At 72.5% G+C, this 55,090-nt stretch carries 35 protein-coding genes, 1 tRNA gene and 1 rRNA gene (1 of these 37 only partly in view); 3 read left to right on the top strand and 34 right to left on the bottom strand.

Annotated elements, in window-relative coordinates; translation table 11 throughout:
- Positions 1-14,589 carry the 5' portion of a toxin glutamine deamidase domain-containing protein gene (locus tag AB0J90_RS25045; protein ID WP_363599679.1) on the bottom strand. It extends 981 nt beyond the left edge of the window, so the window shows 14,589 of its 15,570 coding nt (coding positions 1-14,589); the start codon lies at positions 14,587-14,589; its stop codon lies off the left edge, out of view.
- A 352-nt stretch (positions 14,590-14,941) separates the two neighbouring features.
- Between AB0J90_RS25045 and AB0J90_RS25050 the strand changes: the two genes are divergently transcribed.
- A complete protein-coding gene (locus AB0J90_RS25050; protein ID WP_363599681.1) occupies positions 14,942-16,042 on the top strand; it encodes a hypothetical protein in 1,101 nt (366 codons plus the stop codon).
- A 21-nt stretch (positions 16,043-16,063) separates the two neighbouring features.
- Positions 16,064-16,582 carry a hypothetical protein gene (locus AB0J90_RS25055; RefSeq protein ID WP_363599683.1) on the top strand — a complete coding sequence of 173 codons (519 nt, stop codon included), beginning with the start codon at positions 16,064-16,066 and terminating at the stop codon, positions 16,580-16,582.
- Between the two features lie 919 nt (positions 16,583-17,501).
- Here AB0J90_RS25055 and AB0J90_RS25060 read toward each other — a convergent pair.
- The 30 genes from AB0J90_RS25060 to AB0J90_RS25205 form a co-directional block, all read right to left on the bottom strand.
- Positions 17,502-17,819, bottom strand: coding sequence for a hypothetical protein (locus tag AB0J90_RS25060; RefSeq protein ID WP_363599685.1), 318 nt, complete (start codon positions 17,817-17,819; stop codon positions 17,502-17,504).
- Positions 17,819-18,280, bottom strand: a complete 462-nt coding sequence (locus AB0J90_RS25065; RefSeq protein ID WP_363599687.1) for a YbaB/EbfC family nucleoid-associated protein — start codon at positions 18,278-18,280, stop codon at positions 17,819-17,821. Before AB0J90_RS25065 ends, AB0J90_RS25060 begins: the two co-directional genes overlap by 1 nt.
- Positions 18,277-19,035, bottom strand: coding sequence for a hypothetical protein (locus AB0J90_RS25070; protein WP_363599689.1), 759 nt, complete (start codon positions 19,033-19,035; stop codon positions 18,277-18,279). The genes AB0J90_RS25065 and AB0J90_RS25070 overlap by 4 nt, the downstream gene beginning before the upstream one ends.
- The gene (locus tag AB0J90_RS25075; RefSeq protein ID WP_363599691.1) at positions 19,032-21,743 is read right to left on the bottom strand and encodes a hypothetical protein; all 2,712 of its coding nucleotides are present in this window, start codon (positions 21,741-21,743) and stop codon (positions 19,032-19,034) included. Before AB0J90_RS25075 ends, AB0J90_RS25070 begins: the two co-directional genes overlap by 4 nt.
- A 3-nt stretch (positions 21,744-21,746) precedes the next feature.
- Positions 21,747-22,433 (bottom strand): hypothetical protein, encoded by a 687-nt coding sequence (locus AB0J90_RS25080; protein WP_363599693.1) that lies wholly within the window; start codon positions 22,431-22,433, stop codon positions 21,747-21,749.
- Between the two features lie 87 nt (positions 22,434-22,520).
- Complete coding sequence (locus tag AB0J90_RS25085; protein WP_363599695.1) at positions 22,521-22,802, bottom strand: hypothetical protein; 282 nt, start codon at positions 22,800-22,802, stop codon at positions 22,521-22,523.
- Between the two features lie 40 nt (positions 22,803-22,842).
- Complete coding sequence (locus tag AB0J90_RS25090) at positions 22,843-23,130, bottom strand: hypothetical protein (RefSeq protein ID WP_363599697.1); 288 nt, start codon at positions 23,128-23,130, stop codon at positions 22,843-22,845.
- Positions 23,131-23,263: 133 nt separating this feature from the next.
- Positions 23,264-24,736 carry a ricin-type beta-trefoil lectin domain protein gene (locus AB0J90_RS25095; RefSeq protein ID WP_363599699.1) on the bottom strand — a complete coding sequence of 491 codons (1,473 nt, stop codon included), beginning with the start codon at positions 24,734-24,736 and terminating at the stop codon, positions 23,264-23,266.
- Between the two features lie 660 nt (positions 24,737-25,396).
- Positions 25,397-25,470 (bottom strand) — tRNA-Pro (locus AB0J90_RS25100).
- 247 nt (positions 25,471-25,717) lie between these two features.
- Entirely contained in the window at positions 25,718-27,118 is a 1,401-nt protein-coding gene (gene der, locus AB0J90_RS25105; protein WP_363599701.1) for a ribosome biogenesis GTPase Der, read from the bottom strand.
- A gap of 64 nt (positions 27,119-27,182) precedes the next feature.
- The gene (gene cmk, locus AB0J90_RS25110) at positions 27,183-27,863 is read right to left on the bottom strand and encodes a (d)CMP kinase (RefSeq protein WP_363599703.1); all 681 of its coding nucleotides are present in this window, start codon (positions 27,861-27,863) and stop codon (positions 27,183-27,185) included.
- Between the two features lie 393 nt (positions 27,864-28,256).
- Positions 28,257-29,087: a pseudouridine synthase gene (locus AB0J90_RS25115; RefSeq protein WP_363599705.1), complete on the bottom strand. Its 831-nt coding sequence runs from the start codon at positions 29,085-29,087 to the stop codon at positions 28,257-28,259.
- Positions 29,074-30,024, bottom strand: coding sequence for an SMC-Scp complex subunit ScpB (scpB, locus tag AB0J90_RS25120; RefSeq protein WP_363599707.1), 951 nt, complete (start codon positions 30,022-30,024; stop codon positions 29,074-29,076). The genes AB0J90_RS25115 and scpB overlap by 14 nt, the downstream gene beginning before the upstream one ends.
- Complete coding sequence (locus AB0J90_RS25125; RefSeq protein ID WP_363599709.1) at positions 30,021-31,223, bottom strand: segregation/condensation protein A; 1,203 nt, start codon at positions 31,221-31,223, stop codon at positions 30,021-30,023. Before AB0J90_RS25125 ends, scpB begins: the two co-directional genes overlap by 4 nt.
- A gap of 22 nt (positions 31,224-31,245) precedes the next feature.
- The gene (locus AB0J90_RS25130) at positions 31,246-32,175 is read right to left on the bottom strand and encodes a ParA family protein (RefSeq protein ID WP_363599711.1); all 930 of its coding nucleotides are present in this window, start codon (positions 32,173-32,175) and stop codon (positions 31,246-31,248) included.
- 187 nt (positions 32,176-32,362) lie between these two features.
- Positions 32,363-33,364, bottom strand: a complete 1,002-nt coding sequence (locus AB0J90_RS25135; protein ID WP_363599753.1) for a site-specific tyrosine recombinase XerD — start codon at positions 33,362-33,364, stop codon at positions 32,363-32,365.
- 37 nt (positions 33,365-33,401) lie between these two features.
- Positions 33,402-34,517, bottom strand: coding sequence for an alanine dehydrogenase (gene ald / locus AB0J90_RS25140; RefSeq protein WP_363599713.1), 1,116 nt, complete (start codon positions 34,515-34,517; stop codon positions 33,402-33,404).
- 329 nt (positions 34,518-34,846) lie between these two features.
- Positions 34,847-35,461, bottom strand: coding sequence for an NUDIX hydrolase (locus tag AB0J90_RS25145; protein WP_363599715.1), 615 nt, complete (start codon positions 35,459-35,461; stop codon positions 34,847-34,849).
- Positions 35,458-37,263, bottom strand: a complete 1,806-nt coding sequence (locus tag AB0J90_RS25150) for a CTP synthase (protein ID WP_363599717.1) — start codon at positions 37,261-37,263, stop codon at positions 35,458-35,460. The genes AB0J90_RS25145 and AB0J90_RS25150 overlap by 4 nt, the downstream gene beginning before the upstream one ends.
- A gap of 123 nt (positions 37,264-37,386) precedes the next feature.
- Complete coding sequence (locus tag AB0J90_RS25155) at positions 37,387-39,699, bottom strand: hypothetical protein (protein ID WP_363599719.1); 2,313 nt, start codon at positions 39,697-39,699, stop codon at positions 37,387-37,389.
- The gene (locus AB0J90_RS25160) at positions 39,699-40,865 is read right to left on the bottom strand and encodes a glycosyltransferase family 4 protein (protein WP_363599721.1); all 1,167 of its coding nucleotides are present in this window, start codon (positions 40,863-40,865) and stop codon (positions 39,699-39,701) included. The genes AB0J90_RS25155 and AB0J90_RS25160 overlap by 1 nt, the downstream gene beginning before the upstream one ends.
- Entirely contained in the window at positions 40,862-42,544 is a 1,683-nt protein-coding gene (locus AB0J90_RS25165) for a lipid II flippase MurJ (protein WP_363599723.1), read from the bottom strand. Before AB0J90_RS25165 ends, AB0J90_RS25160 begins: the two co-directional genes overlap by 4 nt.
- Position 42,545: 1 nt before the next feature.
- Positions 42,546-43,415 (bottom strand): hypothetical protein, encoded by an 870-nt coding sequence (locus AB0J90_RS25170; protein WP_363599725.1) that lies wholly within the window; start codon positions 43,413-43,415, stop codon positions 42,546-42,548.
- The gene (locus AB0J90_RS25175; RefSeq protein WP_363599727.1) at positions 43,412-44,347 is read right to left on the bottom strand and encodes a copper transporter; all 936 of its coding nucleotides are present in this window, start codon (positions 44,345-44,347) and stop codon (positions 43,412-43,414) included. The genes AB0J90_RS25170 and AB0J90_RS25175 overlap by 4 nt, the downstream gene beginning before the upstream one ends.
- Positions 44,348-44,374: 27 nt before the next feature.
- On the bottom strand, positions 44,375-45,553 hold the full coding sequence (steA, locus tag AB0J90_RS25180) for a putative cytokinetic ring protein SteA (RefSeq protein WP_363599729.1): 1,179 nt from the start codon (positions 45,551-45,553) through the stop codon (positions 44,375-44,377).
- Between the two features lie 133 nt (positions 45,554-45,686).
- Positions 45,687-47,444, bottom strand: coding sequence for a DNA repair protein RecN (gene recN, locus AB0J90_RS25185; RefSeq protein ID WP_363599731.1), 1,758 nt, complete (start codon positions 47,442-47,444; stop codon positions 45,687-45,689).
- A gap of 378 nt (positions 47,445-47,822) precedes the next feature.
- Positions 47,823-48,707, bottom strand: a complete 885-nt coding sequence (locus AB0J90_RS25190; RefSeq protein WP_363599733.1) for an NAD kinase — start codon at positions 48,705-48,707, stop codon at positions 47,823-47,825.
- Complete coding sequence (locus tag AB0J90_RS25195) at positions 48,704-49,546, bottom strand: TlyA family RNA methyltransferase (RefSeq protein WP_363599735.1); 843 nt, start codon at positions 49,544-49,546, stop codon at positions 48,704-48,706. The genes AB0J90_RS25190 and AB0J90_RS25195 overlap by 4 nt, the downstream gene beginning before the upstream one ends.
- A 31-nt stretch (positions 49,547-49,577) precedes the next feature.
- Positions 49,578-49,832 carry a hypothetical protein gene (locus AB0J90_RS25200; RefSeq protein WP_363599737.1) on the bottom strand — a complete coding sequence of 85 codons (255 nt, stop codon included), beginning with the start codon at positions 49,830-49,832 and terminating at the stop codon, positions 49,578-49,580.
- Positions 49,829-50,419, bottom strand: a complete 591-nt coding sequence (locus AB0J90_RS25205) for a hypothetical protein (protein ID WP_363599739.1) — start codon at positions 50,417-50,419, stop codon at positions 49,829-49,831. Before AB0J90_RS25205 ends, AB0J90_RS25200 begins: the two co-directional genes overlap by 4 nt.
- Positions 50,420-50,534: 115 nt before the next feature.
- Between AB0J90_RS25205 and AB0J90_RS25210 the strand changes: the two genes are divergently transcribed.
- Positions 50,535-50,873 carry an alkyl sulfatase C-terminal domain-containing protein gene (locus tag AB0J90_RS25210; protein ID WP_363599741.1) on the top strand — a complete coding sequence of 113 codons (339 nt, stop codon included), beginning with the start codon at positions 50,535-50,537 and terminating at the stop codon, positions 50,871-50,873.
- A 112-nt stretch (positions 50,874-50,985) separates the two neighbouring features.
- On the opposite strand, the gene AB0J90_RS25215 is transcribed toward AB0J90_RS25210, so the two are convergent.
- From AB0J90_RS25215 to rrf, 3 genes are all read right to left on the bottom strand, one after another.
- Positions 50,986-52,029 (bottom strand): HAD-IIA family hydrolase, encoded by a 1,044-nt coding sequence (locus tag AB0J90_RS25215; RefSeq protein WP_363599743.1) that lies wholly within the window; start codon positions 52,027-52,029, stop codon positions 50,986-50,988.
- Positions 52,026-53,021, bottom strand: coding sequence for a Replicase polyprotein 1ab (locus AB0J90_RS25220; protein ID WP_363599745.1), 996 nt, complete (start codon positions 53,019-53,021; stop codon positions 52,026-52,028). The genes AB0J90_RS25215 and AB0J90_RS25220 overlap by 4 nt, the downstream gene beginning before the upstream one ends.
- Before the next feature lie 1,974 nt (positions 53,022-54,995).
- Positions 54,996-55,090: ribosomal RNA gene (gene rrf / locus AB0J90_RS25225) — 5S ribosomal RNA — on the bottom strand; the annotation flags it as partial.

Consider the following 55,090-nt stretch of genomic DNA (forward strand, 5'->3'; position numbering starts at 1 on the left):
CCCGGCCCGAACCTGCCCGACGGTCGTCCGGACGAAGTGGAACGGCTCCGGCGGCAGGGGCACCCCGCGTGCCGGATCGTTCGCGTACGCGACCAGGGTGGTCAGGTCCTGGAGGCCGTCGGGCGGGACCTGGTGGGTGACGGAGCCCCGGTGCTGCAGCGTCATGTCGGTGCCGATCGCGGCCAGCACGCAGTTCGTCAGGGCGTCGGGATGGCTGCCGAGCGACGGGTTCACCGTGCCCAGCAGGCTCAGCAGGTCCGGGGCCGGGGCGTCGTCGTGCTTGACGAGGGCCACCTCGAACTCCACGTCGGGGAACCGCTCGCGGAAGCGGTCCGCGACGTGCTCCACCCACCCGAGGACCATCTCTGGCGTGATGTTTTTGCGGATCTTGGCGCTCATGTACCGGCCTGACTTGTCGTTGATCCGCCAACGCCCGGTGCGCGGGTTGTACTCGATCTCCCCGCTGATCCGGTCCGAGCTGCGGAACGTTCGGCCGTTGCGCTCGAACCCGGGCGCGACGGTCGGATGGCCCTGGCTGTCCAGGGACGATTTCAGGGTGGGGAGGTCGATCGACATCGTCGCGGACAGGTCCGCCCACTCCTCGTCGGTGAGTACCGTGCCGATCTCCTCCGTGCCGACCCAGATCTCGCCCTCGGCGTCGACGACGTAGTGCCACCGGGCGTCGTGCCGGTCGAGGAACACCGCGGGGAACTCGGCGAGCCGGTATCGCAGCGGATTGACCCGGATGTCTCCGCGGTCGTCGCGCTCGCCGCCCTTGACCCGTTTCGGACCGGCCGGCTCCCCGTACGCGCGATCCAGTTCCGACACGCCAGTCTGCTCGGCCACCAGGGCACGGGGGGCGACGCCGTGGTACCGGCCGTCGACGGTCCGCAGCACCGACACCGTGGCGGCCGGTCCGTCACCGACCACCGCCAGCAGATCGCCGGACCGGTCGTCCAGGACCAGGACGCGCATCCCGAGTGCCTCCGCGACCAGGCCGAGCAACTGCTGCCCGGCGGTCGCCGTCGGGTCCAGCAGAGGCCGGCGGCCGTCCGGGTCGCCGGTGCGGTCGAGGTAGGCATGGGACCGGCGGCGGATCAGCTCGGCCACCCGGGCCGACGGGTCCGCGGCCCGGTCCTGCTCGAAGTCCTTGCGGACCTTCTCCTCGTCCTCCAGCCACACCGCCAGGTCGGCGTCGGCCGGGTCCGGCGCGGCAGAGGGCCAGAGCAGCTTGCCCATCAGGGGCGCGTCGGCGGCGACGAGCGCCACCAGCGATTGGCCCGGGCCGTCTGGCACCATGACCCGCCGGTGCGGCCGGCCGTGGACGACCGGGCCGTCGACGGTCATCACCGCGGGTCTGCCGAGGCCGTCCGGTGGCGAGCCGGCCACGTCGGCCTCCTCGGGGTGCGCCGGCTCCGGCGGCGTCGGCGGCAGCGGCACCGCCTCCGGCGGCAGGTCACCGTCCGGGTCCCGGGACAGCGGCGCGACCGGCGCGGTGGGCCGCCGGGTGTCGGTCCGGTTGTCGAGCTCGATCGCGCCCGACGGATCCACCACGGGAGGCTCGAGACTGGCCCGCGGGGTCGGTGCCTCCGGCTGCACGGCCTGTGCGGGCTCCCTGCTGGTGACGTTGCGGCGGATGTCGTGGCGCAGCGGCGCGTCCACCAGGGCGCGGGCGATCGAGGCGGATTCCGGGCTGTGGGCGCCGGCCGCGACGGCGGCGTCCGCGCCGATGATGAGGGTACGAGCGGCGACGGCCGATTCGAGCCGGGCGTCGGCGAACGGCTCCGGATGCTCGAAGACCCGTTCGTCGGGGGCCCTGGTCGGGTCGGCCCACAGCACCCGGCCGTCCGCGAGGGTGTGCGCGAGGAAGACGTGGTGGACCTTCTGGCCCGGCCGCTCCAGCAGCACGACGGCGGTCGTGCCGGGCCGGCCGAGCAGATCGGCCTCGACGGTGTTCCAGCCGGACACCGGCGTCCAGTCGGTCTGACCCTCCAGCCACGACCGGGCGGCGTCGGCGTCCTGGGTCCGCCTCGGGCGCAGGGCGTGCAAATCCGGGGTGGCGGACGGGTAGAGCCGGGCGAGCATCCGCTCGGCCAGTGCAAGAGGTTCTTCGAGCGAGCGCAGACCGGTGCGTACGGCGGCCTGCTGACCGGCGTCCGCCACCTCGTCGACCATCCGCCGAAAGGCCGGCTCGGCTATGGCTATCGGCGCGGCGGCCTCCACCGGGGTGACCGGAAGCGGAATCCACTGCGGCGGATCGGCCGGAAGCGGCACTGGCCCGCCGAGGCTCTCCTGCGAGGCACGCCGCGCTGGCGACTCCACACCTGGCGGCGTCTCCGGCAGCGGTACCCGCTCCGGCGGAACCGGCCTGGCCGGCCGCAGGACATCGGCCACCTCCCTGACCGGCGTCCGCGCGCCGGAAGCCTCAACCGGCCGCGTCGCCGCGTCGATCCGGGCGGGCTCCTCGGGCCGCGCCGTCCCATTCACGGGCGCGTCGCCCTCTCCTGTTCCCTCCCGCTGCCGCGCCTCCTCTTCCCGCTGGCGCGCTTCGTCCCGCTGGCGCGCTTCGTCCCCCTGCCGCGCTTCGTCCCGCTGGCGGTCGGGCGGGACGTTGTCGATACGGCGCCCCAGTTCCATGCCCTGCTCGGGATCGACGTTGGGCGGCTCGAACCGCGCCGGTGCCTGATACGTGGTGTTCGGCCGTACGGTCGTCACCGCGAACATCGCCCCGTCCCGGTCGATCACCAGCCGGTGGCCGGGGTCGCCCGGTGGGTAGATCACCAGGGTCACGTCGTACCGCATGAGGTAGTACCTGGCCCGCCGCTCGCTGTTGCGCTCGCCGACGTTGCTGGTCTCGCCCTCGTAGCCCCGGCCACCGCCGAACCCGCCGTACCCGGAGCCGCCAGGACCGGTCCGGACGTTGCCGATGGTGCCGCGCAACGTCGCCCCGCCACCCACGGACGAACTGGTGCTCTCCGATGCCTCGAAACTCGGCTTGACGTCGCGCTGGCGGTAGTTGCGACCCTTGTGGTCGAAACCGCGGGGCGCCACGGTGCCGTCGGCGGCGAGGTCCACGTTGTACGACGCGCCCCGGATGTCCAGGCCCAACCGGATGCCGGTGTCGCCGACCTCGTACCGGTGCTCCAGCAGTTCGTCGAACCGCCGGTTGAGCTGGCGGTCCTTGGTGTGGTGGGCGACCGCGTGCTCCAGAAAGCTGAGGTCGCCCTTGCGGGCGATCCGCGGCGGATGGTCCTCGTCGAACGTGCCCGGCCAGGTCCGGAACGGTTCGGTGACCATCTTCGCCCAGGCGTGGGCGGAACGCGCGATCCGTCGCATCGACTGCGGGGTGAACGTGGGGTCGGCCAGCACCTCGGCGTTGAGGGCGGGCGCCGCCGGGCGAGGGCCTCGCTCGACCCGCACTGCGGGCGTCGCAGCGGGTTGGGCCGGGCCGGCCTGCGCCCAACTTCCGTTCACCGGCCCGACCGCGGGGGCCGGGGCGTCCGGGATCGTCAGGTACGCCGGAACGAGCAGCCGAGCGTCGCCGGTGATGTCGGTGATCGTCGTGGTCCGTTCCCACCACTCGGCTCGGCCGATCACCGGCGCGTCGGCCGACCAGCGACTCCACGATCCGGCGTCGCGCAGCAGGAGCCCTTCGAGCGCGCGGTAGAGGTTGGTGCCGGTGGTGGCGAGGAACCGGATGAGCTCCGGCAGTTCGGTGGTGAGACCGATGTCGACCCGGTACGTGAGGGGCTGGGTGAACTCGTGCGACCGCTTCATGCCGAGCCGCATGATGTCCTTGGTCTCGTCGGCCAGGCCGCTGCCCACGCCGGTGGACCGTTGCCACTCGGCCCGGAACTCACCGGCCAGGTCGGCCTTGGAGGCGATCTCGCCGCGGACCCGGGCCCGGCTGCCGACGTGCAGCGTTCCCGAGTGGGCGGTGTCCGTCGAGTGGGCCGTCACCGCCTCGCTGCGTTCGGTCAGGGCGACGTCGTCGCGGGGCAGGTCCGCGGTGGGCGGCTGGAGGTCCCCGGTCACCTGCACGAGCAGGAACCGGATCTTCCCGTCGGTGACGATCGGCTGCCAGAACCGGATGCCGGAGCCGGTCAGGGTGGAGAACTGTCCTTCGAGGGCAATCGGCCGCAGCCGGGCGGTGAGGGCGCGGACAAGGATGGTCGGCGGGAGGTCCGCCGGGTCGGCCCGGCGTGGCAGCAGGTTCCAGGTGGACAGCGTGCGGGTGACGGCGGGCAGCACGGCACGGGCGGTGAGCCGTTCCGGGTGCGACCACGCGCGGACGGGTTCGGGGTCGACCGGGCGGTGGGCCGGCGGCCGGGACGGCGTGACGGCGGTGGCGCCGGGCAGCCCGAGGGCAGCCGCGAGCCGGTCCGGTGCGATGAAGTCCTTGCCAAGGTTGATCCGCAGGTATCGAATTTCCGTACGGATCTCGCCCCGCTCGCCGTCCCACCGCTCGGCGGTGATCTTGAAGACGAGGTCACTGCGATAGTGCTGGGTCCGGCCGCCGTACGTGGCCCGGGTGATGTCGATGTACCCGGACTCGTCGGAGACGCTGTCCTCGCGGGACCACCGGTAGCCGCCCGACGGTCCGAAGGCGAGACGCCCGAGCCCGCCCTCACCGGTGGTGTCGCCGCTGGGGAGCGGGCCGCCGCCGCTGCCGATGCCGCCGGCCTGCCGGCGGACCGGTGTGGACGGGTTGCCCCGGTCGGTCGGGTCGTCGGCCTTGCCGGAGCCGCCGAGCGGGAAGACGGGACCGGCGGACATGCTGATCCCGGCGCTGCGATCGGTGTCTCGCGACCATTTGTGCCCGGCACTGAACTGCTGGTAGTGCTCGATCTCGATGTCGGAGGCGTCGCGGGTCTGTTCGGGGTTGAACGCCCGCATCTGCACGCGTACGGCCTGGTGGTGCCCAAACGCGTCGGGCAGCGAGAGCAGCCAACCGTAGTCGTCGGTCAACTCGGCGAGGCGCCCGGCCACCTGGCTGGCGATACTCAGGTCCCACAGCGGGCGCGGCCAGTTGAGCGGTTCCTCGAACCATGTCCGGTCCAGGTGGTTGAGCTGCGCGTACGCGTCCGCTGCCTGGGCGCCGACCTCGGGCAGCCCGCCCAGGAAGGGGAATACGCCGGCCGCGGACTCGTTCTCGTACGGGATGCGGCCGGCCCGGTTCCACTCGCGGAACGTGACCCTGGCCGCCCGTCCGGCCCGGTCGCGCTCGCCCGGCGTCACCGGCTGCTCCGGCCGGTGCTCGTCGGGCAGCACGGTGCGCAGCGCGGTGACGTCCGGCTCGTTCGGGTCGTCACCGATCAGGTACGTGACCCGGGGTTCCGTCGCCCGGCGCAGCACGACCTCGTAGATCACGCGGTAGCGGAACTCGGTGACGTCCCCGGTCGTCTCGGTACGCCGGTAGTGCTTGACCGCGCCGTCGTAGGTGTCCGAGCGGGACCACTCCCACTCGCCCTGCAGCTCCCCACGCCCTAGCTGGAACTTCCACTCGTTTCTCGGCAGCGGGATGAGCAGGCCGCCGCCGAATCCGCCGCCCACCCCGCTCGAGGTGCCGACCGATCCCTCCACCGAACTGCCCTGCAGGGCGCGCAGGTTGACATCCATCGGGTAGGCGGTCTGATCACGCAACTCCTCCACGTACGCGCTGACGAGCACGTCGTACGGGATGCCGTCGATCGTGACCTGGAACGGCTGGCCCGGCTGGAACTGGCTGAAGTCCGCCTCCATGGCGTCGCGCCCGACGTGGATCTCCAGGTCCTCGAGCACGTCGACGGGCAGCTCGTCCCGGTTCGACATCGCCCGCAGACCTTCGGTGACGGTGTCGAGCACGACCTCGGCGCCGGGCAGTGACAGGGGCGCGGTCGGACCCAGGCCACGCCGCGTGGCGAGGGCCAGGGGCTCGCCGGGCGCCGGTGCCGCCGGGTACCGGCCGCGCACCTGCGGCGCCTCGACGGTGGGCATCAGTCGGCCGGTCGTCGGGTCGACGACCCGGCCGCCGGTAAGGGTCCGGACGGCGCGGGGCCCGAGGCGGGCTCTGAGCGCCGCCTCGCCGACCGGCCGACCGGTACGCCGGGCGGCCGGCGGCACGGAGACGATCGGGCCATGCGCGGGTGCTCCGAGCAGCGCTTGCTCGTACGCGGTGCGCTGGTCCTGCCAGACGGCGACCTCGCCGGGCATGCCGAGCAGCACGACCGGCCGGACCTCGCCGGAGTTCAGCCGGGTCAGCAGGATCACCTCGAACTGCTGGCGGTACCGCGTCTGCGGGCCGGTGCGCTTGAGCACGGTGTGGTTGAGCACGCTCTCGCCGAGCTCGACGCCGGCATCGCGGCCGGCGCTGCCGCCAACCTCCCCGCTGACCGTGCCCTGCCACCGCTTGTCCTTGGGCAGGGTGCCGTCCGGCTTGGGCAGGGCGCGGGCGAGGTGGCTGATGCCGTACGACGCCACCTCGCCCGCGACCGCGACGTGCCGGGCGCCGTCGGCACTGGTGCCGGCCTCCGCGACGATGCCGAGGTCGTCGCGGACCGCCACGTTGGGCGCGTCGCCCAGGTGCTGCAGGCTCACCGGCCGCAGCATCAGGTGCAGCGACATGGTCTTGCGGCCGTGGTGCAGGCCGGTGGCGCGGTCCGAGCCGTGCAGCAGGCGCCGGTTGCGGTTGAGCATGGTCCGCTCGTTGAGCAACTGCGCCACACCCTGGCGGGCGAAATCGGCGGCCTCGTCCGCGGGGAGGCTCTCCCGCAGGGCCCCGTGCCAGCCGGTGATGAGCTGTTCGGTGGCCAGGGCGTTGAACACCCGGTCGGCGTGCGAGGTGCGGGTCGTCGGCGCGGCGGCGGGAACGTCGGCGCGGGCCGGGCGTGGTTGTCCGTTCGCGGGATGGGTGTACGGCTCGGGAAACTGGATGAGCAGCAGTTCGTCGGTGGCGGGCCGGGTCTGCGTGGTGGCCCAGTGCCGGCCGTCGACGTACACCTTGAACGCCAGGCCGGCCTGGAACGGGGTGGAGTCGGTGACGAACATCTGACGGCCGGCCAGCACCTTGCGGGCCGCGGAGCTGCCGTGCTCCCGGTGGCTGCCGAACGTGATGTCCGGTAGCCGAAGTATGACCCGGGTCAGGTACCGGCTGAGACCGCCGAGCGCGGTGTCCGGGCTGAAAACCCCGCCGGCCGGCCGCTCGGCGTCCGCGGACCAGCCCCGGGAGGTGGAACCGAAACTCACCTTGTACACCCGGGCGTCGGTGTCGGGCCCCGGCGGCGCGGGGCGGGCCTCCCGTGGCACCGGCAGGATCCACACCAGACGGCCCCCGGCGCTGAGGTGAGCGCCGCTGGTGAGTCTCTCGTCCCAGTGTTCGAGGTGCTGTTCGTACGCGGCGTCGACGGCACCGCCTTCCGGCGCGGTCAGCGCGTGCGTGATCTCCCGCCGCACCGCGTCCCGGATCGCCGCCTCGTCCCGGTCCGGCACGCCGGGGATCGCGGGGAGGCCGGTGACGAGGCCCTCCGCGATTCGCGCCGGGGAGTCGGCGGCGGTGGCCGGGCGGCCGGCGGACAGGACGGTGAACTGCCCGAGCGCGCCGTCCTCCAGATACCAGGGCACGGTCGTTTCCTGATCTGCCGTGGCTGGTGGCGGCGGCGCGGCGGCTGGCCGGTCGCCGACGGGCCGGCCCTCCGGGTCCAGGCCCAGGACGGTGACTCCGGGCAGCCGCAGGATCTTCTGGAGCACGCCGGGGGCGGGTTGCTCCAGCAGCCCGGCGTGGGTGGGGTCGACGACCCGCAAGGTCACGGTGTCGCCAGTGCCGTCCGACCACAACCAGAACACGCGGTCGCGGCCGGGCACGTGCACCAGTGCCATCGCGCCGGGCGCGGCGCGCAGGCCGGCGAGCATGGCGGGCACGTCGTCCAAGGGTCGCGCGACGCCGCCGAGGATCTGTTGGAGTTCGGGCAGGGTGAGCGCCGCGGCGTCCGCCGACCTCCGGCTGTCCACGACGTTCGCCGCTCGACCGTGCATCGCCACGAAGGCGCCGTACGCACGGGCCACGTCATACCGCATCGACGCCGCCGGCCGTTTCGCCTCGACCCGGCGCACCCAGTCCCGCAACCGGTCCGGGTTGCGGCCGGCATCGCGGTCGGGCAGGGTCAGCGCGGCGGCCACGGCGTCCGAGCCGGTCCCCCGGCGTGCTCCCAGCTGACCCGGCTGCCCGGGCGAGCGCGAGGCGAGGGTCAGCGCGTCCACCGAGGTGCTGTCCAGCGGCAGCCGCGGCGGACGAGGACGGCCGTCCGGATCGATCAGCAACGCGCGGACGCCGTGCCCGGTCAGCGCCCTCTCCCAACGGGTGCCCGGCCTGCCGGTGAACGCCTCGTCGGCGAGCAGGCCGGCGCGCTGGGTGTCGATCACCCGCAGCTTCGGCGTCCCGCCGTGGTCGTCGGACCACAGCCAGAAGACGTGCCCACGGACCGGACCGCTGCCCGGCGCCAGCACCAGGTCGTCGGCCGGCACGTGGATCAGCGCCATCGCGCCCGGGGTGCCGCGCAGCCCGTCGACCAGGGCGGACCAGTCCGCCAACGGGGTCAGCGACCCGCCGAGCAGATCCTGGAGGTCCCGGACGGTCATCGATTCCGGCGAGGCGGCGGCCCGGTTGTCGGCAACGTTCGCGCTGCGACCGTGCAGGGCGACAAAGGCGCCGTACGCCCGGACGACGCAGTCGGTCTCGCTCAGCACCACCTCGTCGCCGGGCCGGTCCGGCTCCACCTCGGCCACCCACTGCCGCAGCCGCTCGGGGTCGCGGCCGCCCGTCTCGCCGAGACCGGGCAGCGCGCGTCCGACGATCTCACCGGCCGGCAGTCGTGGGTGCCCGGTCCCGTCGGTGTCGCGGTCGCCGATCGCTCCGGGTTCCGTGGGAGAACGCCGTGCCGGTGTCAGCGCGTCGACGGCGCTGCCTTCGTCGCCCTCGACCGAGTCCCCGCCGTCGGAGTCGCGGTCGGAGTCGCGGTCGGAGTCGTTGTCCGGGTCGTTGTCCGAGTCGCGATCCGAGTCGCGATCCGAGTCCCGATCCGAGTCCCGATCCGAGTCCCGATCCGAGTCGCGATCCGAGTCACCGGTGCGCGCGCCGGCCGTCTGCCACTGCGCCGCGATGTCCTCCGGCTCGGCGTTCGCGAGGTCGGTGACCTCGACTCCCGGGATCGCCCGCAGCAGTTCCAGCAGGCCGGGCGGGTCCTCGACCTCGTCGGGTCGAAACTCGGAGCTGGCGTCCTGGAAGTCGAGGCTTTCCTCGGTGTCGAGCGAGTTCGCCGGTGACACGGTCCCGTCGCGAGCCTGCCGCGCGGAACGCTCCGCGTGCCACTCCGCCAGCAACTCCGCGACCTGGACCGCGGGCCCGTCGTCGAGGACAGCAAGGGTGTGCCCTCGCCCCCGGAGGAAGAAGAACAGCGGGGCGATGTCGTCCGTGGACACGGAGTGGCGCCGCTGGATCCGGTCCGCCCACTGGGCGGCCACGCCGCGCACCCAGCCGGCCCGATCGACACGCGGCGCAGGAGGCGCGGTGGACGCCGCGTCCCGGTGTGGGCCGTCCGGCATGGACTGCACCATCGCCGACACGGTGCGCGGGTCCATCCGCAGGCCGGCGGCGATGTCGGCGAGCACGGCCGGGTGCAGGTACGCGCTGGCCGCCAGCCGGAAGAGATCGGTGGGTACGCGGCCGGTCGCCTGGTAAATGCGCCACAGCGACTCGGGCAGCGGCGCCGGCGGTCGGTGGCCGTCGGGTGTCGGGTTGATCCGTGCCCCCGGGCGGGCCGGGGCCTCGGCGAGCCGTGGTCCGGTCACCGGGTCCGCCAGCAACGCACGCACGGGCGCGTACCTGTCCTCCTGCGGGGCTGGGTCGTTCAGCGCCCGCAGGCCGTCGGCCGCGGTGAGCACCGAGGGGTCGACGCCGATCTCCGCGACCAGGGCGAACAGCAGCAAGGGGTCCGCCACCCCGAGCCGCGCGGCGTGTACCGCGAGGTCCAGCGGCACCCGGCCGATCCGCACGCTGACCATGGCCACCCACATCGACGGCACGCCGAGTTCGGCGCCCAGGGCGACGGACGGCTCCCGGACGCCCGTGGCGTCGACGAGCGCCGCCTGCATCTGGGCGAAATCCTCCAGCGCCGGCCGCGAAAGCGGGTCACCCGTTCCCCAGGCCCGCGGCAGACCCAGGCTCAGCACCATGGCCACCGGGTCGTCGAACAGCAGGGTGTCGACCGGCGGCCCGGCGAACCGGCCCTGCGTCGCGCGGGCCAACACGAACTCGGTGACGTCGCTGTCCCGGTCGTCCAGGAATTCCTCGAGCTGCACCGCGTACGTCTCGTGACGGTCGTCGTCGGCCAGTGCGGCGCGGTCGAGCAGCCCGAACACGGCTGGGTCGAGAAACCAGCGGCCGGCGTAGCGCAGCAGCCGACCGAGCGGGATGTGGTGCCGGTTGGCCGGGTCCAGCAACTCGGCCGGGGTCCGTTCCAGCTGGTCGGCCACCAGGCGGTGAACGGTCCACGTGGACTCGCCGGCGGCCCGCGCGAGGGCCAGGACCGTACGATGGTCGAGCCACGGCCGCAGTTCGTTGTCCCGGTTGAACGTGGCCAGGTCGAACCGCGGGTCGGCGAACCGTCGCGTCCAGTACGTCCCCAGCCACGCCTCGCCGGAGCGCGCCCTGCCCTCGGCGTCGTCGGCGACGTTCCCGTGCGTGGCCGGCAGCGCGTTCGCGAGACGTTCGTCCAGCTCCAGGGCGGTCAGGTCGTCGGGACGCTGGAAGAACGGCTGGTCGTGCAGGATCTCCTCGAACGTCCTCCCCACCGCCGTCAACGCGTCGGCGAGTTCGGCGGCGGCGGGGTGCGGTGACCCATCCGGTTCACGGAGTTCGACCCGCTGCCGCAGGTCTGCGGCGACCGCCGCGGACAGCAGCCGGGCGTGTCGGGTGTCGGCGGTCAGGACCGTGAGGAACAGCCCGGGCAGGGTACGGGAGATGCGGTCCTGCGACTCTTCGGTGAGACGCCGCAAAGCCCGTTCCCGGTCGGCCCACGCCGCTCGCAGCTCCGACACGATCGGCCAGTCGGCGCTCAGCAGCCGGGTGATCGACCGTTCCGACCGGTCGCGCGCCACGACGGCGTTGCGGAGCGGGTCCCTGCCGGCTGTGGCCGCCGCGACGGCCGCGTACATGCCGGTGATCTGCTCCAGCCCCCGCGTCCACCGGGTCAGCAGGTCGCCGAGGCCGGCGAGGCCGGCGATCCGGTCGGCGGGCAGGTCGTCGGTGAACCGCTCCGCCGCCTCGCGCAACCGGGCGGTGCGCTCGTACAGCCGGTCGGTGCCGGACTCGGGCACCTCCGAACGCCCCAGCCGATCCAGTGCCGAGGCCAGGACCGCCGGGGTCAACACGGCACCCCAGGCGCCGGCAGCACCCCGCGCCGCCTGCCGGAACATCCACGACACGCGCAGCGACTCGTCCTGCACCGGTGACCGACCGGTGGCGTACGTCCGGAGCATTGTGGCTATCTCCACGACGCCCTGATGGTCCGGGTCGGACGTGGGCAGTTCGCTGCGGAGCAGCGGCGCGTGAAACGGGTGCAGGTATCGCGGGTCGATCCCGATGATGCCGGCCGCGGCCAGCACCGTGTCCACCGACAGGTTCAGGCGGTGTGCGAGGCGGAGCAGGTCCACCGGCATCCGGCCACTGGCCACGGCGACCCTGGCGACATCGAGGAAGCGGTTCAGGAACGACGAACCCGCCCGGTAGCCGAGCGCGGTCGCCACGGCCAGGTCACCCCACGGCCGTTCGAGCAGCGATCGGGCACGGGCCCGGAACTCCTGGGCGACGAACTCCGTCGTCGTCAGCGAGCCCACCCACTCGGTCAGCTCCGCGTCGGTGACGTCGGTACGCGGCAGGCCGGTCAGCAGAGCTCCGGACGGGCCGGACAGGTCCTCGGCGAGCAACCGCAGGGTGAACTCGACCCGCTGCAACGGCACGTCGACAAGGAACTCGTGCGCCGCCAGCACGATGTGCTGCGACGGCAGCAGGAAGGACAGCTGACCGGGGTGGAAGCCGAGCCGGCCGGCCAGCGTGAGCTGACGGGTGAGGCCCGAGGCGCTGCCGTGCGGCAGGTAGCCGTTGCGGCGCAGCCGGTCGCGAACGGCCTCGGCGCGACCCGCCGCCGGGGCGCTGCTCGGGCCGGGTACGTCCAGGTCCGGCATCGCGGCGTCCTGGATCTCCGGCGCGATCACCGCGAGATGTCCGGGCTCCACGCCCAGCTCCATCGCCAGGTCCTCGACCTGGTCACGGTCGTCGAGGCCGAGTGCCTCGGCTGCCCTGTCGGCCCGTGTCTCGATGGCGTGACGCAGCCGGGCCACCACGACGGCCTCGGCGAGCAGGGTGTCCGGTAGCACGGTGAGAAGGTCGAGCGGCACACCGTGGCCGACGAAGCCCAGGACCGCCGGCAGGGCGTCGGCGGCGAGGCCCAGCCGGCCGGCCATGTCCGCGATCGCCAGGACGTCGTCGTCGGTGATCCGACCGTACGGATCGAGCCTGTTCCCCAACTCGCGCGCGGTGACCGGACCGGGCTGCGCGAGGTGGTTGGCGAACACGGTCAGCGCCTGCGGGTCGACGCCGAGCTCGACGGCAAGGGTCAGCAACGACCGTGGGTCGACGCCGACGCGGCCGGCCAGGGCGGTGAGGTCGCCGGGCGCGCGGCCGATCACCCGGATCCAGTCGAGCAGCCGCGCGGCGGATAGGTCCGGGCCGGCCACGGTGAGCGCATCCCATCGAGACCGGTCGAGGTCGACGGTCGGGTCGTCGCGCACCGCGGCCCACACGCCGCGATCGACCCCTGCCGGCGCGGGCCCGAGGCTGCGCGACGGCTCCGCGTACCCGGGCGGGCGTTCGTAGGGTGCCAGACCGGCCAGACCCGGCCCGGCGAAGTGGTCCCGCAGTTCGGCGACGGCGGTGACGTCGAGCAGCAGCTCCACCGGACTTCCGTCCTGGGCTGCCTGGACCACCAGGCGGTAGCGGTCACCGAGTTGGACGAACCCGACGGGTGAGGCGTCCGTGAACACCGGAGGCCGGCGCCGGCCCGGCGGGGTGCTCGTCGCGCCGATGGTCACCACGCCGGTCCGGAGCTGATCGGGCGTGACCGGAAAGGGGACGCCCGTTGTCTCCGGTGGCACGGACGACGGCGTGGGCAGGAGCGGGACCGTACGCCGGAACTCCTCGGTGAGCTCCACCGTCCGCTGCCACTCGCGTGTGCTGGTGCCGGGCACCTGGCCGATGCGGTGCAGGGTCACGGTGACGTCGACCCGGCTGTCGAGATGGTCCACACCGAGGTCGTACGGAGTCGCGCGGCGCGCGGTCAGCCGCAGCTCGAACCGATGCGTCCGCGGGCCGGAACGGTCTGACCGCAGCACCAGGCCGCCGTCGGTGAGCAGTCGGGGCAGGAGCCGGTGGACCGACGGCAGCGTCAGCAGACCACTCAGATTCACCTGCCGGCCGTCGAGGGTCCACCGGTACTGGCCGATGCCGCCGTCGTGGGTGTCGAGCAGGTCCGACGCGACCGCGCGTACCGGTTCGTTGCCGTCGCGGTCGGTCAGTCCCTGCGACTGTCCGACCGCCTCGACGTCCCCGTCACCCGGCAGCACCGGCTCGCGGGCAGCGGTGACGGTCAGCGCCACGTAGCCGCCGCCCCGCCGCGCGACAAACACCTCGGGCCGGCCGAGATCGCCGTACGCTCGCAGGGCGCCGTCCTCACCGACCACGACGAGCCGGAGCCGGAGTCCGTCGGCGAGGCGGCCGGGATCGCTCCTGCCCCACCGCCGCGCCACCGGGTCCGGCTCCTGCGGCCGGCCCGCGGCGGCAAGCACCACGGCTACGAGGTCGCCCGGTCGGTCGGTGAGCGGTTGGAGGCCGAACAGCGCCGCGTGGTCCGACCCGGCGAGGTCGGGGTCCGCCGTCGGCGCCGCAGCCGCGGGTACGGCAGGCGCCGGCACGTCCGTCGTGGTGGCGACGAAGCGGACCCGCGACGGCGCGGGCGGCACGGTCGCCGGAGCGTTCGTCTGGCCGTCGAGGAAGAACACACCGTGCTCGTCACGTACCACGTTGACGGCGTGCGCCACCGACCCCGCGACGCCGTTGACGACCATGACACCGCGCGACCCCACCGGTGACCCACGCATCGCGTCCACCACGGCCGCGTAGCCGTCGGCTTCCTGAACGGGCCGCCCCGCGTAGAAGCCCAGCACCGCCACCTCGGTGGCGACCGACGCGGGCGCCTCGAACCGGTCCCGCCCATCCGAGCGCAGCAGCAGATCGGTGACCACCGCCGCGAACACGCAGTTCAGCAGCGACCGGGACGGATTGGCTCGGTTCAGGTACGGGTAGCGCTCCCGCATATCGTCCACGGTGAGCGGATCGCCTACCGGGACCCAGTCGCTGCGATTGACGAGCACCGCGCCCGCGACGTCCGCCGCGGTCAACAGATCGCCGCTCGACTCCTCCGGTGCGGACGGCGACGTCCCGGTCGATGCCCGGTCGTCGTCGGGGCGGGCGGCCGGTCGCGGCAGCACGTATCCGAACACCGCACCACCCGCGTCGCCGCCGCCGTCCCGCGAGGCCGGCGCGGTGGGCCCGGTGACGTGGGGCGTAACGCTCAGGCCGCTCGTGGCGGTTTGCGCATGATGCCGGGCACCCGTCGCAGGATCACCGGACGAGACGATCGACGGCGGCTTCGCCGACCCAGCATCCCCCACGGCAGGCGTCGGCGAGGCAGTCGGCGTCGGCGAGGGCGAGGGCGAGGCAGTTGACGTCGGCGTCGGCGTCGGCGTCGAACTGGTTGTCGGCACCGGAGTGGTGGTCGGTGGCGGCGTAGCCGTCGGGGACGGGGTGGGCGTCGGCCCGGCGGTCGGCGTCGGGGTAGCTGGCAAGGTGGGGGTGGCAGCAGGCGACGGCGCAGCCACCGAAGACGGGGTGGCCGCCGATGTGGATGCTGCCATCGCCGGCGGGCTGGCGGTCGACGTCGGCAACGCCACCGAGGACGGGGTAGCCGCCGAAGTCGAGGTAGCCGTCGGCGTCGAGCCGGCGGCCGAAGTCGGGGCGGACGCCGAAGTCGGGGCGGACGCCGAAGTCGGCGAAGCCGTCGGCATTGACGTGGTTGTCGGGACCTGGGTAGGCGGGGATGTCGCTGTCGACAGCGGCGTACCCGTCGGGGGCGGGGTCGCGGACGTCGGCGTACCGGTGGGCGCCGATGGCCCCGACGCCGGTGTGGAGGCTGCCGGTGTGGTGGCCGCCGGTGTCGCGGTGGCTGATGGTGGTACGCCGGTGGTCGCGGGTGGCGTTCCGCCGACCACCGGCGGAGGTGCTGTGCTCGTCGGTGTCGACGACGGTGCGGTGGTGAGCGATGGAGCTGACGTGGCCGGCGACGTGGTAACAGCCGATCCAGGCACCGCCGTACCCGGCGTGGTCGCCGCCGGGATGCCCGGGGCCGGGGCGGCGGTGGGTGATCCGGTGGCGGGGGTGACCGCCGCCGGGCTCACGGGCTGCCGGTCGTCGGCCGGACCGGACGCGGTGTACGCACCCTCCGGGGTTGCGGTCGACGGGCTGCTCTCGCTCGCCGTCGGGCCTGCGACACCGCTGCCGAGAGCCGTCGCGGCAGGGGATTCGCCGTGGATCGCCGTTATGGAAGGACCGGCAGCCGCCGACTCCGTGCCCTGGGCCGCCGCCCCGGTCGAGCCCGGATCGTCTCCCACCGACCCCTGCGACCCGAGGCTACCTGACACCGGATCCGGCGAGGTGCCGCCGCCGGGCGTGGCCGGAGAAGATCCGCCCCCACCCGCGGACGTGCTACTCGGCGATGCCGACGTGGGCATCGTTGCCGAACCGGTCGACGCGGCACCGCCGGTCTGTCCCGCCGACGCTCCGCCGACCGTCGCGACCGGCGTGCTGACGGCCGCGACACCCGCGGGCACACCGGACCCGGAAGCCGCCGGTGTGGTCCCGCCCGAGGCGAACCCTGCGGATGTGGCTCCTGTCTGAGCCGATCCGGCCGATGGTCCCGTGGCGGCCCCGGAACTCGCGCCGGTGGAGGGAGCGGCTGTAGGAGCCGGTCCCGCAGCGGAGACCGGCGACGCCGACGCCGCCGAAGCGCCACCGGTCGACGCCGTGCCGGTTGACGCCGAGGTCGGAACCGTGGACGTCGGGACCGGCGCGGCTGAAGTTGGCACAGTTCCGTTGGAGGCCGCCGCCAGGCCCGCCGTGGTCGCGGACGACCCTGCCAGCGGTGAAGGCACCGAGACGGTGCCGGATGCGTTCTCCGCTATGGATTGTTCGACGGCAGAGTCCGACACCGGAGAGGAGTCCGTCTTCGCCGCGTCGTCCGAACCGGACCGTGCGTCCTTCTCAGCAGACGAGATGTCCCCCGTGGGAAGGTCGTCGCCGTGGTTTTCCGTGACGTCGTCGCCGGGCTTCTCCCCGACCTGGTCGCCGGGCTTCGTGTCGGATTCGCCGACGGCCTCCTCGTATGTGGGAAGACCGTCCACGTCTGGCAGCGTCACCCCGCTCACGCCGCCGCCGTGACCGCCCGCGGACGGACCGCCCTCGGACGCGCCGCCGATCGCCGCCGCGGTCACCGAGCCCCAGTTGAACGACTGGCCGAAGATCGCGCCGGTGCTCGCGTCCGCGACAGCCCCGCCGACGCCCTGCGCGGTCGCGGAGATGGCACCGTACGCGCCCTTGAACCGGATGTCCGTGATCTCCCGCAGCCCGTCCCCGGTAATGCTCCGGGTGGTGTTCGTCCACGAGTTCGCCAGGTGCCGGGCAGCCTCGCCGGCGAGGAGGCGACCCGCGCCGGCACCGACCCCACCGATCACGCTGCCCACGCCGGAGACCAGCAGCGAGTCGGTGTCCAGACCGCCGACGCGCAGGCCGCGGGCGAGTTGGGCGAGTTGGGTGGCGAGGTCCACGCCGAAGCCGATGGCGACCTCGGTGGCGATCTCCGTGATCAGTGTCCGGAGGATCGCGTAAAGGATGCCCCGCGCGGTCGCGACCACCACCGGGATGAACAGGGCACCGAAGAGGGTGGCCAGCAGCCAGGCGATGGACGCCGCAAGCACGATCAGCTGCACGATGATCGTCACCTTGGACTTCTGGATGTCCGCGGCGGCGTTCATCGACGTCTTGGCGAGGTCCTCGACGACGCTGGTCAAGGCATCGACGACGCTGGGGAGATCGCGGCGGACAAGATCGGTGTACGTGGCGGCGGCCGACCCCGCCATGGCGTCTCCGAGGGAGCGGGCCAGCCCGGGCAGGTCGTCCCGCAGCGCCCGCAGGACGTCTCCGTGGTCGGTCCACAGCCGGTGCATTCGCCGCAGCAGCGCCTCGTTGCCCTCCGGCCACTCCATGCCGACCACGACCTTCAGCAGCCGCTGAAGGTCGGGGGGCAGGTCGACCACCCCGGGCCCGGAATCCTCCGCCATCTGGTCCTCCGCGCCGTTCTCTACTCGTTCCGCAGCTCCAGCACGCCGCCGCCCTCGGCGTCGAGTTGCTGGAACGCGTCGGCGATCAGGCGCAGGTTGTCGGCGACCACGCCGAGGGTCTCGGCCGTGGTGTCGATGTCGGCGAGTTGTTGCTCGGCGGGACCGACGTAGTTGCCCTCGAAGGCCTTGCCCGGCTCGTCGTCACCCCAGCAGCCGTGCACGGCGCCGAGGTCGCGCTGCAGACCCTTGAGCGCGTCAGCGAGCCGGTCGCCCGCCGATCCGAGACGGTCGGCCATGCCGTGGACACCTGGTACGTCGGCGGAGGTGATCTCGGGCATCAGCTGTCCCCTCGCAACCGCGCCCGGTCGGCGGCGGACACCGCGTCCGGCGGCAGGACATCCAAGGAGGCGCTGAGGAAGCTGTTCACCACCTGGTCCAGGCCGACCGCGCCGCCGGCCAGGTCCCGGAACGAGATGCCGGGCAGCACCTCGTCGCCAGCGACGTCGGCGAGTTGGGTCAGGGTCTCGGCACGGGCCGCCGCGATCGTCTCGGTGATGAGGGAGGCCAGCTCGGCCGGGGCCATCTGGCGGTACCGGGTGTTCGCGAACGTCAGCTTGAGGATCTCGCCGCGGCCGTTGATGGTCACCGACAGCATGCGGTCCTTCGACGTGATCGTCGTGCCGTGGGCCATCCGCTCGTGCATGCGCCCGAGACGTTTCCGTTCCTCGGCGAGCGTCTCCAGGGCGGCTTCGAAGCCGGCGGTCGCGTCACCGGCGCCGGGGTGTCTCTGGTCGGTCATGACGGGCTCCTTTCGGGGCGTACGGGTGTCGGGGGCCGACCGCGGCCAAGGGTCCCCCAGCCTTCCGGTTCGGCCCAGGGTCCGGGATCGACCGGCGCGGGGACGGTCACGCGCCGCTCGCGCTGCTGCGCCCCGACCGCGCCGACCCCCATGCCCATCCCATTCATCGGCATCATCGGCATCATGGGCGCCCCGGCGCCGGGGGATGCGGCGCCCGGCGGGGCGGGTGGGATGTCCCGGTCCGGGTCCGGGTCGCTGGCGAACAGCTCGACGCTGGGGGGCGCCGACCCGGTCAGCTGCCGACCGGTCGCGGTGACCGGGGGCGGCGCGGGCAGGTCGTTCCCGGCCTGGACGAGCGCCGCGTCGGCGGAGTACAGGACCACCTGGCCCTGTACGTCGTGCGAGCTGGGCCGCGCCTGCCGGTCCGCGGCCTGCCGGGCGACCAGCTCGCTCAGCCGGTCGCGGGCATCGGCCAGCGAATCGCCGGCCCGGCGCAGCGCGCTCGCGAAGTCGGTTGCGGCAAGCTGGTCGAGCACCGCCGCGATGTGAGCGGTCGATGCCGGCACCGGGGACGAGGGGCCGGTCACCCGCCAGGCGTCCTCGGCGTCCCGCAGGGCCCGCCGGAACCGGTCGCCGAGCTCCGCGAATGCCTGGCGGCGGTCCTCGAACCGGTCCGCCGTGGCGTAGAGCCACGCGGGCGGCGTGGTACTCAGCCGGGCAGCCGCCTCTTCCAGCGTAGTGACGTGTACGGTCACGACGGCCGTCCGATCGCTTCGGCGGAGGCCCCGTCGCCGTGTTCCTCCCAGGCGTCGTCGTCGCCCTCCAGCCAGATGCTGCGTTCCCGGTCGCGCGGCGCCTGGTGCCCGTGGCCCTGGCCCATTGGCGGCATCATCGGCATACCCTGACCGGCGGACGGGTCGACGCCGGGGCCGGTCGGGCCGGCCTGCGCCGCCGGGACGGCTGGGCGCAGGTCGGTGAGTGTCCCTCCGGCGATGCCCGCACCACCCGCGGGTGCCACACCGGCGGCCGCGCCGCCCCCGGCCGAGCCCAGCCCACTCGGCGAGCCCGAGCCGCCGCCCACACCTCCGCCGGAACCGGCTCCGCTGAGGAAGTCGGCGAGGCTGGTCGGCCGGCCCTCCCCGGTGTGCACGCCGTTCTCCTCGACGAGGTCGTCGAGGGCCGCGGTCGCGGTCTCCCGGGCCTGTTCCAGCGCCTCGATCCGGGCTTTCTCCTCGGCGCTTTCGCCGGGTCGGGCCTCGGCATCCGCGATCAGGTCGTCGATCGCGGCGCTGAGCGCCTCCCGGGCATCGCCGACGGCGTCGTCGTGCAGGGCATCCTCCGGATCCAGGTTGCCACCCGCCGAGCGGGCCATCTCCTCCAGGCTGTCGTCGAGCGCGTCCCGGGCCTCCTCGAGCGCGTCGCGGCGCTGCTCCTTGGAGTCTTGGTCAGCGCCACTGGCTTCGTTCTGCTCAAGCAGCTCGTCGATGGCGGCGTTGGCCGCATCCCGGGCGTCCTGCACAGCTTCCCCGGCGGTGCTGGCCCCTCCCGCTCCCATGAGGTCGTCGATGGCCCTGCCCGCGGCCTGCCGGGCGTCGTCGAGCGCCTGCTGCCGCTCGGCGGCAGAACTCGGACCGCCCGATCCGGAGCCCGGACCGTTCCCCGAGCCCGGACCGCTGCCCGATCCGGGACCAGCGCCAGAACCCGGACCGCTACCAGAACCCGGACCGCTTCCGGAGCCGGTCCCAGCACCGGGCATCCCCGACGACAGGTCTGCGATCGCGTCGTCCGCAGCCTTCTTCGCGTCGTCCAGGGCCTGCTGCCGCGCGGACTCGGACGACTCCCCGCCGCCACCCGTCTCGGTGCCGGTGCCGGGGTCGGTGCCGCCGGCGCCACTCGCCGGGTCGGAGGACTCGGTCGGCAGACCGCCTCCCGAGGAGCCACTGCCCGGCATGCCGCCGCCGGCCGACTGCAGGCCCTCGATCGCGTCGTTGGCCGCCTTCTGCGCGTCGTCCAGCGCCTTCTGGCGTGCCTGCTCGGCACCTGCGCCCGTGCTGCCCTTGCCGCCGCCCGAGCTGCCCGACCCTCCGCTCGGCATGCCGCCCCCGCTGCCGGGGCTACCGCCGCCGCTGCTCGGGCTACCGCCGCCGCTGCCCGGGCTGCTGCCGAGGCCCCCGCCGGGACTGCCCCCGCCGCTGCCCTTGCCGGCACCCGAACTGCCGGACCCCTGACTCCCGCCGCCGCTGCCCAGAGCCGGCATGCCACCGCCCGCGCCAGCGCCGGACGTCTCCCCGCCCGGCGACGCACCGCTGCCAGTTCCAGACGTCTCTCCGCCCGAGTTCATCAGGCCGTCGATCGCGTCGTTCGCGGCGTTCTGCGCGTCCTGCAGAGCGGCCTGCCGCTGTGCCTCGCCGCCACCGGAACCCGAGCCGGTCTCACCACCGCCGGAACCCGAGCCGCCACCGGAACCCGAGCCGGACTCGCCGCCGGACCCGCTGCCCTCCAGCGCGGTGTCGCCGAGGCCGCTACCGGACGAGCCGCCAGCCGATCCACCGGACTTCTCCGCGCTGTCGTCCGGCGCGGCAGCCTCCAGGTCGTCGATCGACTCCTCCGCCCGAGACTCGGCCTCCTCCCGCTTCGCCGCATCGTCGCCCGACGAGGACTCCGAACCGGAACCATCTGACGAAGACTCCGAGCCTGAGCCGTCCGACGACGAGTCGCCCGAGGAGGAGTCGCCCGACGACGAGGAGTCGTCATCGTCGGAGGACGACGACGAGTCGTCATCGGACGAAGTGGAGGACGACGACGAGTCGTCCGCCGCGGCGCTGGTGAAGACGTTCGGCGGCGTGATCTCCAGGGGATCCATCGCCTCACCCTTGATCACGTATTTGTCGCTCAACGTCATCAGCAGCTGTCGCATGTGCGGCATCATGATGTTCTGCTCGACCATCTGGTACGCCGCGTCGCGCGCCTTCTGCAGCATGTCCGCTGGCGGGGACATCTCGACCGCGTTGTAGGCGTTGTACACCGCCTGCTCGAACAGCTCCTCCTGCTGGTCGGTGAGCTGGTGAAACGTCTCGACCGCCTCCCAGAAGGCGGTGGCGAACACCTTGATGTCGTGCCCGACGTCGCCGACGAGCTGCCCGTACCCGTCCAGCCGGTCGTGCACCGCGCGGCTGTGATTGAGGAGCTCCGTCGTCCGTTCCTGGAAAGCGTCACCCGCCTTGCCGACGAAGCCCGGGTCCAGTGCCGTCTTGATCCGGTCGAACTCGTCGTTGATGAGGGCAAGCTCGGCGGCGGCCTTGTCGAAGGCCGCGCCCGCGTCGTGCCAGGCGTTGCCGGTCTCGGCCGTGTTGTCCACGAGCTCACTGACGTACGGATGCAGGTCCGTCCATACGTGCAGCGAGGCGAAAGTCTGTCCCCGCGGGGCGGGCGTCTGGAGTGAGCCGACGGAGTCCTCAGGCATGGCTTACTTCTCGTCGTCCTCGGGCGTGATGTCCGTGGTGAAGCTGGTGTTCTGCGGCACCGAGTCGTTGTTCTTACCGTCGGTGAAGAACCCGCCCTCGTAGTCGAAGTCGAGGACCTCGGTGTCGGCGAAGACCACGTCCGGAGTGATGGACGTGTCGGGGAAGACGGTGACGTTCAGGTCTTCGGGCGCCGGCAGGGTGACCGAGACGGTCCCGTCCTCGGCCTTCTTCGCCTCGCCGGTCATGGGGTCTACCTCGAAACCGAGCCGCGCGCCGTCGCGGTTGGTGTTGTCGCCGCTGTCGTACGTTTCCTCGCCCTCGGCCGGCGGGATGGTGAGGGCGCCGACGGATCCGGTCCACGCCTCGATCTCGTCGATGGCCTTGCCTTGCAGCGAGTCGGCGTTGGCCTGGTCCTGCTGCTCGAAAGTGTCGGCGATGCTGCGCAGTCGCTCGCCGAGCGCTACGAAGGATGCCTGCAGGTCGAGGGCGTGCTGGCGCAGCCCGGCGCCGCGGTCGGCGACCACTGCCTCGAGCCATTGCGCGGCGTCGAGCTTGCCGGCCTCCAGGGTGCTGGTGTCCGCCGCCGTCTCGAAGATCGTCATGCTGCTGTCGGTGATGAGGCCCTCGATCTGTTTCGCCGCGTCGCGCAACGCCGCGAGGTCGATCTCGGTGCTGTCCGAGCTGGCCATGCTTCTTGCTCCTTTCCAGGCCGATGCGTGCGCTCCGCGGTACGGGCGGCGGCAGAGGCACAGGGACTCCCCCGCCGCCCGCGCGGGCTACATGGCGCCGAGCCTCTTGTCGGTCGCCTGGTAGTCGGCAAACTTCTCGGCCAGGTCGTTGCTCCGCGTGAGCGTTTTGTCGTTCAGCTCGGTGACTCCATCCCGGACGACCTGAGCCTTGGCGTCGTAGTTCAAGACGTAGTCACCGTTGAAAGCGAGGACCTTGCGTGCCTCCTGCTGCAGGACGTCCAGCTGGGCGAGCACGTTGTCCGAGATGCGCTTCATTTCGTCGTACGCGACGTCCATCGAGGCGTAGTCGTACTTGATGAAATCCGACATCGGGGAACCTCCTTGTTGAGATCTGAGGGAACGACGAGAATCAGGTCAGGGAAGCGCCCTGGTCCTGGTTCAGCAGCTCCAGCTCGTCCTTGCACACGCGCAGGTACTCCGCGCAGTCGACGAGCTTGTCGAGGATGAGGCGCATGTCCACACTCCAGGCGTCCTGGACCTCGTTCAACTTCTGCATCAGCGCGCCGCTGTTTGCCGAGTAGAGGTCGTTCACGGTCGTGTCCAGACCCGTACGCTGAGCGTCGAGGTCCTGCTCGGCGGTGTCGTGGTTCTTGGCGGCGTTCTCGATGTCCTCAGGGGTGATATCGGTGATCGCCATACTGCTTGCCTCCTGTGCGCCGGTGATCGCTGGGCACTGCCAGACAACCAGGCGGCGGGCGGGCGCAGGGCCGTCCGAAGGCGTTGCGAGACGTTCTCTGGGGGTTTCCCTCACGCCGGGACAGGCGGCTGGATCAGGTGATCGGCCGCCAGGTCTGCTTGTCGTGATAGACGCAGGTCCAGATGACCGTGGTCGTCCAGTCCAGGCCGGTGTCCAGGCACATACCGCCGTTCACCGCGCTGATCACAGCGCTGTCGCGGACGGTCCAGCGCTGGGTGGCGGCGCCGTTGCACCTGGCGGTCTGCACGATGGTGCCCTCGGTGACGCCGCTGTCGTTGACGTCGAGGCAGAGCCCGCTACGGGCGGATCGGATCGTGCTGTCCGCCCGGACCTGCCAGCGCTGCGAGACCGAGGACGGGTCGCACGGTTCGACGCGGGAGGCCAGCAGATCGGTCCCCGCACCCGCGTCCAGGCACTTGCCAGACTGTTCGTGGGCGAACATCGTTCCCGAGGGTGGACGGACCGTGGTAGGCCGGGGTGTCGCGGGCTTCTGCGACGGTCTGGGCGGCGCCGTGGTCCGCTGCGCCAGGGTGGGCGCCGGGACACTCGGCGGGGCGAGGGATGCGGACGGCGGCGCGGGGGCGGGCACTGTGCTCAGGCGGGTATCGAGCCGGTAGTAGTCGGTGTACCGGCGGACCCGTTCCAGGAAGGACAGGGTCATTGCGTCCGGGACACCGCCGGCCCGCCGGACGGTGTCCTCGCCTGCGCGCCACGCAGCGAGTGCGAGCAGGTACGGGTCGCCCGGCAGTCCGGCCAGCTCGTGCGCCAGCCCGCACATGGCCACACCGAGTACGCCGATCGCATCCTCGGCGTTCTGCGGCGACGCGCTCGCGGGCGCGTACCGCTGCCACAGCTCCGGCGACATGCCGGCGATGTCGTCCGTCCGGAACCCGGACACGGCCATCACCTGTCCGGCGAGCGCGGCGGCGGGGACCTGCAGGCATCGCCGGCCGGCGCTGGCGATCGCGGGCACGAGCGCATCGGGCAGCGGTACCGCGTCGGGCGCCGGCCCGGCCGTGACCGATACGGTGCCGGCGTCCGCGAAATGCGGCAGGCCTTGGTAATAGGTCGCGTAGCCGGCGGCCCGGTTCACATACTCGCTCGCCGCGTCGGGCACCCCGCCGGCCTCGGTCACCACCGGGACGCCGGCCAGGAAGCCGGCCAGCGAAAGCCGCCATGGGTCGCCATCCACGCCAGACTGCCGGATTTCACCGCTGATCTGGCACATCAGGTGCGACAGCGCGGCCACGGTGGCGGACGCGTCGACGCGCGTCGCGCCTGGCCACGGCGTCCACCGCCGCCACTGCCGGTCGTCCAGACCGGCAAGCCCGCTGCCACCGGACACCGTGCGGGCAGCGCTCGCGTCCAGGCCGGACTCGGCCATCAACTGCCCGGCGACCCGAGCCGAGGACAGCATGGGGCAGGCGTGTCCCGCGGACAGCACCGCCGACATCTGGTCGTCGGACAGCGACCGCCCGACCAGCTCGCCATCGTCGGCGTACGTGGCCACCCCGATGCCCGCGGCGGCTACGATACCGGCCGCCACACAGCCGGCTGCCCAGCCACGACCACGCCGGAACCTTCCACGAACCCGCACGTTCCGCCCTCCTGACGACGACGCCACGCACCTGCAACGAGATCCGCGGCTGGCCGGTTCACCGGCGGCCGGGGGTGCTGTCGGCAGCGCGGACACGGGCTGAGCAGGCGGCCAACACCCGACAACGGGTCGTCGGACACGCCTGCGGGTCAACCAGCTAGTGCCTCGTCATACAGCCTTGAACGGGTAATCGGGGTGGCGGATCGTAGATTCTGTGGCGGGTCTGGATTCGGGCGGCTCGCTGGTTGCGCCATCGGATGTAGTCGCCGATCGGGATGTCCTGCTCGGCGTGGGCCCGGTGGCCGGTGCCGTCGAGCGCGAAGTAACGCACGCGGCGAGCTCCCGCTACTGCTGCGGATACGGCTTCGTTCCCACCATCTCTCGGTCCTTCCCGAGTGGGAAGGTCTCTACAAAGATCCGGGCGGTTCACCAAGAGCGCCGCGACACAGGCTTGAACGCTCCAACGAAGAAGTCACCGGAATGCACTGCATCGCCAAGCCCGTCGAAGCCCCGAACGTCTCCGAAATCCTGGAACGCCTCAGCGCCAACCACGCATAGACAAAGATTAAAGCCCCGACCAGCGTTTTCGCTGGTCGGGGCTTTTGTCTGTCGGGACGGCCGGATTCGAACCGACGACCCCTTGACCCCCAGTCAAGTGCGCTACCAAACTGCGCCACGTCCCGTTGCTACCGCTTAGTTCTCGGTGCGACAGCCGCTACAGCGTAGCGCAGCCTCCCCGACCCTCGCGCACGCCCCCTAGCCGCTTCACCACCCTGTCGAACCCCCCCACACCCCCTACGCCATCCTAGGAAGATAGGCGGATACTGGGGGGGCGGTGGAGGGAACGACGCAGGGCCGGGCGGATGGCCCGACCCTGCTACTTCACGCTCTGGCCGGCGGCAGACGGGGCACCAAGCAAGGCGTACGGGATCAGCCGTGGGCCTTGCCTCGGCCACCTGGGCCGAGCTTCTTGCGCGGCCGCACGGACACCTCGACCGGGCTGCCCTCGAAGCCGAACTCCTCGCGCAGCTTGCGCTCGACGAACCTCTGGTAGCCGGCGTCCAGCGGCCCGGTGGTGAACAGTACGAACCGGGGCGGCTTGGTGCCGGCCTGGGTGGCGAACAGCACCCGTGGCGCCCGCCCACCGCGTACGGGGTGCGGGGTGGCCTGCACCAGCGCGGTCAGCCACTGGTTGAGCTGACCGGTCGGTACCCGGGTCTCCCAGCTCGCCAGGGCGGTACGCAGCGCCGGCGCGAGCCGGTCCACGGCCCGTCCGGTCTTCGCCGAGACGTTGACCCGGATCGCCCACGGGATGCGTCGCAGTTCCCGCTCGATTTCCTTGTCCAGGTAATACCGCCGGTCGGCGTCGACCAGGTCCCACTTGTTGAACGCGATCACCAGGGCCCGGCCGGATTCGGTGACCATGGCCAGCACCCGCTGGTCCTGCTCGCTGATCGGCTCGGAGGCGTCCAGCAGGACCACGGCGACCTCGGCGGCCTCGATCGCCCCGGCGGTACGCAGACTGGCGTAGTACTCGGTGCCGCTGGCCTTGCCCACCCGCTTGCGCAGGCCGGCGGTGTCGACGAGTTGCCAGGTTTCGCCACCGATCTCGACCAGGCTGTCCACCGGGTCGACGGTGGTGCCGGCCACCGCGTCGACCACCGCCCGGTCTTCCTTGGCAAGCCGGTTGAGCAAACTGGACTTGCCGACGTTCGGCCGACCCACCAGCGCGACCCGGCGGGGGCCCCGGGGGCCGTTCTCGTTGATCGGCGGCGGGTCCGGCAGCGCGTCGAGGATCGCGTCGAGCAGGTCACCGGCGCCACGTCCGTGCAGGGCGGAAACCGGGAACGGTTCGCCGAGGCCGAGTGACCAGAGCGAGGTCGCCTCGACCTCGGTGGCGGCGTTGTCCACCTTGTTGGCGATCAGGATCACCGGCTTCGCGCTGCGCCGGAGCATGCGTACGGCGGCCTCGTCGACGTCGGTGGCACCGACGACGGCGTCGACCACGAACAGCACCACGTCGGCCGTCGCGACCGCGATCTCCGCTTGGGCGGCGATGGCGGCGGCGCGGTCCCGGGCGTCGGGTTCCCATCCGCCGGTGTCGACCACCGTGAACTGCCGTCCGGACCACTGGGCGTCGTACGGCACCCGGTCCCGGGTCACCCCCGGTACGTCCTCCACGACCGCCTGGCGGCGCCCGATGATCCGGTTGACCAGCGTGGACTTGCCGACGTTGGGGCGGCCCACGACCGCCACCACAGGTACCGGCCCGGTCTCTTCGACCTCGAGATCGGGCTCTCGCAGCTCGATCCAGCCATCGTCCGGGCTCATGCCACTGCCTCGTTCCGCTCGTTGACACTGTTGGAGACGGCCCAGGGCCGGTTGTTCAGGGCGCTCACGCGTCCACCTTGCCGTCGAGCAGGTCACGCAGCGTGGTGACGACCTCGTCGATGTTCATCGCGGTGGTGTCGAGCACCACCGCGTCGTCGGCCTGCTGCAGCGGATCCGCTGCCCGGGTCGAGTCGAGCTGGTCCCGGCGGGCCAGGTCGGCGGCGGTGGCGCTGACGTCGGCGGCGTACTCGGCGCTGCGTCGCCGGGCGCGGGCGTCGGCGGAGGCGGTGAGGTAGACCTTCAGGTCGGCGTCCGGTGCGACGACCGAACCGATGTCCCGGCCCTCGACCACGATCCGCTCGGCGGCCGAGATGATGCCGCGTTGCATGGCCACCAGGAGTTCCCGGACGGCCGGTACGGCGGACACGGCGGACACGGCGGCGGTCACCTCCGGGCCACGGATCTCCTGGTCGAGCGCGATCCCGTCGGCGCTCACCCACGGTGCGTCAGGATCCACCCCGATCCCCAGGTCGACCTCACTGGCGATCTTGAGTACGGCGTCGGCGTCGCTCGGGTCGACCTGGGCGCGCAGCACGGCCCAGGTGATCGCCCGGTACATCGCGCCGGTGTCGAGATAACGGGCGTCGAGCGCGCTCGCCAGCCGCCGGGAAACGGTGGACTTGCCTGAACCGGACGGGCCGTCCACGGCGACCACACATCGCCCGGTCCGTACCTTTTCCGCCACCGTTCCTCCTTCGCCAGTTCGGGGACGTACACGCCGTAGCGGGCCGATCCAGTCGGCCAGCCGGGCGGATTTTCGTCCACTCGTCGTCGTCCATCATGCCCCGTCGGTCCGACCGGCCCGCGTGCGCCTCAGTAGGCGCGACGCAGACCACGCCGGGGAACGGTCCGCCGCTCCCCCGCCGAACATCAACGATCTTCTTGCCCCGGTCACCGTGGGTGCCGAGCCGGCGAGCTGCGTCGCGGGTCACCCTGTCCCGAAACCGACCAGCTGTACGGATACAGCCACCGAACCGGCCCACTCGGCGGGCTCGACCACGGGGTACGGACGCCTCGGTCCCACCCGACCCCGGGCGCGGCCGTCCCCGCTCAGGCGTCAAAGGCGCCCTATCGGGGGTCAGTCGTCGACGTCGACGGCCTTGAACAGCGCGGCCACCTCGGCGTTGGTCAGCCGACGGGTACGCCCGGCGCGCAGGTCGCCGAGCCGGATCGGTCCGATCTCGGTACGGATCAGCCGCGACACCGGGTGCCCCACCTCGTCGAGCAGCCGGCGCACGATGTGCTTGCGTCCCTCGTGCAGGGTGATCTCGATCTGGGCGGTACGCCCGAGCGTGTCGATCAGCTTGAACGAGTCGACCTGTGCTGGACCGTCCTCGAGTTCCACCCCGGCCTGCAGTCGTCGGCCGACGGAGCGGGGCAGGGGCCCGGCCACCTCGCACAGGTACGTCTTCGACACCCCGTACGAGGGGTGCATGAGCCGGTGGGCCAGGGTCCCGTCGTTGGTGAGCAGGAGCAGTCCCTCGCTGTCGGCGTCGAGCCGCCCGACGTGGTAGACCCGCTCCTCCACCCGGTCGAGGAAGTCGGCGAGTGCCGACCGCCCCTTCTCGTCGGCCATGGTCGAGACGACCCCGCGGGGCTTGTTCATCGCCAGGTAGACCAGGCGGGTGTCGGTGACCAGGCGCTCACCGTCGACGTGGATGACCGCCGTGGCGGCGTCGACCTTGTCGCCGAGTTGGGCGACCCGGCCGTCGACGGTGACCCGGCGGCGGAAGATCAGGTCTTCGCAGGCCCGACGGGAGCCGACTCCGGCGGCGGCGAGCACCTTCTGCAGCCGCTCGGTTCCCTCCCGTGCGTCCGGTTCTCCCCGTTGGGCACCGCCGCCACTCGATGGACCACTCGCCCTCCCTGCGGCGCGGGTCACACGGGTACGGCTGTCATCGCGGGGCATCGGCTATCTCTTCCAGGTCGTCGGGGAGGAACGGGGCCAGCGGGGGAAGCTCGTCGACCGTGTTCAGCCCGAGCTTCTCCAGGAACATGGTCGTCGTACGGTAGAGGAAGGCACCGCTGTCCGGTTCGCTGCCGCACTCCTCGACCAGGCCACGCGAGACCAGGGTACGGATCACCCCGTCGCAGTTGACACCTCGGATGGCCGAGATCCGTGACCGGGTGACCGGCTGCTTGTAGGCCACCACCGCGAGCGTCTCCAGCGCAGCCTGGGTGAGTCGTATCGCCTGCCCGTTGAGTACGAACCGTTCGACGTAGGTGGCGTATTCCGGACGGGTGTAGAGCCGCCAACCGCCCGCAGCGCGCCGGAGGTCGAAGCCGTGCCCGGCAGCGGTGTAGTCACCGGACACCTGTTCGAGCATAGCGGCGACCCGATTCGTCGGCTGCTCCAGTACCTCGGCGAGCACGATCTCCGCGACCGGTTCGTCGACCACCAGCAGGATCGCTTCGATCGCCGCCCGCAGTTCGTCGTCGTCGACCAGCGCCGCAGCCTCCGACGATCCCTGCCCTACGGCTTCCGCCGGGCCCCCCACCACCGGTTCGGCGTCAACCGGCTCCGAGGTCAGCTCCCCAGGATCACCCACACCGGCGCCGTCGGCCACGTCCGCAAGATCAACCACGTCCGCAAGATCGACCGCCGCACGGGCAGGATCGACCGCGTCGGTAGGGGCCACAGCCGCCTCGACGGGCTCGACCGGATCCGCCACCGCCTCGACACCGGCGGAATCCTCCGTTTCCTCGGTCGGGTCGACAGCGACGGGGTCGGACGGGGGCGCCGGCTGCTCGGCCGGGGACGCCGCCGAACGGGCCCATGGCGGCACCCAGGCAGCGGCCTGGTCGGCCAGGGAGTCCGGGGCGTCCCGACGCTCGTCGCTCGTCATTGCGGTACGTCCTCCTGCGCCGTCGAACCACTGCTTCCCTGTGCCGGGCCGGGCGGCGTCTCCTCGACATCCACCCCCGGATCAGCCCCGTCGCCACCGACAGCAGCCACCGCCGCCGGCTCGTCCGCCGCCGCCGGATCCGACGCCTGCGCCGCGACCGAGGGCTCCGGCGGATCGAGCGGCGCCGCCTGGTCGGGCAATGCGGCCTGATCGGGCAAGGCGGCCTGGTCGGGCAATGCGGGCTGGTCGGGCGATGCCGGCTGGTCCGGCGGTACGGGCGACCCGGCGTACTCGTCGATGTCGAGTTCGGCGCCACCGTCGGCCGGGCCGGTCCACCGTACGGTCAACTCGCCCAGCGCCTGTTCCTGGGTGAATCCGACCAGGCCCTCCCGGTACAGCTCGAGCAGGGCCAGGAACCGGGCCACCACTTCGAGCGTCGTCTCGCAGTCGGCGCAGAGCAGCCGGAACGTCGCGGTGCCCATCCGGCGCAGCCGGTCCCGCAGGATCGCGGCGTGCTCCCGGACACTGACCCGTACCTCGTGGATGTGCGCGATGGAGACCACCGGTACAGGTTTCGGGGTCATCACCCTGATCGCGATCTTGAGCAGCCGCGCCGGCCCGATGCCGAGGACCAGGTCGGGTAGGGCCTGCGCGTACCGCTCCTCCAGGGTGACCTGCCGCGGGTAGCGGCGGGAGCCGACGGCCTCCAGGCCGGCGATGTGACTTGCCGCCTCCTTGTACGCCTTGTACTGCAGCAGCCGGGCGAAGAGCAGGTCGCGCGCCTCCAGCAGGGCGAGGTCCTCCTCGTCCTCGACCTCGGCGGCGGGCAGCAGCCGGGCCGCCTTGAGGTCGAGCAGGGTCGCGGCGATGAGCAGGAACTCGCTGGCCTCGTCGAGGTCCCATTCGTCGCCCATGGCCCGGATGTAGGCGATGAACTCGTCGGTCACCTGGTGCAGGGCGACCTCGGTCACGTCGAGCTTGTGCTTGCCGATCAACTGCAGCAGCAGGTCGAACGGGCCGGTGAAGTTGGCCAGCCGTACGGTGAATCCGGTCGCCGGTTCCTCGGCGGGCGCGGCGGCGGCTTCGTCCGGCGGGGCGGCGGGTGGGGTGACGGCGTCCGGATGCGCGGCGTCGGCTTCGGTTTCGTCAACCGGCGGCGGCTCGACGGGCTGGGCGGTCACCCGAGCACCGTAGTCCACGGGTTGGGTGGGCAATGGTCGGCTACCGCTCGGCCTGCTGCGCGATCACCTCGCGGGCCAGTTGCCGGTAGTTGCGCGCACCCGACGACGCCGGGTCCAGCGTGGTGATCGGGGCACCGGCGACGGTGGACTCGGGGAACTTCACGGTCTTGGTGATCACGGTCTGGTAGACCTTGTCGCCGAACGCCTCGACCACGCGTTGCAGCACCTGCCGGCAGTGCGTGGTACGGCTGTCGTACATGGTGGCGAGGATGCCTTCCAACTCCAGGTCGAAGTTGAGCCGCTCGCGGACCTTGTCGATGGTGTCGAGCAGCAGCGCCACCCCGCGCAGGCTGAAGAACTCGCACTCCAGCGGGATGAGTACGCCGTGGGCCACGGTCAGCGCGTTGATCGCGAGCAGGCCCAGCGACGGCTGGCAGTCGATCAGGATGTAGTCGTATTCCTTGCGTACCGTACGCAGCACCCGGGCCAGGGCCATCTCCCGGGCGACCTCGTTGACCAGCTGGATCTCGGCCGCGGAGAGGTCGATGTTGGCGGGCAACAGGTGCAGTCCGGCCACGTCGGTCTTGATCAGTACGTCCTCGGCGGTGACGTCGTCCTGCATCAGCAGGTTGTAGACCGACAGGTCGAGGTTGTGTGGGTTGACGCCCAGCCCGACCGAGAGGGCGCCCTGCGGGTCGAAGTCGACCAGCAGGACCTTGCGGCCGTATTCGGCCAGCGCGGCGCCCAGGTTGATGGTGGTGGTGGTCTTGCCCACACCACCCTTCTGGTTGGCCAACGCCAGGATCCGGGCCGGCCCGTGCCGGTCGGTCGGCATCGGCTCGGGGATGGGCTTGCGCATGGTGTACGCGGTCGGGTCCGCGGGGGCGAGGTCGTTGCCGAAATCCAAGGCCGACTGCTGCTCACGGAGTGTGGAGGTCCACGCCTCGGCTCGGTCACCGTTGCCAGCCATGTGCTTGTCCGCCCCCTTCCGACGACTGCGCGCCGGAGCCGTTTGGCGTCCCGCGCGGCGCCGCTACGAACCTCGATTGCCGCCCCAGGAGGCCCGCGCCGATGCCGACTGTACGCCACGTCCCGTCACCCCCGCGGGCACCGGGCCGGCGTGTCGACGCGGCAGAAGCCAAGGGTAGATCCGCCGGTCAGGCTCGGGCTCGGGGGTGCGCAGTAGCGTACACCTCGCGCAGCCGCTCCACTGTCACCAACGTGTACACCTGGGTGGTGGTCACCGAGGCGTGACCGAGCAGTTCCTGGACCACCCGTACGTCTGCGCCGCCGTCGAGCAGGTGGGTCGCGTACGAGTGGCGCAGGGTGTGGGGTGAGACCGCGCGCGGGCCGTCGACCGGCAGGCCGGCGCGCTGTGCCGCCCGGCGGAGGATGGTCCATGCGCTCTGCCGGGACAGCGCCCCGCCACGGTTGTTGAGGAAGACCGCGGGTGTGCCCCGGCCGGCGGCCACCAGCAGCGGCCGGGCCCGGGTGAGGTAGGCGCGCAGTGCCTCGGTGGCGTAGCCGCCGATCGGCACGGTCCGGGTCCTGCCTCCCTTGCCGTGCAGTACCGCGGTCCCCTCCGCGGGCAGGTCCAGGTCGTCGACGGCCGCGCCGACCGCCTCGGAGATCCGGGCGCCGGTGCCGTAGAGGAATTCGAGCAGGGCCCGGTCCCGCAGCGCCAGCGCCGCGTCGGCGCCGGCCGCGTCGGCGGGTACGGCGGTCTCCAGCAGCCGGATCACCTCGGTCACGTCCAGTGCCTTGGGTAGCCGCCGGGTCGGCACGGCGGGTCGGACGTCGCGGCTGGCGTCCTCGCCGACCAGCCCTTCCCGCAGGGCGAACCGGTGCAGGCCGCGTACCGCGCTGGCCGCGCGGGCCGCCGAGGCGGCGGACAGCGGCGGGTGCCGCTCGTCGCCGTCGCGCAACCGGGCGACGTAGCCGGTGATGTCGGCCGGCGCGACCGCGGCGAGGTCGTCGACCCCGCTGCCGGCAAGGTGGGCCAGGTAACGGTCCAGATCCCGGCGGTACGCCGAGAGCGTGTTCGCCGACAGGCCACGTTCGACGGTGAGGTGGTCGAGGTAGCCGCGTACGGCACGGCGCAGGGCCGGAGACGGTTGCGGTGTCGCCCCGTCTCCGGTCTCCTGCGCTCGTCCGGTCAGGCTCCGATCCCTTTCGGCGTCAGCGGGGTGCGGCGGCTCAGGCCAGCACGTCCGCGAGGGCGACGCTGGCCATGCCGTGCGCCTCGGCGACCGGGCCGTAGGTGACCTGACCCTCGTGGGTGTTGAGGCCCAGGGCCAGGGCTGGGTCGCGGCGCAGCGCCTCGCGCCAGCCGTGGTTGGCCAGTTCGAGGGCGTACGGCAGGGTGACGTTGGTCAGCGCGTAGGTGCTGGTGTGCGGGACCGCGCCGGGCATGTTCGCCACGCAGTAGAACAGCGAGTTGTGCACCGGGTAGACCGGGTTGTCGTGCGTGGTCGGCCGGGAGTCCTCGAAGCAGCCGCCCTGGTCGATCGAGATGTCCACCAGCACGCTGCCGGGCTTCATCCGGGAGACGAGTTCGTTGGAGATGAGCGTCGGGGCCTTGGCACCCGGCACCAGCACCGCGCCGATGACCAGGTCCGCGTCGAGCACGGCCCGCTCGATCTCGTACGCGTTGGACGCCACCGTCTGCAGGTGGCCCCGGTAGATGGCGTCGGCCTGGCGCAGCCGGTTGACGTTGCGGTCGAGCAGCAGCACCTCGGCCTGCAGGCCGAGCGCGATCGCGGCGGCGTTCATGCCGGAGACGCCGGCTCCGATGACGACGGTCTTGGCCGCGTAGACGCCGGAGACGCCGCCCATCAGTACGCCGCGCCCGCCACCGGAGCGCATCAGGTGGTACGCGCCGACCTGTGGGGCGAGCCGGCCGGCGACCTCGGACATCGGGGCGAGCAGCGGCAGCGCCCGGTCGGCGGTCTCCACCGTCTCGTACGCGATGCCGGTGACACCCCGGTCGAGCAGTGCGTCGGTGGTCTCCTTCGACGCCGCCAGGTGCAGGTACGTGAAGAGCACCTGTCCCGGACGCATCCGGTGGTACTCCTGCGCGATCGGTTCCTTGACCTTCAGGACCAGTTCGGCGGCGCCCCAGACCTCGTCCGCGGTGTCGAGGATCGTGGCACCGGCGGTGACGAACTCGTCGTCGGTGATCGACGAGCCGATCCCGGCTCCGGCCTCGACGAACACCTCGTGGCCACCCCGGATGAACTCGTGCACACCCGCCGGGGTGATCGCCACGCGGTACTCGTGGTTCTTGACCTCGCGTGGGATTCCGACCTTCACGATGAGACACCTTTCTTCCGGGGTCGACGTGCCCCGGCCGTTGCGCGCGACCGGCTCCGTTGCCGCCGCGGTCCGCAGTACCACCGGCGGCAGTCTAGAACCGCGCGGCGGGTCGGGCAGCCGCCATTGTGACAGCCAGTGATGGTTGATCTTGACGATGTGTCAGGCCCGCCGGGTGCCGCCGTGGCCGACCACACCCGTACCAACGCCGGAGGGCCGGCCCCGCCCGCGCGAAACGGTGGGACCGGCCTCCCGGATCATGCTCGGGATCTCGACAGAGCCCGGACGCTGGCGACCGAGGACGGTCAGCCGGGCAGCGGGGCGGACGGTCAGCCGGGCAGCGGGGCGTCGGCCGGGCGTAGCGGGGCCCAACCGGCATCCCGGGCACGGGCCGCGGCGAGCACACCGGCGACGCAGGCCGCGTTGGTGATCTCGCCGGCCAGCGCCATCTCCACCGCCCGGTCGAGGTCCACCCGGACCACCTCCAGGTCCGCCTCCTCGTCCCGACGCTCGTGCCGGTCCGCCGCCGGCAACTCGGTGAGCTGCCGGGCCAGGAAGATCCGGATCAGCTCGGTCGAGGCGCCCGGCGAGGTGTGCAGGTCGACCAGCAGGTCCACCCGGCCGGCGTCGAGGTCGACCTCCTCGCCCAGCTCACGCAGGGCGGCCGCCGGCAACGCCTCCCCCGCCACGTCGACCAGGCCCGCGGGCAGCTCCCAGAGCATCCGGCCGATCGGGTGCCGGTACTGCCGGATCAGCACCACCCGGCCCTCGTCGTCCAGGGCGACCACCCCGACCGCGCCCACGTGCCGTACGTAGTCCCTGGGGGCCACCCCGCCACCGGGCATGGTCACCTCGTCGGTGACCACGGAGAAGATCCGGCCGGCGTAGCGCTCCGTCCGGGACCGCACCTCGTAGCGGTGCGCGCCGGACGCCGGGGCGGTCACGACGTCGACCGCGCCTTCGCCGAGCGTCCCGTGCCGTTCTGGCCGGCCCTGGGGGCCTGCCGCGCCGGCTCGATGCCGTCGCCGCCGATCTGTTCCGGGTCGGCCGCCGCGGCCACGGTCGGCCCGCCCAGCTCCACCGGCAACTGGTCCGCGGCCGAGTACGAGACGACGGCACCGACGAACGCGGCGAACAGCGGATGCGGGCGGGTCGGCCGGCTCTTCAGTTCCGGATGCGCCTGGGTGGCCACGAAGAACGGGTGCAGCGTCCGGTCGAGCTCGACGAACTCGACCAGCCGGCCGTCCGGCGAGGTGCCGGAGATCTGCAGACCGGCCTTGGTGAGCGCGTCCCGGTACGCGTTGTTCACCTCGTACCGGTGCCGGTGCCGCTCACTGACCTCGGTGTCGCCGTACGCCTGGGCGACGAGCGAACCCTCGGCGAGCTTCGCCGGGTACGCCCCCAGCCGCATGGTCCCGCCCAGGTCGCCCTTGCCGGCGACGATGTCTTCCTGGTCGGCCATGGTGGCGATCACCGGGTGGCTGGCCTGCTCGTCGAACTCGAGCGAGTTGGCCCCCTCCAGCCCCGCGAGGTGACGGGCCACCTCGATAGTCATGCACTGCAGGCCGAGGCAGAGCCCGAGGATGGGGATGCCGTTCTCGCGGGCGTACCGCGAGGCACCGATCTTGCCCTCGATGCCGCGTACGCCGAAGCCGCCGGGGATGACGATGCCGTCCACGCCGGCCAGTGCCGCGGCGGCACCGGACGGGCTGACGCACTCGTCGCTGGGCACCCAGCGCAGCTCGACCCGCGCCCGGTGGCCGAAGCCGGCCGCGCGGATCGCCTCGCTCACCGACAGGTACGCGTCCGGCAGGTCTACGTACTTGCCGACGAGCGCGACCCGCACGGTGTGGTGGGGGTGGTGCACCCGCTCCAGCAGGTCGTCCCAGCCGTGCCAGGCCACGTCCCGGAAGGAGAGCCCGAGCCGGCGTACGACGTACGCGTCGAGGCCCTCGTTGTGCAGCACCTTCGGGATGTCGTAGATGCTCGGCGCGTCCGGGGCGGCGATGACCGCCTCCCGGTCGACGTCGCAGTAGAGCGACAGCTTGTGCTTGAGCGTGTCCGGGATCTCCCGGTCCGACCGGCACACGATGGCGTCGGGCTGGATGCCGATGTTGCGCAGCGCCGCCACCGAGTGCTGGGTCGGCTTGGTCTTCAGCTCGCCCGAGGGCGCCAGGTACGGCACCAGCGAGACGTGCAGGTAGAAGCAGTTGTCCCGGCCGATGTCGTGGCGTACCTGGCGGATCGCCTCGAGGAACGGCAGCGACTCGATGTCGCCCACGGTGCCGCCGACCTCGGTGATCACCACGTCCGGCGTACGGCCGTCCTCGTCGGCGTCGGCCATCGCCCGGATCCGGGCCTTGATCTCGTTGGTGATGTGCGGGATCACCTGGACGGTGTCGCCGAGGTACTCCCCGCGACGCTCCTTCGCGATCACCGCCGAGTAGATCTGGCCGGTGGTGACGTTCGCCTTGCCGGACAGGGCCCGGTCGAGGAACCGCTCGTAGTGGCCGACGTCCAGGTCGGTCTCGGCACCGTCCTCGGTGACGAAGACCTCACCGTGCTGGAACGGATTCATCGTGCCCGGGTCGACGTTGAGGTACGGGTCCAGCTTCTGCATCACCACCCGCAGGCCGCGTGCCGTGAGCAGATTGCCGAGGCTGGAGGCGGTCAGGCCCTTGCCGAGCGAGGAGGCGACGCCCCCGGTGACGAAAATGTGCTTGGTCGTCCGTGCTGATGGCGCCAACGCCTGCTCCCGTGGTCGTCCGTTGCGGTCGTGCAGACCGTCGTGTTGATCAGGAAAATGATCACGCGATCCACGGGATTGCACGGTAACACCATTGCGACCCGCCCCGCCGGTCGCACCCACCTACCGCCCTGGCTGGGACCGACTCGGCTCGGCCGACCCCGACGGCGCCACCCCGGCCGACCCCGCCTCCGACGCCGGTTGCGCCCCTGCCGGCCCGGCCGACCCCGGTGCCCCGGACGGCGGCGACTCCAGCGACGACGACTCGGACGACGGCGGCTCGGACGACGGCGGTGGCTCGGTCGGCAGCCGGCCGATCTCGGCCGCCCCGTCGACCGACGGCTGGGTACGGTCGGCCGCGTGGTCGAGTACCCGCAGCGCGGCCAGCGCCGCCAGCGGTACGACCAGCGCAGCGGCGGCACCGGCCACGTCCAGGGCCGAACCGCCGAGCAGCCCGCCGATCAGTGCGGCGACCGCGATGCCGGCCATCCCGGCGCGGATCGCCGGGTAGATGCCGAACAGCCGCTTCAGCCCGCCCCAGGGCCGCAGCAGGGCGAACCACACCAGCACCGCCCCGACCAGGGCCAGTACGGTCAGCGGGCTGCCGAACAAGGCGTCCATGTTCGCCGTACCGGAGCGGTGCACGGTCAGGCCGCTCGTACCGTCCGCGACCGCGCCCAGGAACCGGCCCAGGCTCCCCCGCTGGCCGTCCGGCCGCCGCATGTCGAGAACGGCGAACCCGATGGTCACCGCGAGCCCGGCCAGGGTCGCCCAGGCCAACCGGCCCAGCGTCAACCAGCCGCCGGTGCTCATCGCCGCGGCGATGCAGACCCCGGCGGTGAGCGCGACCGCACCGACCGAGTCGGCACCGAGGTACGGGCTGCCGATCACGACCAGCCCGATGCCGCCGACCAGCACCACGATCGCCGGCCGCCAGCTGCGGCGTACCTGCTGCGCCAGGCAACCGGCGGCGAGCAGGGTGCCGGCGACGAAAACACCGAGCCCGACCGTGCCGAGTCCGGCGTACCGGCCGCCTTCCAGGGCCGAGTAGCCGGCCACCCCGTTGAGCTGCAACCGGGCGCCGGTCACCACGTCGACCCCGACGACGAGCGCGGCCAGCCCGGCGACGCTGCCCATCGGGCCGAGCGTACGGGCGTAGATCTTCGCCAGCCGGACCGCGGCGGTGCCGATCCCGAGGACCACCACGGTGACCAGTCCGAAGTACAGGCCGCCGTGATCCGACCGCCACCAGGGAACCGCGTCGGCGACCAGTGCGGCGGGGATCGCCAACGCGGCGGCGATGAGCAGCACCTCGACCACCGCGACCACCCGGCGGGACACCGGGACGGGACCGACCGGTCCGGCGCGTCGGCGGGCTCGTCGCAGCAGCGGCAGCACCGCGATCGCGAGCAGGGTCTGGAATCCGGCCAGCAGGGCGAAGAACCAGCTCGCCACCCGCCGCTGGGCGCCGGCCTCCCGGTCCGCGTCGGCGGGCTGGGCGATCGCCGCGGCCAGGTCGGACGGGCGGCCGGGTGAGGTGGTCGCCGCCTGTCCCAGGAACAGCCGCTCGGGCATCGGCCGGCCGACCGCCGCCAACGCGGTCGGCGCCAGGTCGATGAGCTGGACGTAACCGTCGCGGCCGGTGCCGGACGAGGTCAGCCAGCCGCCGGACCAGCCGGGACCGTCGGCGACCGCGACGTGCAGCCGGGACGCCTGATCGGTGTCGGAGATGCCGGCCACCAGGACGAGCGAGCGCGCCGGCCGGGCCGCCAGCACCCGGGCCAGCGCGGCGTCGGCGCGGCGGGCGGCGGCGGCGCGTACGGCAGGGTCGTCGCCGGTGACGGCACCCAGGTCGACGATGCTGAGCACGCACGAGGCGAGCAGTTCGGCGGGATTGGCCGGCAGCGTCGGTGCGTACCGGTCGACCCGGCCGAAGGGGCGGGCGGCGGCGACCGCAGCGCCGGGACCGACGGCGACGGTGCAGCGGACCGACTCGGCCAACGCGCCCGGGATGGCTCCCCACGGTTGCCGTTCCTTGTTGTAACGCACCACGGCCTGCTGACCGGGAAGGTTGGCGCCGATGCCGTCGGGCTGCTCGACGGTCACCTGCGGCGACACACAGTCGCCGGTGACCGGCTCACCGTCCCAGGCGGCGTAGTTGCCGGCGCCGAGGGTCAGCCAGCCGTCCACCGGGCAGGTCGGCTGCCGCCCGGAACGTACCGACAGGGAACCGATCGATCCCCGCTCGGCCATCCGCCAGAGGGTCGGCGTGGTCTGCGGGCTGACGTCCTCCCAGCGCAGTCCCGCCACCCCGGCCACCACCACGTAGTCGGCGGTGCGCTGAGGGGCGCCTCCGGCCGGACGGACGACCAGCGCCGCCACGGCCGACACCACGACGGCCGCGGTCAGCAGCACCGGCACCAGTCGACGCAGCATCAGCCGCGCCCCCGGTCGCGGCCGGGCGAGGTATCGGACGGCACCGCGGGCGTGGGCGCCAGTTCGGCGTAGAGCGCGCTGACCTGGGCGACGGTCTGCACCTCGGTGGGCCAGGTCCCGGCCTGGACGAGCCCGCGCCGGCTCAGGTCGGCCCGGCGTCCGTCGTCGGCGAGCAGGTCGCGCACCGCCCGGTCGAGGGCGTCGACGTCACCCGGCGGCACCAGTACGGCCGCGTCCGCGACCAGTTCGGGAATGCCACCGACGGCGGTGCTGACCAGCGGTACGCCGCTGTGCAGCGCCTCCTGGACGAAGAGCTGACGCGCCTCCCAGTCGCTGGTCACCAGGGCGAGATCCGCCCCGGCCAGCAGTTCGGCGACGTCGGTACGGTGACCGAGCAGGGTGATCGGCGCCCGCACCTCGGAGATGTGTGCGGCCAGCGGCAGGTAGGACGGCCCGCTGCCGGCGATCAGCACCACCGGGGGCGGGTCGAGGTCACGCCACTGCGCCGCGGCCTCGACCAGTACGTCGTACCGCTTCTGCGGGTGCAGCCGACCGACCGACAGCAGCAGCGCCTGGTCGGCGGCCACCCCGAACTCGGCCCGTACGGCGGCCCGGGTGCGCGTCGGGGTGGGCAGTGCCGGTGCGGCGACCGGGGCCAGCCTGGCGTCCGGGGCGCCGAGGGCGGCGGCCCGCTCGACCAGGTCGGCGGAGGCCCCGAGGGCGACCCGGGCCCGTCGGGCGACGACCTGTTCCGCCCAGCGGGAGAGGCGACCACGCAGCCCACCGGCGAGCACCGCGTTGTGCCAGGTGACCACGAGCGGCTGGGTCGGCCGGGACAGCGCCGCCACCAGACCGGCGCGCAGGCCGTGTGCGTGCACCACGTCGACCGGGCCGGCGAGCACCCGGCGCAGCGCGGATACCGCCCGGGCATCGGCCGGGGTCGGGTTGGCGGGGATCTCGATCGGCACGAAACGTGCCCCGGTGGCGGTGAAGCCGAACTGTTGTTCGGTCGCGGCGGGTCCGCAGACGGTGACCGTGGTGCCGCCCGCGACGAGCCCTCGGGCGAGCGAGGTGATGTGCTGGCCGACGCCTCCGGTGCTGGAGGCGAGGACCAGGACCACCGAGCCGCCCCAGCCGCCGTCGACCGGCTCGCTCCTCGCGCTCACCCCGACACCGTCTCCTTTTCGTCTCCCCGGCCGGGGTGGGGCCCGTCGGGGCCGCCACCGGATCGTCTCCGCCGGGTCAGTCGGCTCAGCCGCCGTCCCACCGAACCGATCATCGGCCGTACGTCGTGCCGGTCCAGTGGGTAGGAAACGGCGAGGAACACCGCCCCCACGACAACTCCGGACAGCATGCCCTGCAGCAGCGCGTCCACCTTCGCCGGGGTGCCGGCGAAGAGTCCGGGCAGCCATCGGAGCACCACGATCCCGGCCAGGGTGGCGGCGGCACCGGCGGCGAGGCCGACCAGGGCCGAACGGGGCAGCCCGTCGAGCATCGGTCGGCCGGCCCGACGCGCGACCACGACCACCAGCAGGGCGCCGAGGACGAGCATGCCGAGGGAGTTCGCGGAGGTGACCGCGACCAGCCGGTCGGCGTCGGGCAGGAGCCAGGACAGTGCGACCGCGGCGACCGGTACGACCAGCCAGCCGGCGGCCGTGGTGGCCGCCGCCGCCCGGTTGTCGCCGCGGGCGTACAGGGCCCGGGACAGTACGGCGAAGACGCCGTAGCCGAGCAGTCCCGGCCCGAAGCCGGCGATCGCGGCGGCGGAGGAGGTGCCGAAGGCGAAGAACCGGGCGACGGGTTCGGCGGTGGCGATCAGTGCCGCGGCGCCGAGGCAGCTCAGCAGCAGCACGCCGCGCGTGGTCGGGGCGAGCGTACGCCGGAACGTCTCCTCGTCCCCGTTCGCGTACGCGGCGACCAGGGTCGGGTACGCCGCCACCGCCAGCGGCACCGCCAGTACCGCCCAGGGCAGCAGGTACATGGTCTGGGCGAGGTTGAGCACCACCGGGTTGTCGACGCTGGCGTCCGCGGCGAGGCGGAGCATGACCAGCAGCGCGATCTGCTGCCCGGTGACGGTCACCGCCCCGGCCAGCGCGAGCCCGCCGATCCGTCGCCGGTTCTCGGCGCTGAATCCGTAGCCGGCTCGGGGTCGCAGGCGCAACCGGCTCACCGGGACGATCAGGCAGCCGGAGAGCACCACCACGCCGAGCGTGGTGCCGACCGACAGGATGAGCTGCCCACCGGTGCCGGTGACGGCGATCGGCTCGCCCCGGCCCTCGACCGCGCCGAAAAGCAGGTAGACACCGATCACGGTGAGGCTGGACAGCAGCGGTGCGAGCACCGGCCAGGCGAACCGGCGGTGGGCCTGGAGCACGCCGGTGAGCACGATCCCGATCCCGTACAGCGGTAGTTGCGGGGCGAAGACCTGCAACATCCGGGCCCCGGCGGCGCGTTCGGCCGGGGTCGGGTCGCCGATGATCAGTGAGACGATCGGCCCGGCGAAGACCGCCACCAGCACCGCGAGCGGCACCAGCAGCGTCACCGTCCAGGTCAGCAGCGCCCCGGTGGTCTCGGCGACCGCACGCCGGTCACCGGCCGCGACCGCGCCGGCCAGCAGCGGTACGACCAGACTGGCCAGCGCCCCACCGGCGACGATCTCGAAGACGATGTTCGGCACGGTGTTCGCGACGACGTAGACGCCGCCGAGGTCGGTCTTGCCGACCACCCAGGTGAAGATTCCGGTACGCCCGAAGCCGGCCAGTCGACTGGCCACGGTGAGTACGGCGATGAGTGCGGCTGCCCCGGCGACCCGGCCGGCGCCGGCGAGGGGTGCCGGTGCCGCCACGTCAGGAGGGTCGCCGGCCCAGGGCGTCCAGCTCGCGCAGCCCTCGGGTGTTCTGGATCACCTGGGTGAAGCTGACCTTCTCGCTGGCGGCGGTGAGGGCGACCAGGGCGGTCAGGATCCCGGCCCGCCCCACCGGCCCGGTACGCGCGGCCAGGGCCACCCCGAGCAGCGCGCCGAGGGCGTTGGCCCCGCTGTCGCCGAGCATGATCTCCTCGTTCAGGTCGGCCGGCAGCAGTCCGGCGGCGGCGCCGACCGGGCCGGCGGCGAGCCCACCGGTCGGGCCGGGCAGCAGTGGGGTGCCGAGCAGGACGCCGGCCTTGAGTGCCCGGCCGGGGCGCAGGTCGAGCAGGTTGAGCAGGTTTGCCGTACCGGCGATCACCCCGGCGCCGAGCAGTACGTCGGCGGCGAGTCCGAGGCGGCCTCGGCGGGAGCGCCGGGACCGTACGGTCGGGTCGGCGGCGAGCAGCGCCGCGGCGGCCAGTCCGGCGGCACCGACTCCGGCGACCTTGACCAGCCCGCTGGTGACCCGCCCCTCGCGCAGGGCGCCGACGTGTCCGGCGAAGCCCTTCGCGGCCTTCTGTTCGGGCCGGTTGCCGACCACGTCGTCGTAGAGCCCGACCGCGCCCGAGCCGAGGCCGGCGACCAGGGCGGCCGCTGCGGCGGGGGCGCTGGGCGCACCGACGGCGGCGGCCGTGGACGCGGCGGCGGCGAGCGCCGGTCCACCGGCGAGCGTGACCGTCCGGCCACGGAAGTTGGTCCGCTCCAGCGTGGGTGCCACCGGTAGGCCGGTGACGGCACGCAGGGCGGCCCGTGCGGCCAACGCCGCGCCGCCGGCCACCCAGCGGCGGCCGGCCCTCCGCTGCCCGCTCACTTCGGTTGCTGGGGCAGCAGGGAGGTGGCGCCGGCGCCCAGGCCGTACTGACCGGCCTTCTTGTTCACGATCTGTTCGGTGGCCGCCAACGCGGTGACCACCTGTCCCTGCACGGTGTTGGCATGGTCGACGGTGGAGATCGTCTTGGCCAGCGCCGGGTCGTCGCGTACGGCCGCGACCACGTTGCCGGCGCTGGTGCCGCTGCCCGCGACGATCAGCGGGACCGCCTTGTCGAACTGTTCGGTCATGGTCACCACGGCCTGGTCCTTCTGTGCCGAGTCGCGGTCGACGTACGGCTGCCCGCTGACCAGGATCACCGCCTCGGCCGGTCCGCTGACCTTGTCCCCGACGGTGAGGTATCCGGCGCTGCTGTACGCGTCGAGCACCGCCCGCCGGTCGGCGTCGGTGACCGTGATCCCGTCGGGTCGGTCCAGCAGTGCACCGGCCAGGAAGGCGCTGGAGGTCTCCACGCCGTTGCTGTTGCCGGGCAGGCCGTTGGCCGGCACGGTGGGCTTGGCGGAGCGCTCGGCGAGCCCGAGTAGGTCGACGCTGTTGTCCGGGTTGACGAACTTGTCCTCCAGGTCGACCCGGCCGGTGATGGTGGCACCGGTCTGCCGGAGCATCTCGATCACCCCGTCGACGTGTTTCTCCCCGCTCGGCAGGGTGAGCACGAGCAGCCGGCGATCGGTGAGCTTGCCGCCGAGCAGGAGCGGCGCTGCCTCCCGGGCGAAGTCCTCCTCCCGGGTCACCTCCTCCTGGAGGCTGCCGACCGTCTCCCGCAACTGCTGGTTGTCCTTGCGCAGCTCGTTCACGTTGGCGCTGAGCGAGTCGGCGACCGGGCCGTTGAGCGCCGCCGTACCGACCACCAGTCCGATGGCGAGGGCGAGGAACACCGCGGTGAGGGAAACCACGTGGTACCGAAAATTGATCACGCTTACAGCCCCTTGATCGTGGACGGCCTAGAACAGCTGCCCGAGCTGGAAGACCAGATTGTCCCACCACTCGGAGGCCACCCCGAGGTAGGCCTTGCCGACGGTCGAGACCGCCACCGCGGAGGCCATCGCGGCCACCGCCGAGAGGACCAGCAGCAGCAGCGACGAGCCGGAGATGTTCTGCCGGTACAGCCGGCTCACCCCCTTGGCATCGACCATCTTGCCACCGACCTTGAGCCGGGTGAGGAACGTCGACGCCATGCCGCCGCGGCCCTTGTCCAGGAACTCGACCAGGGTGGCGTGCGTACCGACCGCGACGATCAGCGAGGCACCCTTGCCGTCGGCGAGCAGCATCGCGAGGTCTTCGCTGGTGGCGGCGGCGGGGAAGGTGATGGCGGCGACCCCGAGCTGCTGCACCCGGGCCAGGCCGGGCGCCCTCCCGTCGGGGTACGCGTGCACGATGACCTCGGCGCCGCAGCGCAGCACGTCGTCGGTGACCGAGTCCATGTCCCCGATGATCATGTCCGGGGTGTATCCGGCTTCGACCAGCGCGTCCGCGCCACCGTCGACGCCGACCAGCACCGGCTTGAACTCCCGGATGTACGGCCGCAGCACGTCGAGGTCGGCCTTGTAGTCGTAACCGCGTACGACGATCAGGCAGTGCCGGCCCCGCATGGAGGTCTCGATGTCGGGCAGCCCGACCCCGTCGAGCAGCAGGTCACGTTCCTGCTTGAGGTAGTCCATGGTGTTGGCGGCGAAGGCCTCCAACTGCACGGAGAGCCCTTCCCGGGCGTCGGCCATCGCCTTGGCCACGGTCTCCGGGTCCTGCCGGCCGCCGTGCGCGATCGGCTCGTCGCCGATGAACACGGTGTTGCCGTCGATCCGGACCGTGTCGCCCTCGCGGACCAGTTGGAAGACGTCCTCCCCCAGGTCGTCCAGGAGCGGGATGCCGGCCTTGACCAGCACCTCGGGGCCGAGGTTGGGATAACGACCGGACACCGACGGCTTCGCGTTGAGTACGGCGGCGACACCGACCGCGACCAGTGAGTCGGCCGCGACCCGGTCCAGGTCGACGTGGTCGATCACCGCGATCTCGCCTGGGCGCAGACGGCCGACCAGGCGCTTGGTCCGGCGATCGAGGCGGGCGGTGCCCACGACGATGCCCGGTTCCGCGCTCCGGCTCCGGCGCAAGATGGGTAGACGCATCGGGACCATCCTGGCATGCGCGAGCACGAGTTATCGGTCACGACATGCTTGAGCAGGGCCGCAAGCAGGCCGTTACCTCAGGGAAGCACACCCAATGCCCGATTGATGTGCCAGATGTCACAAATTCCCTCGGCTACGGGCGACGATCCCTGGCCGCCACGGCCAACAATTCCTCGGCATGGGCGATACCCAGATCCGAATCCGGCAAACCCGCGAGCATCCGGGCCAGTTCCCGGGCCCGGTCGGTGTCCTCCACGACCCGCACCCCGCTGGTCGTCACCGCGCCGCCGGTGTCCTTGGCCACCACCAGATGCCGGTCGGCGAACGCCGCGACCTGCGGCAGGTGGGTCACCACCAGGACCTGGTGGCTGCGGGCCAACCGGGCCAACCGACGGCCGATCTCCACCGCCGCCTGACCGCCGACGCCCGCGTCGACCTCGTCGAAGACCAACGTCGGCGGTCCCCCGGAGCCGGCGAACACCACCTCGATGGCGAGCATGACCCGGGACAGCTCACCGCCGGAGGCCCCGCGCTGCAACGGCAGCGACGGCGCGCCCGGATGGGCCAGCAGCCGCAGTTCGACCTCGTCGGCACCGTCCGGCCCGACGCCGACCTCGACGCCGTTGACCGTCAGCGCCGGTTCCGTACGCCCCACAGGCCGGGGCAGCACCGCCACCTCGATCCGGGCGTGTGGCATGGCCAGGCCGGCCAGTTCGACGCTGACCTCCTCGGCGAACCGGATCGCCGCCTCGCGGCGGGCCGCCGACAGCCGGGCGGCCAGTTCGGCCACCTCACCGGCGAGCCGCTTGCGCTCCCGGTCCAGCTCCTCGAGCAGGTCGTCCGAGGTGTCCAGCTCGGACAGCCGGGTCCGGGCCCGGTCCGCCCACGCCACCACCCCGTCGACGTCGTCTGCGTACTTGCGGGTCAGTCCGCGTAGCGCGGCCCGCCGCTCGTAGATCATTTCCAGTCGGGCCGGGTCGGCGTCCAGGCTGGCGAGGTAACCGGACAGCTCGGCCGAGACGTCGCCGACCAGGGTCGCCACCTCGGCCAGCCGGCCGGCAAGGTCGCCGAGGGTACGGTCGACGCTCGCCTGCGCCTCCAGGGTGCGCCGGGCGGTGCCGAGCAGCGCGGTCACATCCGGTGTCTCGTCGGCCGGCTCGGTGCCACCGGCGACGCACTGGTGTGCGAGCTGCGCGGCGGTCCGCAGTCCCTCGGCGTGCTCCAACCGCTGGGCCTCGGCCTTGAGGTCGTCGTCCTCGCCGACCTGCGGGTCCACCCGGGTGATCTCGTCCAACCCGAGCCGGAGCAGATCCGCCTCCTGGTTGCGCTCGCGGGCGTTGCGCCGCCGGTCGGCCAGGTCGTCCGCGACCCGGCGCCACTGGGCGTACGTCTCCCGTAGCGCGTCGAGCAGCTTCTCGTGTTCGGGGCCACCGAACCGGTCCAGCGAGGCACGCTGCTCGGCCGGACGCAGCAGGCGCAGCTGGTCGGACTGCCCGTGTACGGCCACCACCTGCTCGCCGATCTCGGTCAGCATCGACACCGGCATGCTCCGGCCGCCGACGTGGGCCCGGGATCGCCCCTCGACCGTGACCGTGCGGCTGAGCAGCAGCGCCCCGTCGTCGTCCGGCTCACCGCCGGCGTCGATGATCCGGGTGTGCACCGCGGTCGCGGTCGGCTCGGTGAGCCGGAGCCGACCCTCCACCAGCGCCCGACCGGGGTCGGCCCGGACCCGCCCCGCGTCGGCCCGGCCGCCGAACAGCAGCCCGAGCCCGGTCACCACCATCGTCTTTCCCGCGCCGGTCTCGCCCGTGATGACATTCATGCCACTGGTCAGTGGCAATGTGGTGTCCTCGATGACGCCCAGCCCGGTGATGCGAAGCTCTTCCAGCACAGCACCCGACAGTAGTGGCGGGGCCCGACACTTGACCACCCGACGGGCGGCACCAACCCGAGCGTTCGGTCCCGCGACGGGTCCGACCGAGCCGAAACGGCGGCCCGCCGCGTCCCGACGACCGCGAACACCCGAATCGGACAGCGCTGTGTCAGGTCAGGACGCCGTTGCGTCACCCCACCGCCACGCGATGTCCGGAACGTGACAAGAGCCTGTTTCATCAGGCAGCTGAGAAGACGCCCCTTCGTCGCGGCACAGGAGCGACGCGGAGGGACCGGTCGACTGGACGCGGCCCGAACCCGGCAGTCCCGGCTGGCGACGCCGGAGCGTCCCCAGGCAAGCGTCGGCCGACGGCCAGCCGGCGAGGCGTACCCGCGGCTAGCTGCGGCCGCCCCGCCAGCCCTGCACCGGCAGACCGAACTTGGCCACCAACCGGTCGGTGAACGGACGCGGCCGCAACCGCACGATCCGCACCGGCAGGGCGCCACGCTGCACCGTCACCCGCGCCCCCGGTGGCAGGTCGTAAACCCGCCGTCCGTCGCAGCAGAGCACGGCCAGGGTGGTGAACGGGTCCACAGTGATCACGAAGGTGGACGTGGGTGCGGTGACCAGCGGGCGGCTGAACAGCGCGTGCGCGCTGATCGGCACCAGCAGCAGCGCCTCCACCTCCGGCCACACCACCGGTCCACCGGCGGAGAAGGCGTACGCGGTCGAGCCGGTCGGGGTGGCGCAGACGACACCGTCGCAGCCGTAACGCGACAGCGGCCGCCCGTCGACGTCGACCAGCAGCTCCAGCATCTGGGCCCGTTCACCCTTCTCCACACTGGCCTCGTTGAGCGCCCAGGACTCGATCGTCGGCCCGCCCTCGAACTCGGCCCGTACGTCGAGGGTGAGCCGCTCGTCCACTGTGTAGTCCCGGCTCACCACGTCCCGTACGGCCAGGTCCAGGTCGTGGATCTCCGCCTCGGCCAGGAATCCCACCTTGCCGAGGTTGATCCCGAGCAGCGGCGCCTTGGCCGGTCGGGCCAGGTCGGCGGCGCGCAGGAAGGTTCCGTCGCCGCCGAGCGCGAACACGATCTCGGCTCCCTCGGCGGCGGTGGTGCCGCTCACCGGGACGACTCCGGGCAGGTCGAGGTCGTCGGCCTCCTCCGCGATCACCCGTACCTCGAAGCCCGCGGAGATGAGGTCCGCCGCGACCGTACGGGCGTGCTCGGTGCTGCGCCGCCGGCCGGTGTGGGTGACGAGCAGTGCCGTACGGCTCATCGGGCCTCCTCTTCCTCCGTCGCCCGGCCCTCGCCGGCCAGACCGGCCAGCACCACCGCGCGCACCCGTTCCTCGTCGGCGGGTGGCGCGCCCTGGCGCAGCCAGACGAAGAACTCCACATTGCCACTCGGCCCCGGCAGCGGACTCACCGCCACGCCAGCCAGGCCCAGGCCGAGCTCGGCGGCGGAGGTGGCCACATGGAAGACGGCCTCGGCACGCAGCTCCGGATCCCGCACCACCCCGCCCGGACCGACCCTCGTCCGGCCGACCTCGAACTGCGGCTTGACCATCAGTGCCAGGTCGCCGTCCGGGCTGGTGCAGCCGGCCAGCGCGGGCAGCACCAGCCGCAGTGAGATGAACGACAGGTCGGCCACGGTGAGGTCGACCGGACCGCCGATCAGCTCGGGGGTCAACGTGCGGACGTTGGTGCGTTCGAACAGCCGTACCCGCTCGTCGCTCCGCAACGACCAGGCGATCTGCCCGTAGCCGACGTCGACCGCGACTACCTCGGCCGCGCCGCCGCGCAGCAGTACGTCGGTGAAACCTCCGGTGGAGGCGCCCGCGTCCAGGCAACGCCGGCCGGTCACCGCGAGCCCGTCCGGTCCGAACGCGGCCAGCGCCCCGGCGAGCTTGTGCCCGCCCCGGGAGACGTACTCCTGGGTCGGGTCGTCGCCGATCACCCGGACCGCGTCCGCCGGGTCGACCATGGCCGCCACCTTGCGGGCTTCCATGCCCTTGACCTGGACCCGTCCGGCCTCGACGAGCGAGGCGGCCTGCTCGCGGGAACGGGCCAGACCGCGGCGGACGAGTTCGGCATCTAGCCGGGTGCGACGTGCCATACGAGGGCTCTCCGGTGGGAAGGGGGGTGCGTCAGGCCTGGTCGATGGTGGCCAGGGTCTCCTGAAGCGTATTGTGCGCGGCCTCGTACTGGGCGATCTGGTCGGCCGGGGGTAGGTCGGCGGCGTTCGCGATGGCCTGGAGGGCCGCGTCGACCGCCGGGTGCCCGGAGCCGTCGGTGGCCCCCGGGTCGCCGTGGTCGACCGGTCGGGCGAGCGGGGGTGGTGCCGGCCGATAGCCCCCGGGTACGCCGGGACGCGGCGGTCCGGGTACGGGAGCGCTGCTCACCGCGGACCGGTGGCCGGCGGAAGCTTCTCCGCCGTGACCTTCTTCGCCGGCTGGGGCAACCGCTTGGCGGCGATCTTCTTCGCGGTGGCCGGCGGGGGCTGCTCGGCCGCTGCCTTCTTCGCCAGGCTCGCGGCCTTGTTGGCCACCGCCTTCTTCGCCACCGCCTTCTTGGCTACGGCCTTCTTGGCGACGACGGCCTTCTTCGCCACCGGTTCGGGCGTGTTCCCGGGCCCGGCCGGGCCCGGCTCGGCGCCGCCGGGCTGCGGCGCGCTCGCGGCGGCTGCCGCCCGTGCGCCACGCAGGTCCCGTTCCAGCTCGGCGACCCGCTCGTTCAGCGTCGCGATCTCGTCCGCCGTGGCCAGACCGACCGCACCGAGCGCCCGATCCACCTCGAACCGGACAAGTTTGGTCATCGCCTCACGGTTGGCGAGCCCGGTGGACCTCAGCTCCTCGGCCAGGGCCTGCAACTGGGCCGCGGTGGCGCCGCCCTGACCGACCAGCTTCCTGGCGACCGTCTGGGCCCGTTTCCTGGACGATTCCGTCACGCCCATGGCCAGTTCCAGGTAGGCCCGCCACGCGTCCTGCATACCCGAATCCTTTCGCTGTCGGACTGTCAGCTGTCACGCTACCGGGCCTTGGTCACCCCCTGGTGCGGTACGGTGCCGGGGAACGTGCGTGGCGTGCGACAAGGAGGGGCGAGCATTGGCCAGCGTTGACGAGTGCCGACAGGCGTTGCACGATCTGGCGGCGCGGATGGATGCGAACGCCGCCCAGGTCCGGAACCACGCCAACCTCGAGCGGACGCTGGCGTGCCGGGTCAGCGACCTGGACTATGCCTTCCACGGCCGGATCAGCGACGGGCGACTGCTGGACCTCGCCGACGGCGACGACCCGGACGCCAAGATCGCCCTGACCACCACCAGCGAGGACCTCGTCGCCCTGGTCGCGGGCCAGCTCGACATCCCGAAGGCGCTCGCCGCCCGCCGGGTTTCGGTCGACGCCAACCCGTTCGACCTACTCAAACTCCGCAAACTGCTCTAAGCAGCACACCGGCGGCTCCACGCAAAACGCCACGGCCGTGGTCGGCCGTGGCGTTTTCCGGGTACGCGAAGCCGCTCCCCGCGGGTACGGCCCCGCGTCGGCTCGCAGTCGATCAGTGGGACAGGCCGAGTTCCCGCAGTGCGGTGCCAGCGGCTTCCGATCCCGGGCTGACCGAGGTGACCGGGTGACCGGACCAGGCGCAGGCACACAGCAGCCGCAGCGCGTCCAGGGGTCGTCCCGCCCCGGTCAGTGTGGGCACCCCGTCGACTGAGACCTGCCAACCCGCCCCGGCAACCACGGCGGGATCCCCCTGCGGCGCGGGCAGGTCACGCAGATCCACCACCGCGTCGGCGTCGAACAGCCCCCGCAGGTCGTGTGCCACGTACGTCGGCCGGGTCGACGGTGACGCGAGGAGCAGGTCGGCCGCCGTACTCACTCCGGTGAGCACGAGCAGGCTGTCCATGCCGGCCCGACCGGCGCCCTCGATGTCGGTGTCCAGCCGGTCGCCCACCGTCAACGGCTGCTGCGCCCCGTGCTGGCGGGCGGCGGTACCGAAGAGGGCCGATTCCGGCTTGCCGACGACAAGATCCGGTTCCCGGTCCAACGCCGTACGGAGCACTGCCACCAGCGAGCCGTTGCCGGGCAGCGGACCCCGAGGGCTCGGCAACGTACGGTCGGTGTTGGTGGCGACCCAGAACGCACCCGCCCGGATCGCCACCGACGCCTCGGCAAGCTCGGTCCAGCCGACCTGCGGCCCGTAGCCCTGTACGACCGCGACCGGTGACTGGTCGGCCCGCTCGACCGGCACCAGCCCGACGGCCCGTACCTCTGCCCGCAGTGCCTCGGCACCGACCACGAGCACGGGTGCGCCGGCCGGAAAACGCTCGGCGAGCGCCGCCGCCGAGGCGACCGCCGAGGTGAGCACCTCGTCGGGCTGGGCGTTGACACCCAGCCCGACGAGCAACTCGGCCACCTCGGCGGGACGACGGGACGCGTTGTTGGTCGCGTACGCCAACGGCTTGCCCTCGCCATGCAACCGGGCCACCGCCTCGACCGCACCGGGAATGGGGCGGTCGATCAGGTAGATGACGCCGTCCAGGTCGAAGATGACCAGGTCGTACCCATCGACCAGCCGTTCGCCCTGGACGCCGCTCATGCTCCGACCGGCCCGGTACGGTCCGCCGACTTGTCCTCGGCGTCGCCACCCTGGTCCGACGATGTCGACTCCGAACTGGCCTCGGTCACCGCGGTAGCGGTCCCGCCGCCCGCCCCGCCCTCGACCACGTCAGCGCCATCCTCTTCATCGCTGTCGTCATCGTCATCGCCGCTGTCGTCATCGTCATCGTCTTCGTCGTCGTCTTCGTCTTCGTCGTCTTCGTCGGAGGCGTCGTCGTCGTCTTCGTCGGAGGCGTCGTCGTCGTCTTCGTCGGAGGCGTCGTCGTCGTCTTCGTCGGAGGCGTCGTCGGAGGCGTCGTCGTCTTCGTCTTCATCGTCTTCGTCGTCGGCTACATCTGCGGCCTCGGCCTCGACGTCGTCGCCAGCCTCGTCCTCGTCCTCATCCTCGTCGTCGCCCTCGAGGACGACCCCGTCGAGTTCGAGCAGCCGCTCGGCTGCGTCGGTCTCGGCGTCCTCGTCGGCTTCGGCCGCGCGGGCGAACCACTCCCGAGCTTCCTCACGGCGGCCGACCGCGAGGAGTGCGTCGGCGTAGGCGTAACGCAGCCGTGCCGCCCAGGGCTCGTCGACGGCACCGGTGAGTTCGCGGACCTGCAGCATTGCCACCGCCGCATCGCCCTGTCCGAGGTCACCCCGGGCGCCTGCGGCAACGATCAGCAGCTCGATCGCCTGCGCGGGGTCCATCGCCTCACGGTCGGCACCACGGAACAGGTCGATCGCCCGCTCCGGCCGACCGAGCGCCCGCTCACAATCGGCGAGTACGGGCAGGTGCGTCTGCTTGCCACTCATCCGGTGGTACGTGCGCAGCTCGGCAATCGCCGTCTGCCACTCCCCCGCGTGGTACGCAGCAAGGCCCACTGCCTCCCGTACGGCGGCGATACGCGACGCGAGTCGCCGGGCGGCAAGAGCGTGTGACAGCGCGAGCGCCGGCTCCTCGTCGATCAGTTGCCCGGTTGCCACCAGGTGCCGTGCCACGGTGTCCGCTACCGGCTTGGCCAGTGACAGCAACTCGGCCCGTACGCCGTTGTCCAGGTCGGTCGCGACGATTTCCTCGGGAAGTGCCGGATCGTTGACGCCGCCGATCTGGTCGCCGTCGCGCGACGTAGCGCGGTCGAACCGGTTCGGGCCGCTCTCGCCTCGGCCCCGGTCGCCACCTTCGCGCCCCCGGTAGCCGCCGTCGCGGTCCGAGCTCGACGGCCCGCGCCGGTCATCCTGGCGCGGCCGGTCGTCCCTGGCCGGACGCGATCCGCCCTGGTCGCGGCGGAAGCCTCCACGAGTGTCGCTGCCGGCGCCGCCCTCGCGCGGCGGCCCGGAACGGTAACCACCCTCGCGCGGCGGCCCCGAACGGTAACCGCCGTCACGCGAGCCGCCACCATCACGGGGACCGCTGCGGAAGCCACCGTCGCGGGAACCACCACGGGAGTCCCGGTCACCACCGAAACCACCCTCACGCGGCGGACCAGAACGGTAACCACCCTCACGCGGCGGACCGGACCGGAACCCACCGTCACGCGGACCACCAGTGTCGCGGGGGCCGCTGCGGAAGCCACCCTCGCGAGAGCTGCCGCCGTCACGCGGGGCCGAACGGTAGCCACCGTCGCGAGAACCGCCGCCGGCACCGCCCTCGCGCGGCGGCCCGGAACGGTAACCACCCTCGCGCGGCGGCCCCGAACGGTAACCGCCGTCACGCGAGCCGCCACCATCACGGGAACCGCTGCGGAAGCCACCGTCGCGGGAACCACCACGCGAGTCCCGGTCACCACCGAAACCACCCTCACGCGGCGGACCAGACCGATACCCACCCTCACGGGAACCGCCACCATCACGCGGACCCGAGCGGAAACCACCCTCGCGGGAACCACCACGGGAGTCCCGGTCACCACCGAAACCACCTTCGCGGGGCGGGCCGGAACGGTAACCACCGTCACGGGCGCCACCACCATCGCGGGGACCCGAGCGGAAACCACCCTCACGCGGGCCACCACGGAAACCACCGTCACGGGCGCCACCACCACCGCGGGGGTCCCGGTCACCACCGAAACCACCCTCACGCGGCGGACCAGAACGGTAACCACCCTCACGCGAGCCACCACCATCACGCGGACCCGAGCGGAAACCACCGTCGCGGGAACCGCCGCCGGCACCACCTTCGCGGGGCGGGCCGGAACGGTAACCACCGTCACGGGCGCCACCACCATCGCGGGGACCCGAACGGAAACCACCCTCACGCGGGCCACCACGGAAACCGCCCTCGCGGGAACCACCACGCGAGTCCCGGTCACCACCGAAACCACCCTCACGCGGCGGACCAGACCGATAACCACCCTCACGCGAGCCGCCACCGTCACGCGGACCCGAGCGGAAACCACCCTCACGCGGCGGTCCGCCGCGGTAGCCACCGTCGCGGGCGCCACCGCCGTCGCGGGAACCCGAACGGAAACCGCCCTCGCGGGAGCTGCCGCCGTCGCGCGGGCCGCCGCGGTAGCCACCCTCACGGGAGCTACCGGCGCCATCGCGGGGGCCGGAGCGGAACCCACCCTCACGGGGACCGCCTCGGGAGTCCCGGTCACCACCGAAACCGCCCTCGCGGGATCCACCACCGTCACGGGGCCCCGAACGGAAGCCACCGTCGCTGCGGCCACCACCTCGATAGCCACCGCCACCACCGGCGGCGCCGCCGGAACCGCCTCGCTGGCCACCGCCTCCGGCGTAGCCACCACGGTCACCTGACCCACCACGGGAGTCCCGATCGCCCCGGTAGGGCGGGCGGTCATCCCGGCGCGGGGATCCGCCGCGACCACCGTCACGGTAGGGGCGATCGTCGTTTCGGCGCTGACGGTCGTCGCCCTGCGGTCCTGAACTCACGGGTACATCCTTCCTCATGGCACTGGTGCCGGAACAACGCAGTCAAGGGCCGACCCGGATGGGGCGGCCCTTGACTGGAAGATTGTCCGGCGGCGTCCTACTCTCCCACACCCTCCCGAGTGCAGTACCATCGGCGCTGGAGGGCTTAGCTTCCGGGTTCGGAATGTAACCGGGCGTTT

Origin of the sequence: Micromonospora sp. NPDC049523 (assembly GCF_040676775.1) — a bacterium.
Lineage (GTDB): Bacteria > Actinomycetota > Actinomycetes > Mycobacteriales > Micromonosporaceae > Micromonospora_G.

Excerpts from the sequence above, each read along its gene's own strand:
- AB0J90_RS25060 (WP_363599685.1), bottom strand. The coding sequence starts at position 17,819 with ATGCCCGAGATCACCTCCGCCGACGTACCAGGTGTCCACGGCATGGCC.
- AB0J90_RS25065 (WP_363599687.1), bottom strand. The coding sequence starts at position 18,280 with ATGACCGACCAGAGACACCCCGGCGCCGGTGACGCGACCGCCGGCTTC.
- AB0J90_RS25075 (WP_363599691.1), bottom strand. The coding sequence starts at position 21,743 with ATGCCTGAGGACTCCGTCGGCTCACTCCAGACGCCCGCCCCGCGGGGA.
- AB0J90_RS25080 (WP_363599693.1), bottom strand. The coding sequence starts at position 22,433 with ATGGCCAGCTCGGACAGCACCGAGATCGACCTCGCGGCGTTGCGCGAC.
- AB0J90_RS25085 (WP_363599695.1), bottom strand. The coding sequence starts at position 22,802 with ATGTCGGATTTCATCAAGTACGACTACGCCTCGATGGACGTCGCGTAC.
- AB0J90_RS25090 (WP_363599697.1), bottom strand. The coding sequence starts at position 23,130 with ATGGCGATCACCGATATCACCCCTGAGGACATCGAGAACGCCGCCAAG.
- der (WP_363599701.1), bottom strand. The coding sequence starts at position 27,118 with ATGAGCCCGGACGATGGCTGGATCGAGCTGCGAGAGCCCGATCTCGAG.
- AB0J90_RS25115 (WP_363599705.1), bottom strand. The coding sequence starts at position 29,087 with ATGCCCCGCGATGACAGCCGTACCCGTGTGACCCGCGCCGCAGGGAGG.
- scpB (WP_363599707.1), bottom strand. The coding sequence starts at position 30,024 with ATGACGAGCGACGAGCGTCGGGACGCCCCGGACTCCCTGGCCGACCAG.
- AB0J90_RS25130 (WP_363599711.1), bottom strand. The coding sequence starts at position 32,175 with ATGGCTGGCAACGGTGACCGAGCCGAGGCGTGGACCTCCACACTCCGT.
- AB0J90_RS25155 (WP_363599719.1), bottom strand. The coding sequence starts at position 39,699 with ATGCTGCGTCGACTGGTGCCGGTGCTGCTGACCGCGGCCGTCGTGGTG.
- steA (WP_363599729.1), bottom strand. The coding sequence starts at position 45,553 with ATGCGTCTACCCATCTTGCGCCGGAGCCGGAGCGCGGAACCGGGCATC.
- AB0J90_RS25190 (WP_363599733.1), bottom strand. The coding sequence starts at position 48,707 with ATGAGCCGTACGGCACTGCTCGTCACCCACACCGGCCGGCGGCGCAGC.
- AB0J90_RS25195 (WP_363599735.1), bottom strand. The coding sequence starts at position 49,546 with ATGGCACGTCGCACCCGGCTAGATGCCGAACTCGTCCGCCGCGGTCTG.
- AB0J90_RS25205 (WP_363599739.1), bottom strand. The coding sequence starts at position 50,419 with ATGCAGGACGCGTGGCGGGCCTACCTGGAACTGGCCATGGGCGTGACG.
- AB0J90_RS25215 (WP_363599743.1), bottom strand. The coding sequence starts at position 52,029 with ATGAGCGGCGTCCAGGGCGAACGGCTGGTCGATGGGTACGACCTGGTC.